Source organism: Salipiger bermudensis, from assembly GCF_019801965.1.
Classification (GTDB): domain Bacteria; phylum Pseudomonadota; class Alphaproteobacteria; order Rhodobacterales; family Rhodobacteraceae; genus Salipiger; species Salipiger bermudensis_A.
Genome location: NZ_JAHVIA010000005.1, coordinates 394,064 through 451,125, shown reverse-complemented (window position 1 = coordinate 451,125; position 57,062 = coordinate 394,064). Strand labels below are relative to the sequence as shown.

The following is a 57,062-nucleotide window of genomic DNA, read 5'->3' as shown; positions in this document are numbered from 1 at the left end:
CGCGGGCAGGGGAAGCGCCGAGGCTCAGGCGGCGGGCTTGTCGGGCCAGCGCGCCTCGACCAGCATCGGCAGGATGCGCCTGAGGAAATCGCCCTGCGGGTCGTCATGGGAGACGATGAAGCGCCAGTTGCTTTCCACCGCGGTCAGCGCCATGCCCTGAAGGGTCGCGTAATCGAGCAGGAGCTGCGGATGCAGCTGCGACGCGGTCTCCCGACTGGGGATCGTGACGCCGTGATAGCGCGCCGCAGTGGTGAAGAACTGGCCGAAGGCGTCGCCCGAGGAGCGCATGAACTCGGGATCGTTGCGGTCGATCAGGGCGCGGCGATAGGTGACCTGAAGCCGGCCGGGAAACTCCATCGAGTAGCGCACGTAGATCGACGCCAGCTCGCGCACCTGTGCGCCAATGGGCTGGTCGGTCGAGACCGTGCGCATGCGGTCGGCCAGCTCGTCGAGGGTCAGCACGGCGACGGCGGTCAGCAGCCCGTTGACGGATTTGAAGTGATGCGCGGGGGCGCCGGGGGAGACGCCCGCCCGGGCAGCGGCCTTGCGCAGGGAAAAGCCCTCGATGCCGCCTTCGTGCAGGATATCGTCTGCCGCGGTGATCAGCGCCTCACGCAGCTGACCATGATGGTAGCTCTCACGGCTCTTGGTCATCCCCTGTACCTTTCACGCGACCCTCGCAAGGCGGAGCCGATACGCTTAAACGCGACTGGGTAACAGGCCTGATTCCAAATTCCAAAATCTATCGGCAAAAGGCCGCTCGCCGCTGCAAGTCGCGATTTCGCATGCGGCAGTTAACAAAACGCAAGTCGGCGCAATAAGTTCCGATCTCCTGTGCCGCGCCGTGTCGGGCGCTTCGGTGCGCCGGCTGATGGCATGCATGCAACAGCTGCCGAAACGCTCCGGGGCGGCTCACAGCGGATTCACGGAGAGCGTCACCCCGGGCTCGGGGCGCACCGTCATGTGCATGATGGGCTCGGGCACCGGGCCTGCCGGGGCAAAGCGGAACCGGGCGACCAGCGTGGCGAGGATGATCTGCGCCTGCATCATCGCGAAATTCGCCCCCACGCAGACCCGCGGTCCGGCGCCGAAGGGCAGGTAGGCGTAGCGGTCGCGCCCCTCGCGGGCGGCGGGGGAGAAGTGATCGGGGTCGAAGGCCTGCGGGCGCTCCCAGAGATCCGCGTGCCGGTGCAGGGCGTAGGTGTTGACGAAGACCGTCTCGCCGGGGCGGATGTCGCGGTCGTAGATCTCGTCGTCGTCGAGCACGTTGCGCGCCAGCATCCCCACCGGCGGGTAGAGCCGCATCGCCTCGTCGAGCACCTGCTCGATATAGGGCATGGCATCGAGGTCTCGGCCCTCCGCCGCACGCTCGCCCAGCACGCCGCGCGCCTCTGCGCGGGCTCGCTCCTGCGCCTGCGTGTCGTTGGCCAGAAGGTAGAGCGCCCAGGAGATCGCCAGAGCGGTGGTCTCGTGCCCGGCGACGATGAAGAACTGCATGTTGTGCAGCAGGTCCTGCGGCGACATGGTGCGCCCGGTCTCCGGGTCCTTGGCGCGCAGCATGTGATCGAGCAGGTCGTCGAGCGGTCCGGCGCCCTGCTTGCGGCGGTCGTTGATCGCCGCCGACACCATCCGGTGCATGGTCTTGACCGCGCCGCGCCCGAGGAACTCGCCGGGGCGGGGCACCCAGATCGGCATCTCGAGGAAATCCAGCAGCGAGGCGCGGCCCACGGTGAGGAAATACTTGGTTATGGCCTCGCCGTAGAGATCGGCATCGAAATGCTCGCGCCCCGACAGGGCCACGTCGCAGATCACGTCGAAGGTGGCCGAGAGCATCTCCTTGACCAGCTCGGCCTGCCCGCCGCTTTCCGCCAGCCGGCCGGCGGCGCGGGCGGCGGTCTCGGTCATCACCGGGGCCAGCGCCTCGACGTTGCGGGCGGCAAAGACCGGCGCGATGGCGCGGCGCTGCCAGCGCCACTGCGCGCCCTCGGAGGTGAACAGCGAATTGCCCACCGCCGGGCGCAACATCCGCAGCATGACCTCGGATTTCGGGTAGTTGCCGACATTGTCGAGAAAGATCCGCTTCATCCCCTCGGGGCCCTGCACCATGTGCCAGCGCGACGGGCCGGTGGTGCCGGTGACGATGGGCTGGGTATAGGCGATGCCGGGGATGATGCTGAGCACGTTGCGCCGCGCCTCGCGCACGCTGGCCAGCATGCCGAGCGGCTTGACGGGCGGGGTGATCGTGGGCGGAACGAAGGCGGACATGGGTCCCTCACGCGACAGGCTTCACAGGCTCCGGAGGTCACGACCGGAGTAGGTTTTCAACATATGGCGCGCGGCGGGTCAGGCCAGTTCTTTCCGGGCAGGCAGAGCCTTGCCTCACGTTTTATCCGTCAGGGTTGAAAACCTCGTGAGCTGATTCAAGGACGATGCCATTGTGCCGGGAGAAGATTGCCTCGCATTCCCGTCCACTTGCTTTCTGTGGGCGCCCGTTGATCAGGAGTTTGTCTAGATGTACGCCCGCACGCTTCTCACCGCCTCGCTCGCCGCGCTTCTCGCCGCCGGCTCGCCCGGACTTCTCTCCGCGCAGGAGATTGCCGACACGATCTATTCCGGCGGCATCATCCTGACCATCAACGATCTCGCGCCGCGGGCCGAGGCCGTGGCGGTCGCTGGCGGGCGCATCCTCGCGGTCGGCACGCTGGCGGAGCTCGAGGCGCTGCGCGGCGAGGCCACCGAGAGCTTCGATCTCGCCGGGCGGACCATGCTGCCGGGCTTCGTCGACAGCCACGGCCACGTTGTCCTCGGCGGCATCCAGGCGCTCTCGGCCAACATGCTGGCGCCGCCTGATGGCGACGTCTCCGACATTGCCAGCCTGCAGCAGGGGCTGCGCGACTGGATGGAGGACAACCGCGAGGCGGTCGAGCGGATCAACCTGATCGTCGGCTTCGGCTACGACAATGCCCAGCTTGCAGAGCTGCGTCACCCGACGCGAGACGATCTCGATGCGGTCTCAAGCGAGATCCCGATCGTGATCGTGCACCAGTCGGGGCATCTCGGCGTCGCCAATTCCGCAGCGCTCGCGGCGGCCGGGATCACCGCCGAGTCCGAGAACCCGCCCGGGGGCGTCATCCGGCGCGGCGAGGACGGTGCGCCCAATGGCGTGCTCGAGGAATACGCCTTCTTCTACGCGCTGGCACCGCTGATGGGCAATCTCGGCCCCGATGGCTTCACCCTCTTCGCCAAGGCCGGCGCCGAGATGTGGGCGCGCTTCGGCTACACCACCGGGCAGGAAGGGCGCTCGAGCCCCGGCAATGTCGAGGCGTTGAAGGCGGTGGATGCGGCGGGCGAACTGCCGATCGACGTCGTGGCCTATCCCGACATCATCGAGGCGCGGGATTTCATCGGCGAGACCACCTCGATGGACTATGACGGCCACGTTCGCGTCGGTGGCGCTAAGCTGACCATCGACGGCTCGCCGCAGGGTTTCACGGCGCTGCGCGACCGGCCCTATTACGATCCGGTGGGCGAGTATGAGCCCGGCTACAAGGGCTATCCGGCGGTCGAGATGGAGCAGGTGCTGGAGGCGGTGGACTGGGCCTATGCCAACGACATCCAGATCCTCACCCATGCCAATGGCGAGGGCGCCTCCGACATGCTGCTGGCGGCGATCCGGGAGGCCACCGAGACCCATCAGCCCGAGGATGCGCGCCCGGTGCTGATCCACGGCCAGTTCCTGCGGCTCGACCAAGTGGATGCCCTCAAGGAGCTCGAGGTGTTCCCCTCGCTGTTCCCGATGCACACCTTCTACTGGGGCGACTGGCACCGCGATCACACCGTGGGGCCGGTGAACGGCGACAATATCTCTCCCACCGGCTGGGTCACCGACCGCGGCATGATGTTCGGCACGCACCATGACGCGCCCGTGGCGCTGCCCGACTCGATGCGCATCCTCGATGCCACGGTGACGCGCCGCACCCGCTCCGGCGACATCCTCGGCCCCGACCAGCGGGTCGACGTGATGACGGCGCTGAAGGCGATGACGATCTGGCCCGCCTGGCAGCATTTCGAGGAGGCCGACAAGGGCTCCATCGAGGTCGGAAAGCTGGCGGATTTCGTGGTGCTGTCCGACGATCCCACGGCGGTCGATCCCGACACGCTCTCCGACTTGCGGGTGATGACGACGATCAAGGAAGACGTGGTGATCTACGCTGCCGACGAAAGCGGGCCGGGCTTCGGCGGCAGCTTCCCGGCAGAGGCCGACCTGGCGCCGGGCTACGATCTGCTGCACGGGCTCGAAGAGGCGGTCGAGTAACGCCGCGGTCGGAGGCGTGCGGTCGCGCTGCACCGGTCGGGCGCAGGGCCACTTGGCGCCGCGCAGCCGGGCGGCGCGGGCGGCGTCGTGCCGGCAGACGCAGGCCGGCTCGGCAAGAAACCGTCCTGCCGCGCTCAGTGCCCTTGGCGCTGGCCGGGCCGCGCGCTATGACGATCCTCCCGAGTGACAGGAGGCCCCCTTGGACCAGACCGCCGAGCGCATCGCCCGCACCATCGCCACCGAGATCGCCGCCAGCCCCGGCCAGGTCAGCGCCGCGGTCGCGCTGCTCGACGGGGGCGCCACGGTGCCCTTCGTGGCGCGCTACCGCAAGGAGGTCACCGGCGGGCTCGACGACACCCAGCTGCGCACGCTGGGCGACCGGCTGGTCTATCTCCGTGAGATGGAGGCCCGCCGCGCCTCGATCCTCGAGTCGATCAAGGGGCAGGGCAAGCTCACCGATGCGCTGGCGCGCTCCATCGCGCAGGCCGAGACCAAGGCCACGCTCGAGGACATCTACCTCCCCTACAAGCCCAAGCGCCGCACCAAGGCGATGATCGCCCGCGAGAACGGGCTCGAGCCGCTGCTGCGCGCCATCACCGAAGACCGCTCCGCCGATCCGCAGGCGCTGGCCGAAAGCTATCTTGGCGAGAACGTCGAGACGGTGAAGGCGGCGCTCGAGGGCGCGCGCGACATCCTCGCCGAGGAGCTGAGCGAGAATGCCGAGCTGCTGGGCCGGCTGCGCAGCTTCATGAAGGAGGAGGCGGTGATCTCGGCCACGGTGCAGCCGGGCAAGGAGCAGGCCGGGGCCAAGTTCTCGGATTATTTCGACCATTCGGAGAAATGGTCGGACATCCCGGCCCACCGCGCGCTGGCGATCCTGCGCGCCTCCAAGGAAGAGATCCTGACCGTCAACATCGCGCCCGAGCCCGAAACCGGCCCGACCCGCGCGCTGGGCATCATCGCGCAGGCCATCGGCATCCCCGGCGAGGCGCCGGGCGACCGGTGGCTGCGCGAGGCGGCGGGATGGACATGGCGGGTCAAGCTCAGCCTGACCATGTATGTCGATCTGCTGACCGAGCTGCGCCGCCGCGCCCACGACGAGGCGATCCGGGTGTTCTCGCGCAACCTCAAGGATCTGCTGCTGGCCGCGCCCGCCGGCGCCAAGGCGACGCTGGGGCTCGATCCCGGCATCCGCACCGGGGTCAAGGCGGCGGTGGTCGATGCCACCGGCAAGCTGCTCGAGACCGCAACGCTCTACCCGTTCCAGCCCAAGAACGATGTCCGCGGCGCGCAGGCCGAGATCGCCCGACTGGTGAAGCGCCACGGTGTCGAGCTCATCGCCATCGGCAACGGCACCGCCAGCCGCGAGACCGAGCGTCTGGTCGGCGACACGCTGAAGCTGCTCGAGGGGCCGAAGCCCACCAAGGTGGTGGTCTCCGAGGCCGGCGCCTCGGTCTACTCGGCCTCCGAGCTGGCGGCGAAGGAATTCCCCGGGCTCGATGTCAGCCTGCGCGGCGCGGTCTCGATCGCGCGGCGCCTGCAGGATCCGCTGGCCGAGCTGGTCAAGATCACCCCCGAGAGCATCGGCGTGGGCCAGTACCAGCACGATGTCGACCAGCGCCAGCTGGCCAAGGCCCTCGAGGCGGTGGTCGAGGACGCGGTGAACGCGGTCGGCGTCGATCTCAACACCGCCTCGGCGCCGCTTCTGGCGCATGTGGCGGGGCTCGGGCCGTCGCTGGCGCAGAACATCGTCGCGCATCGCGATGCCAACGGCGCCTTCGCCTCGCGCAAGGCGCTGAAGAAGGTGAGCGGCGTCGGCCCCAAGGCCTTCGAGCAGAGCGCCGGCTTCCTGCGCATCCGCGACGGCGACGAGCCGCTCGACGCCTCCTCTGTCCACCCCGAGGCCTATGACGTGGCGCGCCGCATCGTGAAGGCCTGCGGCCGCGACATCCGCCAGATCATGGGCCACCCGGAGGCGCTGCGCGGCGTGCGGGCGGAGCAGTTCGTCGATGCGAGCTTCGGCCTGCCGACGGTGCAGGACATCCTGTCGGAGCTGGAAAAGCCGGGCCGTGACCCGCGCCCGAGCTTCAAGACCGCGAGCTTCACCGACGGCGTCGAGGAGATCACCGATCTCAAGCCCGGCATGTCGCTCGAAGGCACGGTGACCAACGTCGCGGCCTTCGGCGCCTTTGTCGATATCGGCGTTCATCAGGACGGGCTGGTGCATGTGAGCCAGCTCGCCGACCGCTTCGTCAAGGATCCGCACGAGGTGGTGAAGGCGGGCGACGTGGTGCGCGTCCGGGTGACCGAGGTCGACGTGGCGCGCAAGCGCATCGGGCTGTCGATGCGCAAGGATGGCGGCGGCAAGCCGGAGCGCGGCGGCAAGCCGGGCGGGCAGGGCGCGCCCACGGGGCGTCGCGGCGGCGGCGGCGCGAGCAGCGCGCCGCGCGGCAAGCCCTCGGGCGGCGGTCAGGGCGCGCTGGGTGCGGCGCTGATGGATGCGATGAAGAAGCGGTGAGAGACGCGCCGGCTCGGACGTGCGGCAAATTCTGCACGGTTGAGCACGTCGCGCCATCGCCGGCCTGCGGGGTGGCGATACGACCGGCGATCCTCTCGTTTTATCCCTGCCAAGTCCGAAGGACCTCGACACGTCGCATTGCGCTCAACCAGATCGCCAGCCCATTGGCGCGGCGGCCTGCGGCCGTGATTCCGCGCTGGGTGCCCCTTCGATATTTGGAAAAAAACGCCCGCCAGCCTGACCCTATAGGCCAGGACTGACGGGCGACAGGGAGCAACTTGCGGCTCAGCTCGCGAGCGGCAGCTCGCGCAGCATCAGCGAGGCGAGCGAGGCCAGCAGCGCCGCGCCGGCGGCGATCCAGAACACCGGGTGCAGCGCCTGGCTGATGCTTTCCATCACCAGCATCTGCGCATCATGCGGCAGTGCCTGCACCATCTCCGCGCCGATGCTGCGCACGCCGCCATCGCCCATGCCCGGCACCTGGCCCTCGAGCGATCGCGACAGCTGGGTGCTGAACAGCGCGCCGAAGCCCGCAGTACCCACCGCGCCGCCGATCAGGCGGAACATGTTGGCGCTCGCCGTGCCGACGCCCAGCATCGACACCGGGATCGCGTTCTGGATCGCCGCCACGCCGATGGCGAAGACCGGCCCGAGCCCGAGCCCGATGCCGACCATCGACAGCGCGATGATCCAGAGCGGGCTGTCGACCGACAGCGTCGTCATCGACAGGAGCGACAGCGACAGCACCGCAGTCGAGACCACCGGCAGGAACTTGTAGCGCCCGGTCTTGGCCATGAAGCGGCCCGACAGGATCGAGGCCGAGAGCAGCCCGCCCATCATCGGCACCAGGAACAGCCCCGAGGAGGTTGGCGAGATGCCCTTCACCACCTGCAGGAAGAACGGCAGGAAGGTGATGGTGCCGAACATCGCCATGCCTACGAGGATACCGACCGAGTTCATCACCACGAAGGTGTTGTTGGCAAACAGGCTCATCGGCAGGATCGGCTCGGCGGCGCGGCGCTCGACCCGGATGAACAGCGCCAGCGCGGCGAGGGCGATGACCCCGAGCGCCAAGAGCTCCGGGCTGGTCCAGGCAAACACCGTGCCGCCGGTGTTCGAGATCAGCACCAGCGAGGCGAGGAGCGTCGCCAGAAGCGCGCCGCCGGCGTAATCGACCGACTTGCGCGAGCGGTCGCTGCGCCGGGGCAGGGCGATGCCCAGAACGATGAAGGCCAGCGCGCCGACGGGGAAGTTGACGAAGAAGATCCAGTGCCAGCTCAGGTTCTGCACCAGGAAGCCGCCGAGCAAGGGGCCGATGACGGTCGAGATGCCGAAGGCCGCGCCCAGCACCGCCTGCGCCTTGCCGCGCTCGCGCGCCGGCAGCAGATCGCCCACCAGCGCCATGCAGGTGACGATCAGCCCGCCACCTCCGGCGCCCTGGATGATCCGCCCCGCGATCACCATGCCCATGCTGTTGGCGGTGCCGCAGATCACCGCGCCGAGGATGAACACCCCGATGCCCCATTGCAGCACCGTCTTGCGGCCGTAGAGATCGCCCAACTTGCCCGCCACCGGCGCGCCGATGGTCGAGGCCAGCAGGTAGGCCGTCATCACCCAGGTGATCTTGTCCATGCCGCCGAGATCGGCGACCATCACCGGCAGGGCGGTCGAGACGATGGTCTGGCCCAGCGAGGCGAACAGCAGGGTCGCAGCCACCGCGCCGAGGATGAGCCTGATCGGAACCGGCTCGGCGCTGGAGGGCGGGGGCGCCATGTCGGTCGCGCCTTGGTCAATGGCGGTCATTCGAGTATCTCCACGAAAACTGTGCGGGCCGAGGGGCGGGCGCAACGGTCTGCAAACTGGCGCCGACATGCCCCTTGGGTCAGAATGGTCTGGGTTTTATATCTGTGCTGATGGCATATATATGTCAATAGCACATAATTACACGAGGCAGCTTTGAGCCGACGAGACGAGATACTGAAGGACGGCCTCGAACGGGCGGGGATCGAGCGCGACGTCTCGCAGGCGGCGCTCGACGTGGACGCGGTGCTGCAGCGCTGGCGGCGTCGGGTGATGAAGCGCGATTTCGGCCACAAGGCCTTGCGCGACCTCGATCTTCCCATCGACCTGGCGCAGCTCGACGTGCTGATGGCAGTGCGCGCGCCGGCCAACGAGTTCGGCGACGAGGAGGCCTCTTGCGAGACCACCGTGGGCACCGTCGCGGTGCGCCTCAGCATCGACCCCTCACGCGCCAGCCGCATCAGCACCGACCTGATCCGCCGCGGCCTCGTGCAGCGCGCCGTGAGCCAGCAGGACGCCCGCCGCGCAGTGCTCGAGCTGACCGAGGCCGGGGCCCGCATCGTCGAGGCCGTCCGGACCTACAAGCTCCTGGTTCTGGGATCTTTCTTCCGCGACTGGACGATGGATGAGATCCAGACCTTCCTGCCGCTGCTGGCGCGGTTCAGCGAATGGTCGGAGCGCGCCGAACAGCCCAGCGGCCCGGTCGAGAGCGAGATTGCCGAATTGCGCGGCAGGCTTGCGGGGATTGTCTCCGAAGAGGGCTAGCCTCGCTGTTTTCCTGCCCGCCGGCGGCTTGCCACCGAGCCGGCTTCGAGTCGCGGGCAGGAAGCCGCGCAATCTCACGATTGTGATATTTTCCCCGTGCACCTGCGCCGCGGAGAATCTAAAGGATCGGCCAAAACGAGTGCGCGTGCGAGTCGCGCCCAGACATACGAGAGCAGGAGCACGCATCCCGGTGCCAGCAGACGTTACCCGAGACCGAGGCGCCCGCGCGTCGGTGGCGGTCAAACCGTTCCAGGTCCGCGGTCGATTCATGACCGCCATCGCCCTCCGGATCGAGAGCGACCAGTTCGACGACGCCTTCTTCGAGGCCATCGATGAGCAGATCACCAAGGCGCCGCAGCTGCTGCTCGACGCGCCTCTGGTGCTGGATTTCTCCAAGGTGCCGGAGTTTGCCGACAGCGCTGCTCTGGCCGATCTGGTGGCCAAGCTGCGAACCCGCAACATGCTGGTCTTCGGGGTGCAGAACACCACCGATCCCCAGCTCGAGGCGGCGGATGGGCTTGGACTGATCCCGGTGCGCATCGGTCGCGACGGCCCGGCCCCGGAGGCCAAGCCGGCGCGCAAGAGCAAGGTCGACAGGCTGCTGCCGCCCGACAACAAGGTCATCACCAAGCCGGTCCGCTCGGGCCAGCTCGTGGTGGCCGAGCGCGGCGATCTGACGGTGATCGGCCCGGTGTCTTCGGGTGCCGAGCTGGTGGCGGCGGGCAACATCCATGTCTACGGGCCGCTGCGTGGCCGGGCCATGGCGGGCTGCCACGGCGACGAGGGCGGGCGGATCTTCTGCCGCGCGCTGCACGCCGAGCTCTTGGCGGTCGCCGGGCTCTACAGGACAAGCGAAAGTATCGAGGACGAGCTGCGCGGCAAGGCCGTGCAAATTTTCCTTAAAGACGAACGACTATGTGTGGAGGCGCTCGGATGACGACGCAACTCAAGGACGAGGCGCCGCTGGGCCGGATCGTCGTGATCACCTCGGGCAAGGGCGGGGTTGGCAAGACCACCTCTGCCGCCGCGATCTCGGCAGGACTGGCGCAGCAGGGCTACAAGACCGTGGTGATCGACTTCGACGTCGGCCTGCGGAATCTCGACATGATCATGGGATGCGAACGCCGCGTGGTGTTTGATTTCATCAACGTGATCCAGGGCGATGCGCGGCTGAAGCAGGCGCTGATCAAGGACAAGCGCCTTGATACGCTGTTCATCCTGCCGACCTCGCAGACCCGCGACAAGGATGCGCTCACGCAGGAGGGTGTCGAGACGGTGCTGAACGAGCTCAAGGAAGAGTTCGACTACATCATCTGCGACAGCCCCGCCGGCATCGAGCGCGGCGCCCAGCTGGCGATGTATTTCGCCGACGAGGCCGTGGTCGTGACCAACCCCGAGGTCTCCTCGGTGCGCGACAGCGACCGCGTGCTCGGCCTGCTGAGCAGCAAGACCCAGCGCGCCGAGAAGGGCGATGGCGAGCCGGTCAAGGCGCGCATCCTGCTGACCCGCCACGATCAGTCCCGGATCGACAAGGGCGAGATGATGACCGTCGACGACGTGCTCGAGATCCTCGCGGTGCCGCTGCTGGGGATCATCCCCGAGAGCCAGGCGGTTCTGCGGGCCTCGAACGTCGGCACGCCGGTGATCCTCGACGAGCCGTCCTCGGCCCAGACCGCCTACAAGGACGCGGTCTCGCGACTGCTCGGCGAGGAGATCGAGATGCGCATCGAGAGCGAGCGCAAGCCGGGCCTGTTCCAGCGGCTGTTCGGACGGTCGGCATGAGCCTGTTCGGTTTCTCTCTCAACCGCCGCCGTCCCAAGACGGCCCAGACCGCGCGGGATCGCTTGCAGCTCCTGCTCGCCCATGAGCGCGGGCAGGGGTCGGGCACGCCCGATTACCTGCCGCAGCTGCAGAACGACCTGATCGCGGTGATCCGGAAATATATCGACGTCGCCGATGACGAGGTCGATATCCGGATGGAGCGCGACGACGATGTCTCCAGCCTTGAGATCAACATCGATCTGCCCTCGGCCGAGGAGAAGGCGGCGAAGCCCGCCAAGAAGCGCTGATCCCGGATCTTTGATCCTGAAACCGCCCGCGTCGCATCCCGACGCGGGCGGTTTTTCTTTGGCTATGGAGCGCGGTCCTGCTCAGGGCGCCAGCTCGATCAGGCTTATGCCGCCGAGCACGAGCGCGGCGAGAAACACCGTCTCGGCGACGATCAGCGCGATCGCCCCGCCGCCGACCTGGATGATGTTGCGCAGGTCGGTCTTCATGCCGACCGCCGCGATCGAGGCCAGCAGCGCCCAGCTCGAGACCCGCGCCAGCACGAGGCCGAGCCCCTCGGGGATCAGCGCAAACGAGTTCAGCGCGGCGAGCACCAGGAAGCCCAGCACGAAGCCCGGGATCAGCGGCGGCCTCTTGCCCCCGGCCGCCGCGCCGCGCGGCGTCCAGAGCGCGATCACCACCACCACGGGCGCGAGAAACGATACCCGGATGAGCTTGACCAGCGTCGAGGTTTCCCCGGCCGTCTCGGAGATCGAGAAGCCCGCGCCCACCACCTGCGCCACGTCATGCACGGTGCCGCCGATGAAGGCGCCGGCGGTGAGGTCGTCGAAGCCCAGCGAACGGGTCAGGATCGGGTATAGGATCATCGCCAGCGTCGAGAGCACGGTGACGCCCAGCACGGTGAACAGCAGGTCGCGCTCGGAGCGCTCGTCCTTCGGCAGCACCGCGGCGATCGCCATCGCCGCCGAGGCACCGCAGATCGCCACCGCGCCGGCGGTCAGCACCGCGAAGCGGTTGCGCTGGCCGATGAGCCGCGCCAGCGCTATGCCGAAGAGGAGGGTCAGCACCACCCCCGCCACCAGAAGCGCGATCATGCCCCAGCCCAGCGACAGCAGCATCTCGATGCTGATCCGCGCGCCGAGCACCGCCACGCCGAAGCGCAGGACGGTGCGGGCGGTGAAGGCGATGCCGGGGGCGGTCGGGCCCTCGCCGCCGAGGAAGTTGAGCGCGATGCCGAAGAGCAGGGCCATCAGCATCGCCGGGGCGCCGTAGTGCTCGGCCACGAACTGCGCCGCGAGCGCCACGAGGATCGAGACCATGACGCCGGGGAAATACTCCCTTGCGCGCCCGGCCAGGACAGGGCCGGACGTCAGGCTAGAAAGCTGCGCGCGCATCGGATCAGCCGGGCTGGTCGACCATGTCGGCGGCGTCGATCCCCGCCACCTCGACCGGCTTCTTCATGGCGTCGCGGCGGAACGGCTCGCCCAGCTCCTGATTGATCATCGCCTCGATCAGCGTGGTGGTGCCGCTCTCCATCTGCTCCCTGATGGCGGTGTTCAGCGCCTCGGTCAGCTCGTCCATCGTGCGCGCCACCACGCCCTTGAGGCCGCAGGCCTTGGCGATGCCGGCATAGCTCACCTGCGTGTCGAGCTCGGTGCCGACGAAATTGTCGTCGAACCACAGCGTTGAGTTCCGCTTCTCGGCGCCCCACTGGTAGTTGCGGAAGACGATCTGGGTGATCGCCGGCCACTTGCCGCGGCCGATGGCCGTCAGCTCATTGACCGCGATGCCGAAGGCGCCGTCGCCGGCAAAGCCCACCACCGGCACGTCGGGGCAGCCAATCTTGGCGCCGACGATCGCAGGCAGGCCATAACCGCAGGGGCCGAAGAGCCCGGGGGCGAGGTATTTCCGCCCGGCCTCGAAGGACGGGTAGGCGTTGCCGATGGCGCAGTTGTTGCCGATGTCCGACGAGATGATGGCCTCGCGTGGCAAGGCCCGCTGGATCGCACGCCACGCCATGCGCGGGCTCATCCAGTCCGGCTTGTCGGCGCGGGCGCGCTGGTTCCAGGTGGTGCCGGGATCGTCCTCCTCGTGATCCATCGACGAGAGCTGCTGCGCCCATTTCGACCTGGTCTCGGCGATCTTTGCCCTGCGCTCGGCGCGGCCCGCGTCGCCGGCGCTGTCCGAGAGCTGCGTGAGGATGCCATTCGCCACCTTTGCGGCGTCGCCCACGATGCCCACGCTGATCTTCTTGGTCAGGCCGATGCGGTCGGGGTTGATGTCGACCTGAATGATCCTGGCCCCCTGCGGCCAATAGTCGATGCCGTAGCCGGGCAGGGTGGAGAACGGGTTGAGGCGGGTGCCGAGGCAGAGCACCACGTCGGCCTCCGCGATCAGCTCCATCCCGGCCTTGGAGCCGTTATAGCCCAGCGGCCCGGCAAACAGCGGGTGCGAGCCGGGGAAGGCATCGTTGTGCTGGTAACCGACGCAGACCGGCGCATCGAGCCGCTCGGCCAACGCCATGGACGCGCTGATGCCGCCGGCGCTCAGCACCACTCCGGCGCCGTTCAGGATCACCGGGTTCCGGGCCTCCGAGAGCAGGGCCGCGGCGCGGCTGATCGAGGCCTCGCCGCCCGGGGAGCGCTCGAACTCGATCGGTTCGGGCAGCTCGATGTCGACGACCTGGGTCCACATGTCGCGCGGGATGTTGAGCTGCGCCGGCGCCGAGAGCCGCTTGGCCTGGGCGATGACGCGGGTCAGCACCTCGGCCACGCGGGAGGGATCCCGCACCTCTTCCTGATAGGCGACCATGTCCTCGAACAGCTTCATCTGCTCGACCTCCTGGAAGCCGCCCTGACCGATGGTCTTGTTGGCGGCCTGCGGGGTGACCAGCAGCAGCGGCGTGTGGTTCCAGTAGGCGGTCTTCACGGCGGTGACGAAATTGGTGATGCCAGGGCCGTTCTGGGCGATCATCATGCTCATCTTGCCGGTGGCGCGGGTGTAGCCATCGGCCATCATTCCGGCCGAGCCCTCATGGGCGCAATCCCAGAAGGTGATGCCGGCCTTGGGGAAGAGATCCGAGATCGGCATCATGGCTGAGCCGATGATGCCGAAGGCATGGCGGATGCCGTGCCGCTGCAGGACCTTCACGAAGGCTTCCTCGGTTGTCATCTTCATGCGTTTTCCTCCCATGATCGCCGGACGGTGCACCGCCCCCTGTTGTCTCGCATCGGTCCCGTGATCGCCGGGCAGGGCGACATCAGCCCCCAAGCCTTGCCCCTCGCCGCATCTCCTGCTTTACAAGGATGGATGCGCAGGAAATGATACTCTTGGTCTCATTTGTTAGTCGGTCGCCTCGGGCGCGTCAACGCGCGTTGCGCCTGGTCGAGGCGGGTGCGGCGGCTGACCGGGCTCCGAAGGAGGCCCGAGCGGGGCTCGTCGTGGCCCGGATCGTTTGCGCGCTGATGCGGAATCGGGAGAGGGGCGGTTTACCTGCGGGAGCTGTCCGCTATACCGCCGCGAGCGCAACGGCGCGGGCGCTGCGGAGGGGGCATGGCCCCGTTGCGGCCGAGGATCGGCAAGGGCGGAAAGGCAGGACATCATGGACGCGGGCAAGAGCGACACGATCCCCACCAATCTCCGGCTGCTCATGGTGATCGAGGAGATCGCACGGGCCGGCGTCCCGGTGACTCCCACCGCCGTGAACGAGGCGCTCGGCCTGCCCAAGCCGACGATCCACCGGCTTTTTGCCACGCTCGAGGAAGAGGGCTTCCTGCAGCGCGACATTGACGGGCGGACCTATTCGCCCGGCCCCCGGCTGCGCCGGCTGGCGGGCGGCGTCATCTCCTCTCGCCACATCCGCACCGCGCGGCAGGCGGTGCTCAGGAAGCTCTCGGAGCTGATCGGCGAGACCTGCAATATCGCGCTGCCCGAGCGCAACGCCATGACCTATGTCGAGCGGGTCGAGACCGAGTGGCCCTTGCGCATCCAGCTGCCGATCGGGACCAGCGTGCCGTTCTACTGCACCGCCAGCGGCAAGATGTATCTCAGCTCGCTCGCCAGCAACCATCTCGAGCGCTACCTCGAGGCGACCGATCTCGTCGCCCGCACGCCGAACACCCTGACCGATGCCGCGGCCGTCCTGCATGAACTCGATGCAGTCCGCCGCAACGGCTACGCGCTCGACCGCGAGGAGTTCATGCAGGATATGATCGCGCTCGCGGTGCCGATCCCCGATTGCAACGGCCGCCTGATGGCGACGCTGTCGTTTCACGCGCCGGTTCAGCGCTTCGACATCGACAGGGCGCTGGGCTTCCTGGCCCCGCTGCGCGCCGCGGCGACGGACCTGTCGAAGCTGATGTCAGGGGCAGACGATCCCGACGAGGCCTGAGCCCGCCGGGGCGTTGCGGCCTTTCGCCCCCGGGCCGGGGCGCCCACGCGCGCTGCAGCCGGGCCGTCGCGTGCGTCTCGGCGCCCGCTGCGGGCAAGGCCTGTTGTCCAGGTTGCAAACCTGCCTTTCCGGGACACAAAAGCTGTTGCGCAGGCTTTAGGTTCCATGACATTGACGCGGCCCGCCGTGGCCTTTGGTAGCGCTTCCGGTGCCTTGATTTTTGTTGATAGGAGACCCAGTGTTGCACCGACAGCCGGGAGTTCAGAGACACGCATGTCTGAGATGCTGACATTCGCCAGCGGCGGCGATCTGCGGACCGCTTTCGGCGGCGTGGATCTGGGTAAGCTGAGCTTTTCGCTGGAAGAGGGCGATGCGACCGTCCCCTTTGCGCTGCTCGACACGTTCGATGCGCAGATCGCGGCGGCGGGGCTGCTTCTGGTCCAGACCGGCGACGGGCTGCATCTGCTCGGTGGCGGGGCCGCGCTGCGGCAGGATTGCGCCGAGCCTGATTTCATCGCCAACATGCCCGTGGGGCCGGTGACCAAGATGCTCGCTGGCATCGTCTCTCCGCTGCGCACGCTGATGACGGTGGCCGAGGGCTCGCTCGCGCGGCAGGGCCTGCGGGTGCTCGACGATTACCAGAAGACCCACCTGCGCGGAACGCTCTGGGTGCTCGATGCGGGCAAGGGGCGGGTCGTCTCGCTGCCGGCGCTGACGGCGCTGCGCGGCTATGACAAGTCGCTGTCCAAGGTCACCGCGAAGCTCGGGGCCAAGGCGGACGGGCGCAAGCTCGGTTCAATGCTCGAGGCCAGTGCGCTGCTGCGCGGCGAGGATCCCGCACTGATCGGCAAGACCCGCATCGTGATGACGCCAGACGAGAAGGCCTTCAAGGCCGCCAATGACATCATCCGCGCCCAGCTCGTCGCCGCGCGGCGTCAGGAAGACGGCATCATCGCCGATATCGACAGCGAGTTCCTGCACGAATACCGCGTTGCCCTGCGCCGCGTGCGCTCGGTGATCTCGCTGTTCAAGGGGGTCTACGATGACAAGCAGACCGCCGATCTCAAGGCCCGCTTCGGCGCCATCATGGCGCGCACCGGCCGGCTGCGCGATCTCGACGTCTACCTGATCGAGCGTGACCGCTACCTCGCGCTGGTGCCCGCGCGCTTCCGCCCCGGCATCGGCAAGCTCTTCGACATGTTCGCCGCGCAGCGCGATGTCGAGCATGCCAAGCTCACGGCCTATCTCGATGGCAAGGCCTACGAGAAGGAGGTCGCCAAGCTCGAGAAGTTGTTCGACAAGACCCGGCATCTCTCGAAGGGCCCGGAGGCCGGGCGCCACGCGCTCGATTTCGCCAAGGCGCTGATCTGGAAGCGCTACCGCAAGGTCTGCAAGATCGCCCGGGCGATCGACGACACGACCCCGGACGAGCAGGTCCACGAGCTTCGCATCGAGTGCAAGAAGCTGCGCTACCTGATGGAATTCTTCGCGCCGCTGTTTGGTGACAACGAGGTCAAATCACTGATCAAGGCGCTGAAGAAGCTGCAGGACAACCTGGGCAACTTCAACGATTACTCGGTGCAGCAGGCTGCCCTGCAGGAGCAGGCCGACGCGCTTGCCGGCAGCGCCGAGCCGGACACGGTCGAGATCGCCACCGGCATCGGCGGGCTCGTCACCGTCCTGCACAACAAGCAGCTCGAAGAGCGCTCCCGCGTCACCGCCTCCTTCGCGGCGTTCGACAGCGAGGACACGCAGGCCCGGTTCCGCGCGCTGTTCAAACCCGAGGGAGAGGCGAAGAAATGAAGATCGTCGCGTGCTATTCCAACAAGGGCGGCGTCGGCAAGACCGCCAGCGCGGTGAACATCGCCTACGGGCTCGCCAAGTCCGGCCAGCGCGTGCTGCTCTGCGATCTCGATCCGCAAGGGGCCTCCGGCTTCTACTTCCGCGTCAAACCCTCGAAGAAGCTGACCGACGAGCGCTTCTTCACCGACGTGAAGCGCTTCACCAGCGCCATCCGCGGCAGCGATTTCGACAATCTCGACATCCTGCCCGCCAACATGACCTTCCGCGATTTCGATGTCTTCCTGTCGCGCATGAAGAACTCGCGTTCGCGGCTGAAGAAGGCGCTGAAGAGCGTCGACAGCGATTACGACGTGGTGCTGCTCGATTGCCCGCCGAACATCTCGACCCTGTCGGAGAACGTGTTCAAGAGCGCCGATGCGATCCTCGTGCCGGTGATCCCGACCACGCTCTCGGAGCGCACCTTCGAGCAGCTTCTCGCCTTCTTCGAGGAGAACGGCCTGCCGAAGAAGAAGATCCTCGGGTTCTTCTCTATGGTGCAGGGCACCAAGAAACTGCATTCCGAGACCATCGCGGGCATGCGCAAGCAATACGGCAAGCGGCTGCTCGACGTGGCGGTGCCGTTCAGCTCCGAGGTCGAAAAGATGGGCGTGCATCGCGCGCCGGTGGGCACCTTTGCCCGGAATAATGCCGCAGTGAAGGGCTACGACCTGCTGTGCAAGGAACTGCTGGAGCGTCTATGACCGACAACCCCGTTGAAATCGAACGCAAGTTTCTGGTGGCGGAGTTGCCGTCTCTGGAGGGCGTCGACAGCAAGAAGATCCGGCAGGGCTATATCACCGTGCCGTCGGACTCGGTCCAGGTGCGGCTGCGCCAGAAGGGCAAGAAGTTCTTCATCACGGTGAAGGGCAAAGGCAAGATGATGCGTTCCGAACGCGAGAGCGAGATCGACGCCGCTACCTTCGACCGGCTCTGGGCCGCCACCGGCGACCGCTGCATCGCCAAGACCCGCTGGACCGGGACGCTCGAGGACGGGCGCACCTTCGAGCTCGATCTCTTCGACGACCGCGATCTGCGGCTGGTCGAAGTCGAGTTCCAGAGCCTCGCCGAGGCCGAGGCCTTCGTGCCGCCGGCATGGTTCGGCGAGGACGTGACCGGCAACCCGGCCTATTCCAACAACGTGCTGGCAAGCGGCGGGGTCGGGGTCGTCTGAGCGCGACGCTGACCGCAGAAACGAAAGGCGCCGCGATGATCCCATCGCGGCGCTTTCTTATTGTCCGGCAGAAGCGCCCTGCGCTCACTCTGTCGGGCTGAGGCCACGCAGGACATCGTCCTTTCCGAGCTGGCCGACGAGCTGGCCGTTCTCGACCACGCCCACCGGCGCGTCGCTGCCCAGAAGCGTGTCGAAACCGTCGCGCACGAGGCTGTCGGCCTCGATGCTGAGGCTCGGGCTTGTGGTCAGCGGGGTCATCAGATCCCGCGCGCGCAGAACGCCCAGCGGGTTCATGTGCTGCACGAACTCGGCCACGTAATCGTTGCGCGGATCGGTGAAGATGTCCTGCGGCGCACCGCTCTGGACGATCCGGCCGCCCTCCATGATCGAGATGTGGTTGCCGAGCTTGAAGGCCTCGTCGAGATCGTGGCTGACGAACAGGATGGTGCGCTTGAGCCGCTCCTGCAGTTCGAGAAGCTCGTCCTGCAGCTTGGTGCGGATCAGCGGATCGAGCGCCGAGAAGGGCTCGTCCATCAGCAGGATCGGCGCCTGCGTGGCAAAGGCCCTGGCCAAGCCCACGCGCTGCTGCATGCCGCCCGAAAGCTCGCTGACCTTGTTGTCGGCCCAATCGGAAAGGCCCACCAGCGCCAGCTGCTCCTCGACGCGCTCATGCGCCTCCTTGCCCTTCATGCCCGCGAGCTCGAGGCCGAGGCCCACGTTCTCGCGCACCGAGCGCCACGGCAGCAGGCCGAACTGCTGGAACACCATTGCGACGTTGTGCATCCGGATCCGGCGCAGGGTGGCGGCGTCGCAATTGGTGACGTCGACCATGCGGTCGCCGTCATTGACCTCGACCTTGCCGCGCACCACCGGGTTGAGCCCGTTGACCGCACGCAGCAGGGTCGACTTGCCCGAGCCCGACAGGCCCATGAGCACGTGGATCTCGCCCTGCTGCACCTCGAGGTTGCAGTTGTGCACGCCCAGCACCTGATCGGTCTCGTGCTGAATCTCGGCGCGGTCCTTGCCCTCGTCCATCAGGGGCAGGGCGCGCTTGGGGCGATCGCCGAAGACGATCGAGACGTTGTCGATATTGACGGCGGTGGTCATTTGCGGCCTCCGACGTTGAGGATGCGGTCGAGCATGATGGCGACCACCACGATGACGAAGCCGGACTCGAAGCCGAGCGCGGTGTTGACCTGGTTGAGCGCGCGAACGACTGGCACGCCGAGGCCGTTGGCACCGACCAGCGCCGCGACGACGACCATGGAGAGCGACAGCATGATGGTCTGGTTCAGACCGGCCATGATCTGCGGCACGGCGTAGGGCAGCTCGACCTTGTAGAGCGTCTGCGTCGGCGTGGCGCCGAAGGCGGTGGCCGCCTCGAGCAGCGCCTTCGGCGTCGAGGAGACGCCGAGATAGGTCAGGCGGATCGGTGCGGGCAGCACGAAGATCACCGTGGCGATCAGGCCCGGCACCATGCCGATGCCGAAGAACACGATGGCCGGGATCAGGTACACGAAGGTCGGCAGGGTCTGCATCAGGTCGAGGATCGGGCGCAGGTAGGTGTAGACCTTGGGCCGGTGCGCCGCGTAGATGCCGATCGGCACCCCGATGGCCATGCAGACGAGGCAGGACGAGAGCACCAGCGTCAGGCTTTCGGTGGTCTCTTCCCAGTAATCCTGGTTGAGGATGAAGAGGAAGCCCGCGAACACGAACAGGGCGGTTTTCCAGTTGCGCTGGAGCGCGTAGGTGATGGCGACGAAGGCCAGGATGACGATGAGCTCGGGCGGCTCCTGCAGGATCCAGAGGATCGCGTCGATCATCGCTTCCATGAAGGAGGAGAGGGCATCAAGGACAACTTCTCCGTTGTCCCGAACCCATTCGAAGACGGCACTTGCCGCGTCGCCTACGGGAATCTTGTAATCGGTCAGCCACTGCACGGCGCCGGGTCTCCCTTGGGTTTTATTCTTTGAAGCTTGCGAGGCCCGTCAGGGGCCGGGGCAGGGGCGTCGCCCACGCGCGGTCGCGCGGACGACGCAAAGGCCTTACATCCCCAGATGGCCTTTCACCGCGGCGACCGCATCGCCACCGTCAACGGTGGTCACACCGTCGAGCCAGGTGTCGAGAACGTCGACGTTCTCCTTCAGCCAGGCTTCGGTTGCGTCGGCCGGATCGGCGCCGTCGTCGAGGATCTCACCCATGATCTTGTTTTCCATCTCGAGGGTGAAATCCATGTTGGCAAAGAGCTTGCCGAGGTTCGGGCACTCTTCCGAGAAGCCCGCGCGGGTCACGGTGTGCACCACGCCTTCGCCACCGAAGAAATCCTCGCCGCCGGGCAGGTACTTCAGGTCGAAATTGGCGTTCATTGGGTGCGGTTCCCAGCCCAGGAACACCACCGGCTCTTCTTTCTTGTAGAAGCGGGCGACCTGCGCCAGCATGCCCTGCTCGGAGCTCTCGACAATGTCGAACTCGCCAAGGCCGAACTTGTCTTCCTCGGTCAGGCCCACGAGATAGGCGTTGCCCTCGTTGCCCGGCTCGATGCCATAGATCTTCTCGTCGAGCTCGTCGGCGAACTTGGCGATATCGGCATAGCTCTGCAGGCCGGCCTCGTAGGCATAGGTCGGGGTCGCGAGCGTGTACTTGGTGCCCTCGAGGTTGACGTTGATCGCCTCGATCTCCCCGCTGTCGAGATAGGGCTGGATGGCGCCTTTCTGGGCCGGCATCCAGTTGCCGAGGAACACGTCGACATCATCGCTTTCCAGCGAGGCAAAGGTCACCGGCACGGAGAGCACCTTCACGTCGACCTCGTAGCCGAGGCCTTCGAGCACGTGCTTGGCGGCGGCGGTGGTGGTGGTGATGTCGGTCCAGCCCACATCGGACATCGAGACGGCGTCGCAGTCGGCAAAGGCCGCGCCCGCGCCCGCGGCAGTGAGTGCGATGGCCGAGATTGCTGTGCGGAGTTTCATGTATTTTCCCCTGTTCGTTGGCTGCGTTTTATTGATTGACCAGTCAAACAGTGCCTGATTATCTGAGTATTGCAACCATTTTTATTGGAAAGGCCGGCGATGTCCGCGCAGGCACAACGTAGAACGCAACTTATCGAGGCAACGATTCACGAGATCGGGGCGACCGGGACCTTGTCGGTCACCGTCGGCCAGATCGCCAAGCGGGCAGGGGTCTCCCCGGCGCTGGCGTTTCACTATTTCGGTGACAAGGATCGGCTGTTCCTGGCGTCGATGCGCCACATCCTGACCTCCTACGGGCAGGATGTTCGCGCCGCGCTGAAGGGCGCCGACTCGCCGCGGGACCGGCTCGAGGCGGTGATTCGTGCCAGCTTCAGCGATGCCAACTTCAGCCATGACGTGATCGCCGCGTGGCTGAATTTCTACGTTCTTGCCCATCGCTCCTCCGAAGCGCAGCGGCTGCTCGTGGTCTATCACCGCCGGTTGCACTCGAACCTGACACGCGACCTGCGGCCGCTCGCGGGCGACGCCGCCGCGCCCGGGATCGCCCGGCGCATCGCGGCGCTGATCGACGGCATCTACCTGCGCTACGCGCATTTCCCCTCCGATGAGCCGGAACAGAACGCCTCCGCCCACGTGCTGGCCGCACTCGACAACGAATTGAAGGCACTCGCATGACCCGACCGAATATCCTCATCCTGATGGTGGACCAGCTCAACGGCACCTTCTTCCCGGATGGCCCCGCCGACTGGCTGCACGCGCCGAACCTCAAGAAGCTGGCGGCGCGCTCGGTGCGCTTCCGCAACTGCTACACCGCCTCGCCGCTCTGTGCGCCGGGGCGGGCGAGCTTTATGTCGGGCGAGCTGCCCTCGGTCACCGGCGTCTACGACAACGCGGCCGAGTTTCCCTCCGATCTGCCGACCTACGCGCACCACCTGCGCCGGGCAGGGTACCACACCTGCCTGTCGGGCAAGATGCATTTCGTCGGCCCCGACCAGATGCACGGCTTCGAAGAGCGCCTGACCACCGATATCTACCCCGCCGATTTCGGCTGGACGCCCGACTACCGCAAGCCCGGCGAGCGCATCGACTGGTGGTATCACAACATGGGCTCGGTCACCGGCTCGGGCGTGGCCGAGATCTCCAACCAGATGGAATATGACGACGAGGTCGCCTACCACGCCACCCGCAAGGTCTATGACCTCGGTCGGCGCAAGGATGATCGCCCGTGGTGCCTGACGGTGAGCTTCACCCACCCGCACGACCCCTACGTGGCGCGCCGCAAGTACTGGGATCTCTACGAGGAGTGCGAGCACCTGCTGCCCGAGGTGGGCGATCTCGGCTACGACAACCAGGACAAGCACTCGAAGCGCATCTTCGATGCCAATGACTGGCGCAGCTTCGACATCACCGAAGACGATATCCGGCGCTCGCGCCGCGCCTATTTCGCCAACATCTCCTATCTCGACGACAAGATCGGCGAGATCCTCGAGGCGCTGGAGGGCACGCGGCAGGCCGAGGACACCATCATCCTCTTCGTCTCCGATCACGGCGACATGCTCGGCGAGCGCGGGCTGTGGTTCAAGATGAGCTTCTTCGAGGGTTCCTCGCGGGTGCCGATGATGATCGCCGCGCCGGGGCTCGAGCCGGGCCTGAGCGAGACGCCGGTCAGCAATATCGACGTCTGCCCGACGGTCTGCGATCTCGCGGGCGTCAGCATGGACGAGGTCATGCCCTGGACCGCCGGCGAGACGCTGGTGCCAGTCGCCAAGGGCGCGCCGCGCGGGCCGGTGGCGATCGAGTACGCCGCCGAGGCCTCCTATGCGCCGCTTGTCGCGCTGCGCGACGGCGACTGGAAATACACCCGCTGCAATCTCGACCCCGAGCAGCTCTTCAACCTCGCGAGCGACCCGCACGAGCTGACCAACCTCGCCGACGACCCGGCCCATGCCGAGACGCTGGCCCGGTTCCAGGCGATGGCCGACGAACGCTGGGATCTCGAGCGTTTCGACGCCGAGGTCCGCAAGAGCCAGGCCAAGCGCTGGGTGGTCTACGAGAGCCTGCGCAACGGCGCCTACTACCCGTGGGATTACCAGCCGCTGCAGAAGGCCAGCGACCGCTTCATGCGCAACCACATGGATTTGAACGTGGTCGAGGAAAACGCCCGCTACCCGCGCGGCGAATGACCTGACGACAAGGGAAGACCGATGACATACGACCTTCAGCCCGCGGGCAGCCACTATATCGACGGCGCCTATGTCGACGACACCGCCGGCGCCGAGATTCCTGTGATCTTCGCCGCCACCGGTGCGCGCATCGCGACGCTGCACGCCGCCACGCCGGCCATCGTCGAGCAGGCGCTTGCCGCCGCCGAGAAAGCGCAGGCCGACTGGGCCAAGCTCTCCCCGCGCGAGCGGGGCCGGGTGCTGACGCGGGCCGCGCAGATCATGCGCGAGCGCAATTACGATCTCTCGGTGCTGGAGACCTACGACACCGGCAAGCCGCTGCAGGAGACCCTCGTGGCCGATGCCACCTCGGGCGCCGACGCGCTCGAGTATTTCGGAGGCCTCGCCGCCAGCCTCACCGGCGAGCACATCCCGCTCGGCGAGGACTGGGTCTACACCATCCGCGAACCGCTCGGCGTCTGTGTCGGCATCGGCGCGTGGAACTACCCCACCCAGATCGCCTGCTGGAAGGCAGCCCCGGCGCTCGCCTGCGGCAACGCCATGGTGTTCAAGCCCTCCGAGACCACGCCGCTCTGCGCCCTCAAGGTGGCCGAGATCCTGACCGAGGCCGGCGCGCCCGCGGGGCTCTTCAACGTGGTGCAGGGCATGGGCGAGGTCGGCGCTTCGCTCGTCACGGACCCGCGCGTCGCCAAGGTCTCGCTCACCGGATCGGTGCCGACCGGGCGCAAGGTTTACGCCGCCGCCGCCGATGGCATGAAGCACGTCACCATGGAACTTGGCGGCAAGTCCCCGATGCTGGTCTTTGACGATGCCGATATCGACAACGCCGTGGGCGGCGCGATCCTCGGCAATTTCTACTCCTCCGGGCAGATCTGCTCCAACGGCACCCGCGTCTTCGTGCAGAAGGGCATCAAGGAGGCCTTCCTCGCGCGCCTTAGCGAGCGCCTGAAAGGCGCGGTGATCGGCGATCCGCTGGATGAGGCGACAAGCTTTGGCCCGATGGTCTCCGAACAGCAGATGACCATCGTGCAGGGCTTCATCGAGAAAGGCGTGGCCGAGGGCGCGCGTCTTGTCACTGGCGGCAAGCGGCTCGACCGCGACGGCTGGTATCTCGAGCCCACAGTCTTCGCCGATGTCACCGACGACATGACCATCGCCCGCGAGGAGATCTTCGGCCCCGTCATGAGCGTGCTCGATTTCGACACCGAGGAAGAGGCCATCACCCGCGCCAACGCCACAGAGTACGGCCTCGCCGCCGGGGTCTTCACCGCCGATCTCAGCCGCGGTCACCGGGTGATCGGCAAGCTGAAGGCGGGCAGCTGCTTCATCAACTCCTACAACGACGCCCCGGTCGAGGCGCCGTTCGGGGGCGTGAAGATGTCGGGCGTGGGCCGCGAGAACTCCAAGGCCGCAATCGAGCACTGGAGCCAGATGAAATCCGTCTATGTCCGCATGGGCGACGTGGAGGCACCGTTCTGATGCAGGCAGAGTATGTCATCGTCGGCGCCGGCAGCGCCGGCTGCGCCATGGCCTACCGGCTCGCCGAGGCCGGCAAGCGGGTGCTGGTCATCGAGCATGGCGGCAGCGATGCCGGCCCGCTGATCCAGATGCCCGGCGCGCTCAGCTACCCGATGAACATGAAGCGCTACGACTGGGGCTTCCAGTCCGAGCCCGAGCCGCATCTCGGCGGCCGCCGCCTCGCCACCCCGCGGGGCAAGGTGATCGGCGGCTCGTCCTCGATCAACGGCATGATCTACGTGCGCGGCCACGCCCGCGACTTCGATCACTGGCGCGATCAGGGCGCCGATGGCTGGGGCTATGCCGATGTGCTGCCCTATTACCAGCGGCAGGAAAACTGGCACGATGGCGGCCATGGCGGCGATCCCGCCTGGCGCGGCAGCGACGGCCCGCTGCATGTCAGCCGCGGCCGGCGCGACAACCCGCTGACGCAGGCCTTCGTCGAGGCCGGGCAGCAGGCGGGCTACCCGGTCACCGCCGATTACAACGGCCAGCAGCAGGAGGGCTTCGGCCCCTATGACATGACGGTCTGGCAGGGCGAGCGCTTCTCAGCCGCCAAGGCCTACCTGCGCCCGGCGCTGAAACGCGAGAATTGCGATCTGGTGCGCGCCTTTGCCCGCCGCGTGGTGATCGAGGAGGGCCGCGCCGTCGGCGTCGAGGTCGAGCGCGGCGGCAAGATCGAGGTGATCCGCGCCGAGGCCGAGGTCATTCTCGCCGCCTCGTCGCTGAACTCGCCGAAGTTGTTGATGCTCTCGGGCATCGGCCCGGCGGCGCATCTGGCCGAGCATGGCATCGACGTGGTCGCCGACCGCGCCGGTGTGGGCCAGAACCTTCAGGACCATCTCGAGCTCTACATCCAGGCGGCGGCGAGCCAGCCGGTAAGCCTCTACAAGTACTGGAACCTGCTTGGAAAGGCCTATGTCGGAGCGCGCTGGCTCTTCACCAAGACCGGGCCGGGGGCGACGAACCAGTTCGAGAGCGCGGGCTTCATCCGCTCGGAGGCCGGTGTCGACTACCCCGACATCCAGTATCACTTCCTGCCTATCGCGGTGCGCTATGATGGCCAGGTGGCCGCCGAGGGCCACGGCTTCCAGGCCCATGTCGGCCCGATGCGGAGCCCCTCGCGCGGCGAGGTCACGCTGCGCTCGGCGGATCCCAAGGACCCGCCGCGCATCCTGTTCAACTACATGGCGCACGAGAAGGACTGGTCGGATTTCCGCAAATGCATCCGCCTGACGCGCGAGATCTTTGCCCAGGACGCCTTCAAGCCTTACTACAAGCACGAGATCCAGCCCGGCGCGGATGTCCAGAGCGACGACGAACTCGACGATTTCATTCGCCAGCATGTCGAGAGCGCCTATCATCCCTGCGGCACCGCCCGCATCGGGCGGGCCGACGATCCGATGGCGGTGGTCGATCCCGAAACCCGGGTGATCGGCGTCGACGGGCTGCGGCTGGCCGACAGCTCGATCTTCCCGCGCATCACCAACGGCAATCTCAACGCGCCGTCGATCATGGTGGGCGAGAAGGCCAGCGATCACATCCTCGGCCGCGCACCGCTGCCGCCGAGGAACGACGCGCCGTGGATCAACCCGAACTGGGAAACTTCTCAGCGCTGAGGGCAGGGCGCCAAGATTTTTCGTACGAAAAATCTTGGCGTTAAGAAAATTCGCAGAATTTTCTTGGGCTGGCCGCTCAGGCGGTCTTCTCGTAGGGGATCTGGCGCGCCAGCCAGCAGCCGAGCCGCGCGCCGTTGACCGTGCCGTCGGCGGCGCGGGTCACGATCAGCGTCCAGTCGCCGGGGGCGGGGGCATCCATCGCCCGCCGCGTCGCCAGCCGCCAGACATCCTGTGCCAGGGGCGCCATGCGCTCGAAGCGGCCGGTGCCGAGCAGCCCGGTGAACCGCGCATAGATGCCGCCATCGCGGGCCTCGATCTCCATCCCCGCTTCCAGTTCGTCCGAACGGTAGCGCCCGGCGATCTCAAGGCCATCGGCGGTCTCGAGCGGCGTCAGCGGGCCAAGCTTGCGCGTGGTGTTCTCGCCCGGGCGCGCCATGGTGAGCCCGTCACCGTCGCGGGCAACCGTCACCCCCGGCGCCGTCAGCGTGCCGTCGCGCCCCGCCACCAGCGGCTGCGGCCCGACCGCGTAGCCCAGCTGAACCTCGCGCCGCCCGGTGGTGAGCGTCGCGGTCAGCCCGCGCGCCTCGTCGAGCCAGAGGCCGTCCCACTCCTCGGTGATGAAGGCGGGTTCCGGTGCTGGTGCGCGCATCGCCGCCCGCGCGACCTGCACAGCCGCGCCATGGGCGTCGGCCTCGTGGTTGAACAGCACCACTACCGAGAGCCGCTCGGAACGCGCGTTGAGCCGGTGCGCGCGGAAGCCGCGCAGGGCGCCCGCATGGCCGGTGAAGGCCACCCCGCCGATCTCCTCGTGGGCCAGCCCGTAGCCATACTCTGCCGGCGCGCCATCGATGAAACGCGGGGGCTCGGCGAGCCGGCGGTAGAGGCTTTGCGGGTCGTCGCGCGTGGCGTCGATCCAGGCCTCATAGGCCAGCATATCGTCGAGCGAGGCCGAGATCCCGGCATCGCCGATCCAGAAGATGCCGTTGTCGGCGGGGAAGAAGCCGGTGGCGTCGCTGCCCTCGTAGCCGATCACGCCATCCTCGGGCTGTCGCGTGTCCGAGGTCAGCACTGCTGTGGTCATGCCGGCGGGCTCCCAGATATGAGCGCGGTAGAGATCCGGCAGGGCCTTCCCGGTCTCGCTCTCGATGATCTCCGAGACGATCCGGTAGTTGCAGTTGCAGTAGGAATACTCGCTGCCGGGCGCGAAATGGCCGGTCTTCATGCGGGCGAGCAGCGGCAGCGCGTCCTCGCGGGCGAAGGTCTGCTCGGCCAGCCCGCCCTGCAGCACGGTCAGCGCCCAGTAGTCGCGCAGGCCCGACTGGTTGTCGCAGAGCTGGCGCAGGGTGGGCAGGCGGCCCTGATACTTCGGCAGGAACTCGGCGACGCGGGCATCGTAGCGCTCGGGCTCTCCCAGCGCCGCCAGCAGCACCCCGCAGGTGAACTGCTTGGAGATCGAGCAGATCGGCATCCGGGTCGCGGTGGTGAGCGGCGTGCCCGCATCGAGATCCGCATAGCCCCAGGCGCGGGCGGCGACGGTCTTGCCGTCCTTCATCACGCCGACAAGGCCGCCGGGGCCGGGGAAGGCCTTGGGAAGGGCGTCGAGCGCGGTCTCGAGCGCGGCGAGGTCGATGGCTGTCATAGGGAGGCGTCCTTGGGATCGGTCATGCGGGCCTTGGGAGCGGGCTACATTTATGCGGAATTTGACCAAGGGCTAGCGAACCCGGTGACCATAGGGAAGGAATTGGCCCGGAAAACGTCTTGCCTCCTCGGGCACGGATGAAAAACCGGGCAGGTGCGAGGCCCAAGAAAATTCGCAGAATTTTCTTGTCCCGTTGCGGGCTGTGGGTCAGTCGAGCGAAACCAGCAGCTCGGCCACGCGCTGCGCGTCGTATTTCGCCTCGTCCGGGCGGCGCAGGGGCAGGCGGATGATGGGGATGCCGAAGCGTTCGGTCACCGCCGTGCAGTCGGCCTCGGGCACGGTCGCGTCGCAGATGACATGCGTCAGAAGACGCGCAGGCTCCAGCCCGCCGCCTGCATCGGCCTGCAGCGGCGCCAGCAACGCCGCCACCTGATCGACGAGCGCATGGCCGAGCGCCTCCGGATCGCGACCGAGGCTCGGCAGGTAGACCTTCGGCACGTGGCGCGCCGCGATCGCGGTGCCGGTGCCGGCGGGCAGCAGGTTGGCGATGACGCTGGAATAGAGGCTGCCCGGCGGGTAGCAGATCAGCTCGGCCTGACCGATGAGCTTGCGGTTGCGCTTCGGCAGCGCCACCTCGGACGGCGCCAGTGCGCGCGTCCCGTCGCTGAGGAAGACGCGCCGGATCGGACTGTCGAGCGGCGCGACCTCCTTGCCGCTGATCGCGCGCTGGCCGGTGATCCGGCGCCCGTCGGCCAGCTCCGCGCCGAGCTGCAGGTTGGCATCGACCACCGCGCGCACGGTGCCGCGCACGTCGACCATCTTCGACATCAGGAACAGCACCGGCTCCAGCGCGCGCTCGTTGCGCAGGTAGCCCCCGGCGAGGATCAGGTTGCCGATGCTGGCGTGGCGATAGTCGAACCCCTCGGGCACCGCGCCGGCAAAGGCGCGCAGGGTGGTCCGGATGAGCTTGCGCATCGGCTGCGGGATGGCGTCGATCAGCGGATGCTTGCCCGCGACCATCTCGGCCACCTCGGCGCGCAGCGACGCCTGCGATGCATCGCGCGAGAGGCGGTGGTTGAACAGCGCGTAGACGTCGGGCTGGCCCAGCACTGTCTCGTCGGCCAGCGCCATCAGCCGGCTGCGCAGGTCGCCCACTGCCGGCATCCCGAAGGCCTCGCGCAGCACCTGGCTGCTGCCGCCGCTGTCGAAGGGGGTGATCAGGTGGACCGAGTTGAACGTATAGCGCTTGAGCTGGCGCGAGATGCCGTTGAGCGCGCTGCCTCCGCTGAAAAACAGCAGGCGTGGCCCGAGATGCGGTGCGCTGCGCGCCCGCGCGACCCGCAGATCGTCGGGCAGGGTGATGTCGCGCGAGATCCGTATCCGGTTCATGAGGCCCTCTTGCCGCAGTTGCCTCCCTGAATAGCCGCCGCGTCGCGAGCTGTCATCCGCCCTTCGGCTGCGACGGGGCAGTGCTGCTACTCTCCCGATGCGTGTTGTATAGCGCGGCGGGTGAGGCGCGCATCGATCCGCGGCGATGCCGGGCCCGCGCTGTGCGGGCCCGGTGTGTCCTGGCCGAATATTGCGAGAATACGGGGATATTCCTGCATCGGTGGAGACATGCGCTCGAGAGTCATATTCTCGCGTCATGCGTGTGGGTGTATGCTTGCCCAGCGGAGCCCACGCAGGAGCGATTGGGTCCGACCTGCAAAAATCGAAGGTGAGACCATGCCGCAGACGACCTCCAGACTCGTTTCCGTCGCCGGTGCTGCCGCCATGCTGACACCCGCCGCCGCGGTCGCTCAGGATGCCGACGAGCTCGCCCGTCAGCTCGCCAACCCGGTCGCCAATCTCTACAGCCTGCCGTTCCAGCTCAACTATGACGAGGGTTACGGCGCGGATGGAGGTGGCTATCGCTACACGCTGAACATCCAGCCGGTGATCCCGATCTCGCTCAACGACGACTGGAACCTGGTCTCGCGTACCATCGTGCCGGTGATCAGCCAGACCGACGTGATCCCCGGCAGCAGCCAGAAGGGCTATGGCGACATCGTACAAAGCCTGTTCTTCTCGCCCAAGGCGCCGACGGCCGGCGGGCTGATCTGGGGTGTGGGCCCGGTGTTCCTGCTGCCCACCGGCTCAGACGAATACAGCGCCGACCAGTTCGGCGCCGGCCTGACCGCGGTTGCCCTGAAGCAAACCGGCCCCTGGACCTTTGGCGGGCTGGTCAACCACATCTGGGACGTGGGCGGCGGTGACGACGCCACGGAGATCGATGCCAGCTTCGTCCAGCCCTTCGCGACCTACGGCTTCAAGGGCGGCTGGTCGCTCACGCTCAACACCGAGCTGACCTACGATTGGACCACCGAGCAGGCGTCAGTGCCGATCAACCTGAACCTGGCAAAGGTCACCACCATCGGCGGCACGCCGGTGAGCATCGGTGCAGGGGTGCGCTACTGGGCCGACTCGCCCGAGAACGGTCCGGATGGCTGGGGCGCGCGGCTCACGATGACCTTCATGTATCCGAAGTAGGAAATCGCTCCGACGGCGCGCTCAGCGCCCCGACTTGGCGCCCTTGCCGCCGGTCAGGGCATTGCGCAGCTCCGAGATCGCATCCTGCGCCCGCCGGGCGGCCTGCGCCAGCTCGGAGGCGATCTCCGTGATGATCCGATCATCCTTGGCGCGGGGCAACATGCGCGAGCTCGACTGGCTGACGGTGGCGATGTTGGCCATGGCGTGCAGGGTCTCGTTCAGCGAGCCGAGAAGGCCGGCTTCGTCGATCGTGGCCTCTGGCGCATAACGACCGGTGACGTCGATCGAGAGCGCGAGGATGGTGCGCACGCCATCTTCGTCACGCTCGAGCGGAAACACCTCGATCTCCCAGATCGTGCGCTGCCCGGTGCCGAAATATTCGCCGGTGAAGGCGCTCGAGCGGCCCGCGAAGGCGTCGGAAACCGCCTCCTCCGCCTTGATCGCCTCGCCGCCTTTCCAGAAGCCGGTCCAGACCTTGCCGCAGACATCGTCGCTCTCGACGCCGAGCATCTCGAGCCCGCGCCGGTTGATGCCGACGACCTTGCCCTCGCGGTCGATGACCTTGGCGCAAACAGCCGCGCGCTCCGCCAGATGCCCCTGCATGAGTGCGAGGGCCCGAAGGCTCACCTGTTCTCCGTTGAGAATCATCCGGACGCTCCTCGACACAACTTTAACGGGCGAGAGTATAGCGAGCTTTTACAGTTATGCCGAATAACAATTTGGTCTTGTTGGACCTTTTGGGCGATTTAGTCGATTTTCATGGCCTGCCGCAGGGCATCCTCCAGCGATGTCGAGGTAAACGGCTTCTGCACGATGGTGCAGGGCGGGTAGGTGGCGATCAATTCCTCGGCCGAGCCATAGCCTGTCGCCAGCACGAAAGGCACCCCGGTTTCGTGGAGGCGGCGGGCCACCGGCAGCGATTGCTCCTCGCCGAGATTGACATCGAGGATGGCGAAATCGACGCGGTTCTGGTCGAGCCAGCGGAGGGCCTCCGGCACGGAAGACAGGATCTCGACCTTGGAGGCGCCGAGATCCTCGAGCGAGGCGGCGGCATCCATGGCGATGATAAGCGAGTCCTCGAGCACCATGCCCTGACCGGAGAGGCTGAGCGCGCCCGTTGCCTTGGCGGGGGCAGGAGCCGCTGCGGCGGCACCGTTTTCTTCGGGTACGATGCGTGAGATGACCGTCGGCGGCAGCCGGAAATGCGCCTCGAGCCCGGTAACCTTGTAGGACACCTCGGCATCACCCTTGAGTTCGTGCGGGATCGAGCCCTCGATGATCGTGGTGCCAAAGCCGCGCCGCTTGGGCGGGGTCACCGGCGGGCCGCCGCGTTCGGCCCAGTCGATCAGCAGCCCGCCGCTGCTGTCCTCGGTGAGCTGCACCTCGACGGTGCCGCTCTGGTCGCAAAGCGCACCGTACTTGATCGAGTTGGTGGCCATCTCGTGCAGCACCAGCGCCATCGTGGTGTAGGCATTGGGGGCGATCATCGCGTCGGGGCCGGTGATCACCACGCGCGCGGACTTGTCCGAGGCATAGGCCGCGAATTCGCACTGGATCAGGCTCTTGAGCGAGGTCGGCTCCCATTGCTCGGAGGTCAGCTGATCGTGCGCCCGCGCCAGGGACTGGATGCGGCCGTCGAGATTGGCGGTGAAGCCCTCGAGCGTGTCCGACGAGGCGCGCGACTGCGACAACAGCCCGCGCATCAGGTTGAGAATGTTGCGCACCCGGTGGTTCAGTTCCGAGATCAGCAACTGCTGCTGCTCCTGCGCGCGCTTGCGCTCGGCATCGGAGGCGTCGAGCACCTTGAGATAGACCTCGAGCAGGATGGTGCGCAGCTTGTTGGCGGCGTGTTCCTGTTCGAGCGACCACGGCAGGCTGCGGCCCTCGACCGTCTCCTGCCAGACCGCGAAACTCTGGCGCGGGGTGAGGCGGTGGCCATTGGGGCCGATGCTCACCGGCTTGGTAGGGTCGCCCGCCCAGGCGACGGTCTCCTGGATCTGCTTGCGGAACAGCACGAGGTAGTCGCGCGGGCGCTTGGAGATCGGGATCGCCATCAGGCCGGCGGCGCGATGGGGATGCTCGCGGGCGGCCTCGAGATAGCGGCCGAGATGGTCGGTGTGGAACACGCCCGACCCGATCGAGCGGTCGAGGAAGCGGGCGATGCCGCGGAATTCTTCCTCGCTCGGCACGGTGCCGGTGGCATGGAATTCATCGTTCTCGAACAGCACGACGCCGTCATGCGGTATCACCGAGGTGATGTCCTCGGAGATCGACAGCAGACTGTCGGCCACCCGGCGGCCATCGGCCATGTGGCCCATCAGCAGGGTCTGCAGGCGGCTGGTCTCTTCCTCGACGGCCTTACGCTGCTGGTCCTCGAAGCGCGACAGCTCGTAGGAGAACATATGCGCAAACATCTCGAGCGCGGTGCGGCGCTCGTACTCGATGTAGCGCGGGCTGTGATGGTGGCAGGCGAACAGCCCCCAGAGCTCGCCATCCTTCATGATCGAGACCGACATCGAGGCCTCGACCCCCATGTTCTTGAGATACTCGATGTGGATCGGCGAGACCGAGCGAGTCACCGCCAGCGACAGGTCGAGCGGCTGGCCGTCGAGCGTGGTGCCGGGCAGGATCGGGCTGCCGGGATCGTTGACGTCGGAGATCAGCCGCAGCAGCGAGCGCTTGTAGAGCGCGCGGGCCTGCACCGGGATGTCGGAGGCCGGGAACATCAGCCCGTCATATTTCGATTGCCCGTCCTTGCGAACCTCGGCCACCACCTTGCCCGACTGGTCGGGCTGGAACTGGTAGACCATGACGCTGTCGAAGCCGCAGAGCCCCTGCAGCCCGCGCGCCGCGGCGCGGGTCAGCGAGCGCAGGTCGCGATTGCGGCTGAGAGACGAGATCTGCGGGTAGACCTCGGCCAGGACATCGCGGCCGCGGGTGGCGATTTTTGGTTCGAACTCGATGATCAGGTGCTGGCCGGAGCCGTGCACCGAAACGTCGAACGCCTTGCCGCTGGCCTGCATGGTGACGTTGAACAGCCGCAGGACCCCGTCTTGCAGCTCGACCACGCGCAGGTTCTGGCGGATGCGGTCGAACCCGTCCGAGACGATCAGCTCGTGCAGCGGGCGGCCGAGCGCCGCCTCGGTGGGAATGCCAAGGATCGCTTCGAGATTCTCGGAGGCGTGCTGGACGATCCAATCCGTCGACAGCGCCAGCAATGCACCATAGGACTGGACCCGTCCAAGCTGGTGGATGGGCTCGCGGTCGCAGTCGGTGAGATCCACGGTCCGCTGCGGGGCAGGGAACGGGGGCGTTGTCGTCATATGATGGGATCTTTCATCTTCATGCCTGGGTGAGGGCCGCGCGGGCAAAGATCGCGAAGCCTGCCTTGGTATCTTGAATGATCTTCGCGGCACGTGGCGAGCCCGCCTCGATCGTGTTGAGCTCGGCGCAATGGCGCTGCCAGAGCTCCGGCATCGTGCCGATCAGGAAATATTGCGGGATCGCCTCGCGCTGGTGATCGGCGAAGAGCTGGCGGCGCATGGTCTCGGTGCCAAGCCGCGAGCCCAGAACGAGGTAATCGATGGCCACCGTGTCGAGGCTCTCGGCGGCGCGGTCGAGAGCCGGCGCGATCACGCCGCGGTTCTCGAGATCGAAGCGCAGCCGGCCGACGAGCTCGGTCAGAAGCAGGCCCGAGAGCAGTCCTTCGGCCTCCGCGGGGCGGCTGGCCAGCAGCGCGCCGAGCGCGGCGTATTGGGTGGCGAGGAACCAGGACAGGTGACGTTCGGGAGCGGCCATGAACGGCGCGAATTGCGCTTCGAGCGCTTCGTGCTCGGTTTTGGTGTCCCGCCGGATGGCATGGCGGAAATTCGGCGCGCAGTCGGCAAGACGCGCTGCGCTCGGAGCTGTCGTGGTCAAGTGCTGGCTGCCTTCAAGATACCTGTCGTCCCAAGTGCTTTAAACGCAAGAAATGGCGATAGGTTCCCAAAAAAGTTAACGATTCCCAAAATTCTCTTCCGGCGCCTTTCTATCATGCCGGCATGAGCTCTCTGCATGGCGGGTTTCGGTATCTGTACGTTGTTCTGTTCCCGGCACGACCCGATATGAGGGGCATCAAGGCATGGCGATCCCGGTATCCGGGCGAGCTAGGCCGCATCCCGAAAATCGAAACCGAGAGGACAGACACATGGCTCATGTGACCGAACATCCCGTGCATCACGGGCTCGCCGCCCAGCTCCACAGCACCATCGCCGCGGTCAAGCACTGGAACGCCCGCCGCAACGAATACGCCCGCATCTACCGGGAGCTTTCGACCTACAGCGACCGCGAGCTGGCCGACATCAATCTGGACCGTTCGCAGATCACCGAGATCGCCCGCTCCGCCGCCCGCGCGGTCTGAGCGCGGCGGACGCGCTCAACTCGGGGGGCGGGCTCAGGCGGCGCCTTCGAGCAGCCGCTTGCCGGCCCGGGCGATGACCAGCTCCTCGTTGGTCGGCACCACGAGGATCCGTGCCCGGCTCATCTCGGTGGAGATGCGGGTATCGTTGCGGGCGTTGCGCTCGCGGTCGAGCTCGAGCCCGATCCAGCCCATGCCTTCGCAGACCCGCTCGCGGATCAGCCGCGAGTTCTCCCCAATGCCGCCGCAGAACACCAGCGCGTCGAGCCCGCCGAGCGCGGCCGCGAGGCCGCCGAGCTCGCGGCGGATGCGGAAGACGAAATAGTCGATCGCCTCCTTGGCTTCGACCGTGTCGGCCGCCTCGAGCGTGCGCATGTCGTTCGACAGGCCCGAGAGGCCGAGCAGCCCCGACTTTGAATAGAAGAGCTGCCGCACCTCGTCGATGCTCTTGCCCTCCTGCTGCACCATGTAGAAGATCACGCCCGGATCGATCTGGCCGGTGCGGGTGCCCATCGGCAGCCCGTCGAGCGCGGTAAAGCCCATCGTCGAGGCAATCGAGCGCCCGCCGATCATGCCGCACATCGACGCGCCATTGCCCAGATGCGCGACGATCACCCGGCCGTCATGCACCAGCGGCGCCAGCCGCTTCAGCTCGCCGGAGATGTAATCGTAGCTCAGCCCGTGGAAGCCGTAGCGCCGCACGCCCTTGTCGTAATACTCGCGCGGCAGGGCGAAGATGTCGTTCACCTTGGGATGGGTGCGGTGGAAGGCGGTGTCGAAGCAGGCGACCTGCAGCGCATCCGGGAAAGCGGCCATCGCGGCCTCGACCCCGGCGAGGTTGTGCGGCTGGTGGATCGGCGCGAAGGGTGAGAAGCGGCGCAGCTCCTCGAGCACGTCCGGCGTAATTGCCACCGGTTCGGAATAGACCGGCCCGCCATGCACCACGCGGTGGCCGACCACCGAGGCCTTGGCATCGGGAAACTTCTGCCGCAGCTCGCCGAGGGCGGTGTTGAGCGCGCTGACATGATCGCGCGCCTCGACGGAGGTCAGGTCGCGCTTGAGGGCGGGGGCGGCGCTGCCGAAATCGGCTTTCAGCCGCGGCGTGGCGCCGATCGCGTCGACCAGCCCCGAGGCCAGCTCCACCGGGGCACCGGAGATGTCGTAGAGAGCGAATTTCAGCGAGGACGAGCCCGCGTTCAACGTCAGGGCGACGGGGGTCTTGGACATGGGAGCGGGCGCCTTTCTGTCTGGTCCGGGAGCGTCAGGGTCCGGCATGGCGCAGAACTCGCGCCGCGGGCGCCCGGCGTTGCCGGCATCTTACCCGCCAAGGGTGTGAGGACCACCCCGTTTTGTGAGACGCTGCCATGCCTTGCACGCCGTTGCTCAAGGGGAGAGGGTGGTGTCAGGTCAGGCGATGATCGAGTAGCCGCCATCGATTTCGTGCACGCCGCCGGTGAGGTTGCGGGCCTGCGGCGAGGCGAGGAAGGCGGCCATGGCGCCCACGTCCTCGATGCTCGCCAGAACGTGCATGGGCGCGCGCGCGGCGGCAGCGTTGAGCATCTCGTCGAAATGGCTGATGCCGCTGGCGGCCCGGGTCTTGAGCGGCCCCGGCGACAGCGCGTGCACCGAGATGCCCTTCTCGCCGAGCTCGGCCGCCGAGTAGCGCACGGCGCTTTCCAGCGCCGCCTTCACCGGCCCCATCATGTTGTAATCCTTCACCACCCGCACCGAGCCGAAGAACGACACGGTGAGGCAGGTGCCGCCCTCGTGCATCAAGGGCTCGGCCAGCCGGATCATGCGCAGGAAGGAATGGACCGAGATGTCCATCGCCATGGTGAAGCCCTCCGCCGAACAATCGACGACCCGGCCGTGCAGATCGTCGCGCGGGGCGAAGGCGATGGAGTGCAGCAACGTGTCGAGCCGGCCCCAGCGGGCGGTGATCTCGTCAAACACCGCCTCGAGCTGGCCCGGCTGGCTGACATCGAGCGGCAGGATGATCTCGGCGCCGAGCTCTTCGGCGAGCGGGCGCACATGGGGCTCGGCCTTGGCGTTGAGATAGGTGATCGCCAGATCGGCGCCCTGGTCTCGCAGCGCCTTGGCGCAGCCCCAGGCGATGGAATGCTCGTTGGCGATGCCGACGATGAGCGCCTTCTGACCTTGCAGGGAAAATAACATCTTACGCCTCCATCTTCATTTGCCACTCTGCCGCAAGCCGTGCCCCGTGTCGGTATCAAAGCGATGACAGGGCGGCGGATTCCGCTGCGCTGCGGCAAATCGCGGCGCGGCGGCGACAATTTCAGCGCGGCGTGAAGCGGGGCGCGCGCCCGAAGCGCTTCGGGTGAAATCGTGATCGGCAGGGGGCGTGGTAACTGATGCGTGAAAGCCGGTTCCGCGCTATGATTCCCGCATAACGAGCAGGACAGTGCAGGCAGGATACAGGCATCATGAAAGACAAACCCTTCGCGGGTCGCGTCACCGCCGCGGCCCTCTTCCTCGCAGCAGCAGGGGCTCTGGCCGCCTGCGGCAGCGCCCCCCCGAAATCGCAGGTGCGAACGCAGGATTTCGCCACCTCCGGCGTCAGCCAGCTGTCGATCCGGGCAAACCGGGCCGAGGGCATCCCGGTGCGCTTTGGCGATACCAAGCCGCACGCCTGGGGCGCGCGCAGCCCGGCGAGCTACCCGGTCCACGGGCTCGACGCGGCGCGCTACCAGGGGTTGATCGACTGGCGCGAGGCGCGCAAGTCCGGTATCAGCTTCGCCTGGCTCAAGGCCACCGAGGGCGGCGACATGATCGACCCGGCCTTCGCCGACAACGCCACCGGCGCGCGCCGGGCGGGCGTCCCGGTCGGGGCCTATCATTTCTACTATTTCTGCCGTCCCGCGCATGAGCAGGCGGCGTGGTTCATCGAGAACGTGCCGAAGGTGCGGGGCGATCTGCCGCCGATCCTCGACATGGAGTGGAACCACCTTTCGCCGACCTGCAAGCTGCGCCCGCCACCGGCGGAGGTGCGGGCCTCGATCCGCACCTTCTCGCGCATCGTCGAGCGCCATTACGGCACCGCGCCGCTGATCTACACCACGCCGGATTTCTACGAGCGAAACGAGCTCGGATCGCTCAGCGGGGTGGAGTTCTGGCTGCGCTCGGTGAAGGCGCATCCCAACGAGCGCTACCCCGACGAGCGCTGGAGCTTCTGGCAGTATTCCGGCACCGGGCTGGTGCCCGGGGTGAGCGGCCCGGTCGATCTCAACGCCTTCGGCGGCAGCCGTCAGGCCTGGCAGGTGTGGCTGTCGCAGCGCAGCCAGGGCTGACGGGGTGTAGGGCGCGGCGCCACGTCAGGCGCTTCCCGCTTGCCCGCGGTGATGCAGGTGTTACCTCTGTCGGCAATCCACTGACAGAGCGAGGACGCCTCATGACCGACAGCCCCATCGACCCGACCCTAGTGCAGCGTCTTGCGGATGTGGCGGTGCGCACCGGCCTCAACCTGCAGCCGGGCCAAGAGCTCGTCCTGACCGCGCCGATCGAGGCGGCGCCGCTCGTGCGCGCCGTGGCCGCCGCGGCCTACGAGGCCGGCGCCAGCCTTGTGACGCCGATCTTCGCCGATCCCGGCGTCGCGCTGGCGCGCTATGGCAAGGCCGCTGACGAGAGCTTCGACACCGCCGCCGGCTGGCTCTATTCCGGCATGGCCGAGGCCTTCGCGGGCGGCGCCGCGCGCATGGCCATCGTCGGCGAAGACCCGATGCTGCTGGCCGAGCAGGACGCCGCCAAGGTCTCGCGCGCGGGCAAGGCCATTTCCGCCGCCTACAAGCCGGCGCTCGAGAAGATCGCCAATTTCGAGATCAACTGGTCGATCTGCGCCTGGCCGGGGCAGGCCTGGGCGCAGCGCATGTTCCCCGATCTCGCGCCTTCGGAGGCGCAGGCCAAGCTGGCCGAGGCGATCTTCGCCGCCTCGCGCGTCGACCGCGACGATCCGGTGGCCGCCTGGGCCGAGCACAATGCCACGCTGCGCACCCGCACCGAATGGCTCAACGCGCAGCGCTTCTCGGCGCTGCATTTCAAGAGCCCGGGCACCGACCTGACGGTGGGCCTTGCGGATGATCACGAGTGGCATGGCGGCGCTTCGGAGGCGCAGAACGGCGTGGTCTGCAACCCCAACATCCCGACTGAAGAGGTGTTCACCACGCCGCATTCCCACCGTGTCGACGGCACCGTGCGCTCGACCAAGCCGCTGTCGCACCAGGGCAGCCTGATCGACGGCATCGAGGTGACCTTCAAGGACGGCCGCATCACCGAGGCCAAGGCCGAGAAGGGCGGCGACATCCTGCGCGAGCTCATCGCCACCGACGAGGGCGCGGCGCGGCTGGGCGAGGTGGCGCTGGTGCCGCACAGCTCGCCGATCTCGCAATCGGGGCTGCTGTTCTACAATACGCTCTTCGACGAGAACGCCGCCTGCCACATCGCGCTGGGGCAGTGCTACTCCAAGTGCTTCCTCGACGGCGCCAGCCTGTCGGCGGAAGAGGTGGCCGAAAAGGGCGGCAATGCCAGCCTGATCCATGTCGACTGGATGATCGGCGGCGCCGACACCGATATCGACGGCATCAAGCCCGACGGCACCCGCGTGCCGGTGTTCCGCGGCGGCGAGTGGGCCTGAGCCACATTCTCTGAGGAAAAGCAAAACGGCCCCGGTGCTGGGAAGCACCGGGGCCGCCCCGTGCCGGAGCCGACATCCGGGGAGGCCTCAGGCCGGCTCCAGCGCGTCTTCGGGCACGGCAGCGCCCGTCATGTAGGCCACCGCGTCGGACATGGTGTGGTTCTTCGGGTCGATGACGCAGAGCCGCTTGCCGAGCCGGTGGATGTGGACCCGGTCGGCGACCTCGAAGACATGCGGCATGTTGTGCGAGATCAGGATGATCGGGATCCCGCGCGAGCGCACCTCCTGGATCAGGTCGAGCACCCGGCGGCTCTCCTTCACGCCGAGCGCCGCGGTTGGCTCGTCGAGGATCACAACCTTGGAGCCGAAGGCGGCGGCGCGGGCCACGGCGACGCCCTGACGCTGACCGCCCGAGAGCGTCTCGACCGGCTGGTGGATGTTCTGGATCGTCATCAGGCCCAGCTCGGCCAGCTTCTGGCGCGAGAAGTCTTCCATCGCCTTCTTGTCGAGCTTGCGGAAGAGCTTGCCCATGATCCCCTCCATGCGGATCTCGCGACCCATGAACATGTTGTCGGCGATCGACAGGGCGGGCGACATGGCGAGCGTCTGATAGACCGTCTCGATGCCGTAGCCGCGGGCGTCGTTGGGGCTCTGGAACTGGACCGGCTTGCCGTCGAGCTCGATCTCGCCGGCGTCGGGGGTGATGGCCCCCGACAGCGCCTTGATCAGGGTCGACTTGCCGGCGCCGTTGTCGCCGATCACGGCGAGGATCTCTCCCGGCATCAGGTCGAAGTCGCAGTGGTCGAGGGCGGTCACGCGGCCATAGCGCTTCACGAGTCCGCGGGCTTGGAGAACAGGCTGGGTCATGCGGTCACCTTTCTGATCCACTGGTCGACGGTCACGGCGGCGATGATCAGCACACCGATGAGAAGGTAGGTCCATTGCGGGTCGGCCCCGGCCATGCGCAGGCCCAGCTCGAACACGCCGACGATCAGCGCGCCGAAGAAGGCACCGAGGATCGAGCCGCGCCCGCCGAAGAGCGAGATGCCCCCGATCACCACGGCGGTGATCGCCTGGATGTTGCCGATGACGCCGGTGGTGGCGGAGGGCGAGACCGAGCCGAAGCGTCCGATCATCACCCAGCCGGCGAGGCCGCAGATGAAGCCCACCAGCATATAGACCGACATCAGCGTCTTGTGGCGGTCGACGCCGGCGAGCTGCGCCGCCTCGGGGTCGTCGCCCACCGCATAGACGTGGCGGCCCCAGGCGGTGGAGCGCAGCGCATAGGCGAGGATCAGCACGGTGCCGAGCATCACCACGACGCCCAGCGTGATCACCGCGCCGCCGATGGTGAACTTGTTGCCTAGGAATTGCAGGGCAGGGGCGAGCTCTTCGATCTCCTGCGAGCGCAGCGTCTCGTTGCGGGAATAGAGGTAGTTCACCGCCAGCACGATCTGCCACATGCCGAGGGTCACGATGAAGGGTGGCAGCTTGACCTTGCTCACCAGCCAGCCGTTCATCGCGCCGATGGCGGTGCCGCAGGCGAGGCCGATGGGGATGGCGAGCGGCGCGGGGACGCCGTAGCGGAAGGTCACCTGGCCCATGATCACCGAGCACAGCACCGCCACCGCGCCGACCGAGAGATCGATGCCGGCGGTCAGGATGATCAGCGCCTGCGCCGCAGCCAGCACGCCGACGATCTGCACCTGTTGCAGGATCAGCGTTAGCGCGAAGGGCGAAAAGAATTTCGAGCCCAGCACGATGCCGAAGACCACCAGCGCCGAGAGCAGCACGATCAGCGGTACCAGCGCCGGCGTGCTGTGCAGGGCGTCGTGGAAGCGGCCCATGAGACCTTTGTGGCTGGGCTCGAACTCGGCGAACTTCTCTTCGCCTCTGGTCTTCACCACGTCTTCGTAACTGTCGGTGTTCGCCATCGTGCCATCCTCCGGTGGCGGGCACATGTCGCGCCCGCGTTTGGCAAGTGAAGGGGAAGGGGGCCGGCCCTCAGTCGGGGGAGAGGGCCGGCCGTTCGGTGCGGGTCAGCCCCAGCAGAGCTTGAGGCCCTCTTCGACCGAGATCGACTCGACGCCCTCGACGGGCTGGTCGGTCACCAGCGCCACGCCGGTGTCGAAGAAGTCCTTGCCCTCGGTGGCTTCGGGCTTGGTGCCGTCCTTGGCATAGGCGGCGATCGCCTCGATGCCCTTGGAGGCCATCAGCAGCGGGTATTGCTGCGAGGTCGCGCCGATCACGCCGTCGGCGATGTTCTGCACGCCGGGGCAGCCGCCATCGACCGAGACGATGAGCACGTCATTCTCGCGCCCGATGGCCTTGAGCGCCTCGTAGGCACCGGCGGCGGCGGGCTCGTTGATGGTGTAGACCACGTTGATCATCGGATCCGAGGCGAGCAGGTTCTCCATCGCCTTGCGGCCGCCTTCCTCGTTGCCCTGGGTCACGTCATGACCCGCGATGCGCGGATCGTCCTCGTCGCCCCACTGGTTGGGATCCTTGATGTCGATGCCGAAGCCTTCCATGAAGCCCTGGTCGCGCAGCACGCCCACGGTGGGCTGCGACACGTCGAGATCGAGGAAGCCGACGCGTGCATCCGCCGCCCCGTCGCCGAGCTTGGCCGCGGCCCACTGGCCGATCATCACGCCGGCCTTGTAGTTGTCGGTGGCAAAGGTCATGTCGGCCGCCTCGATCGGATCGAGGGGGGTGTCGAGCGCGATCACCAGGATGCCGGCGTCACGGGCCTGCTCGATCACCGGCACGATGGCCGAGGTGCTCGAGGGCGTGATCAGGATGCCGCTGGCGCCATTGGCGATGCAGGTCTCGACCGCAGCGACCTGGGTCTCGTTGTCGCCATCGACCTTGCCGGCATAGCTGTTGAGCGAGATGCCGAGCTCGGCCGCCTTGGCCTCGGCGCCTTCGCGCATCTTCACGAAGAACGGGTTGGTGTCGGTCTTGGTGATCAGGCAGGCGCCAACGTCCTGCGCCGCGGCGCCAAAGGTGGATGCAGCAAGCGCAATCGCGCTGATCGACAGAAGTTTCATGGTGGTTTTCATCTAGGTGGGTCCTCCTCCCGTGGCGGCCCGGTCTCCCGGTCTGCCGCCGAACTCTCCGTCCTCCAACGGATTGGCGTTAGGGATAACAGCGATTCCGGGAGTTGGTCAATAAATAATTCTAATTGATTTATTAACCTGCCGGGCCTAGATTTCGGCATGGCTGGAGGACCGGAGATGGACGGAAGCGAGATCCGCAAGCTGAGCGCTGGCGCCAACCTGTCCGGCGTGCGCGCGCATAACGAGAGGCTCATCCTGTCGATGATCCAGCGCAACGGCGCGCTGCCCGGCAGCGACCTCGCAAAGCATACCGGCCTCTCGGCGCAGACCGTCTCCAACATTCTGCGCAAGCTCGAATCCGACGGCTTCCTGCTGCGCGGCGAGCCGCAGCGGGGCAGGGTGGGCAAGCCCTCGGTGCCGATGGCGCTCGATCCCGACGCGGCGCTGAGCTTCGGGCTGAAGATCGGGCGGCGCTCGGCGGATCTGGTGGTGATGAACATCATGGGCGAGGTGCTCGACGCCTCGCAGATCACCTATCGCTACCCGATGCCCGACCTGATCTTCGGCTATCTCGACCGCGAGATGCAGCGCCTTGGCGCTGGGCTCACGCCCTACCAGCGCGAGCGGCTCTGCGGCATCGGCATCGCCGCGCCCTCCGAGATCTGGAGCTGGACCGAGGTGCTCGGTGCACCGCAGGATTTCACCGTCTGGCGCGACATCGATTTCGTTGAGGAAGTGGCGCGGATCAGCCCGTTGCCGCTCTTCGTCGAGAATGACGGCACCGCCGCCTGCCGGGCAGAGCATATTTTCGGGCGCGGGCGCGAGTTCACCGACTACGCCCATGTATTCATCGGCTCCTTCATCGGCGGCGGGGTGGTGCTGAACTCCGGCGTGGCGGTGGGCGCGCATCACAATGCCGGTGCCTTCGGTTCGCTGCGGGTGCCGGGGGCGGGCGGCGAGGTGCAGCTGATCGACGCGGCCTCGCTCTACCTGCTCGAGGCGGCCATCGTGGAGGCGGGCGGAGATGCGGCGGCGATGTGGGTGATGCCGCAGGACTGGCGCGATTACGAGCCGATGCTGGGCGCGTGGATCGACGCCACCGGCGCGGCGCTGGCCCATGCCACGCGCTCGATCGGCTCGGTGATGGATTTCGAGGCCATCCTGATCGACGGCGCCTTCCCGGCGGAGGTGCGTCACCGGCTGGTGGAGCGCACCCGCGAGGAGCTCGAACGGCTCGACACGCGGGGCATGGTGCCGCCGCGGCCCGAGGCGGCGCTGGTCGGCGCCAACGCGAGAGCGCTGGGCGCCGGATGCGCGCCGATCTACGCGCAGTATTTCTTCCAGTAGCGGCGCAGAGCCTCACCCGCACCCGCACCCGCACCCGAACCCAGCGCCAGCCCCGCACCCAGCGTAGGAGCGCGGACGGGGCACAGACTCAGGCGATCCCGAGCAGCCAGAGCATCAAGGGGATGGTGAGCACCGCCGCCAGCGTCTGCAGCGTCACGAGCCCCGCCATCAGCGTGCCGTCACCGCCAAGTTGCCGGGTCAGCACATAGGCCGTCGGCGCGGTGGGGATCGCCATGAACACCACAAGCACCAGCGCCTCGATCCCGTCGAGGCCAAACGCAAACGCAATCGCCGCGCCGAGCGCTGGCATCGCCAGCAGCCGCAGCGCCGAGGTGCCGGCGAGCGCCGTCACGTCGCGCCGGATCGCGCCCGGCTGCAGCGCCGCGCCGACGCAAAGCAGGCCCAGCGGCAGGCTGGCCTGCGCGAGAAACTCCAGCACCCGCTTCGACCCGAAAGGCAGGCCGGTGCCCGCCAGCGCCAGCGCGATGCCGATGATGCAGCCGAGGATCAGCGGGTTGCGCGCCATCGTCTTGAGAAGCGGCAGCGGGTGGCGCAGCACGCTCGCCTCCGACAGCGCGATGATCGACAGCACGTTGACCAGCGGCACCCCCACGGCGAGCAGAACCGCCGCGCGCTCGAGCCCCTCGCTGCCCGCAAGGCTCGCGGTGATGGCGAGGCCGAGATAGGTGTTGAAGCGCACCACGCCCTGCAGCGCCGGGCCGAAGCGCGCGGCGGGTGCTTTCATAACTGTGCTGCGCAGGAGGGTCATCCCCAGCGCGGCGATGCAGGTCGTGGCCACCATCGCGCCGCCAAGGCGCAGGATCGCCGGGTCGCGCACCGGGGCATCGACGAGATTTGCCACCAGCAGCGCCGGAAACAGGACGAAATAGTTCATCCGCTCCGCGGCCGGCCAGAACGCCCTATCGGGAAAGCCCGCCCGCGCCAGCAGGAAGCCGAGGCAGATCAGCGCGAAGAGCGGCCAGATGGTGAGGAGGAGCACGGCAGAGATCCCGTCGCGGTTGAGGCGTGTCGCCTTTCGCCTCTACAGGAGCCGCCGACGCGAGGCCAGTGGGCGCGCGCTACTCCAGTTCCTGCAGCCGTTCGCGCAGCGCCTCGACCTCCTCGAGATAGGCCTGACCGGCCTCGCCGAGGGTGCGCCGGGTTTCGACCGCCAGCAGCCGCAGCACCGCCAGCGCGCCGGAATAGGCATCGGAGTATTGCGCTGTCTCGACCCGGCAATCGATAGTCCAGGTGGCGTAGGCCGGGGCCTCTCGAATGGTCTTGTCGGTGATCAGCAGGATGCGGGCGCCGCGCCGGGCGATCTCTTCGACCACCGAGGTAAAGCCCGCGGGCCTGCGGCGCAGGCCGATGACCACCGCCAGGTCTCCCCTGTCGAGAAGCGCGATGCCCTCGGCCTGGGTCTGTCCCGGCAGCATCAGCGGTGAGACCGCGCGGCGGATCTGGCCGAGCTGCGCGGTGACGTATTCGGCGAGGAAGTGGCTGTTGCGATAGCCCAGCGTGCGGATGCGCGGCGCGGTCGCCATCGCCTCGACGATCTCGCGCAGGGTCACCGGGTTGAGCCGGGTGAGGGTGCTCTCCAGCACCGCCACCTCGCTCTGGAGCAGGTCCGAGATGCGCTTGCTCGCCGGCGTCACGCTGCCGGTATAGAGCGGCGAGCCGGTCTCGCGCAGGCGCCGGGCCTGGCGTTTGGCCTGCTCGAAGCTCTCGTAGCCCAGCCGCCGGAAGAACCGGCTTACGGTGGCGTTCGAGACGCCCGCCGCCGCCGCCAGCTCGGTCGCCGTCAGCACCGCCAGGTCGCCGGGATTGCCGAGCAGGGAATCGGCGATGCGCCGTTCGCCCTCGGGCAGGCTGCCATAGGCCTCGTGTATGCGCCGGGAGATCGGGATCGAGGGGGCGTCTGCTGTCTTCATGGGCATCTCATGCGGTCAAATAGTGAAAATAGTTTTTCACTATTGCCAGATGAGTGAAAGATGTTTTTCGATAAAGAGGTCGCAACGCAAACGAGTCGGGGGCAGCGTGTCGCAAATTTCAGCCAGGGCGAAGGATCTGAGCCTGCGGGTGAACTGGCTCGTGGAACGCGTCTGCGTGGCGCTGCTGGTGCTGCTGGTGCTCGATGTCTGGCTCGGCGTGCTGGTGCGCTACGTGATTCCGTTGCCGCTGACCTTCACCGAGGAGTTGGCGCGCTACCTGATGATCTGGATGGCGCTGCTTGCGGTATCGTCGGGCATTGCCCACCGCGAGCATATCGGCGTCGAGTTCATCTTCTCGCGCCTGCCGGGGCCGGTGCGGCGCTGGCTCGCCATCGCCTTCGACCTGATCGCCTTCGCCTTCTTCGCGGCGCTGTTCTTCTACGGCATCGGCTTCGCGGTGAAGGGCTTCTCGCGGCTCACGATGATTTACCAGATCCCCAAGGGCTGGCCCTTCATGGGAGTGCCGCTGGCGGCCTTCATGGCCTGCCTGCAATTGCTGCTGATCGGCATCCACGATGCCTTCGCCGAGCGCGCGCCGGAGAGCACCGGCGCCAGCCTTCCCCCGATGGACGAGGAGATCTGAGATGGGTGCGCTGATGGTCGCGGTGGCGTTCTTCGGGCTTCTCGCCTTCGGCCTGCCGGTGGGCTTTGCCATCGGCGTCGCCGGGGTGGTGGGCATCATCGACATGGGGCCGCGCTTCATGCAGATGGTGCCGGACCGGATGTTTGCCGGGCTCGACCTGTTTCCCTTCCTCGCCATGCCGTTCTTCATCCTCGCGGGCGAGATCATGAACCGCTCGGGCATCACCATGGGGCTGGTGCGGCTGGCCGATGCGCTGGTCGGCTGGATGCGCGGCGGCATGGCCCATTCCAACATGGTGGCGAGCGTGATGTTCGCGGGCCTGACCGGCTCGGCCACCGCCGACAGCGCCGCCTTCGGCAACACGCTGGTGCCGGCGATGGTCAAGGGTGGCTACTCGCGCCCCTATGCCTGCGCGGTGACCGCCGCCGGCTCGATCATCGGCCCGACCATCCCGCCCTCGACGCTGGCGATCATCTACGGCTCGATCATGGGCGTCTCGATCGCCGGGCTGTTTGCCGCCGGCATCCTGCCGGGGCTGCTGATCTGTGCCATCTGCATGACCGTGATCGCGCTCACCGCCCGTCGCAAGGGCCTGCCGAAAGGCGAGGGCCGCCCGAGCCTGCGGCTCGTGGGCGCGGCGCTCAAAGAGGGCTTCCTCGCGGCGCTGCTGCCGGTCTTCATCCTCGGCGCCATCCTCGGCGGCTTCGCCACCCCGACCGAGGCGGCGGCCATCGCCGTGGCCTACGCGCTGGTGGTCGGCGGGCTGGTCTACCGGGCGCTGAGCTGGCGCGATCTCTACGAGGTCGCGGTGCGCACCACGCGGATCACCGGGGTGATCTTCCTGATCATCGCCTCGGCTTCGATCCTCGGCTGGTGGATGACCTTCAACCGCATCCCGCAGGCCATCGCCGAGGGTATGCTGAGCATCTCCGACAACCCGATGGTGATCATCGGCCTGATCCTGCTGCTGCTGCTGGTCATCGGCCTGGTGATGGACATCAACGCCACGCTGATCATCCTCGCCCCGGTGCTGGCGCCGCTGACCGTCCAGATCGGCATGGAGCCGGTGCACGCGGGCATCATGATCATCCTCGCGCTCAACATCTCGCTGATGACGCCACCTGTGGGTGCCTGTCTCTTCGTGCTGGCCTCGGTCACCGGGGAGAAGGTCGAGGCGATCACCAAGGAGCTCTGGCCCTTCATCCTCGCCGAAGTGACCATCCTGCTGATCGTCGCCTACTGGTCCGACCTCACGCTTTTCATACCAAGACTGCTCGGGCTCTGAACCCGTGCGATTTCCAACCAAGGGAGCCAAGACATGAAATTTCTCGCAACCACCGCCATCGCGGCCCTCATGGCGACCGGCGCCATGGCGCAGGACATCACCATCCGCCTCGCGCACCTGAACCCGGAAGATCCGTTTGCCTCGCATTCCGGCGCCATGGGCGCGGTGTTCAAGAGCCTCGTCGAGTCGAACTCCAACGGCCGCATCGAGGTGCAGCTCTTCCCCAACGGCCAACTCGGCAAGGACAACGAAGTGATCGAGCAGGTGCGCTCGGGACTGGTTGAATCGACAATCTCGTCGTCGGGCGGCATGGCGCAGCATTACCCGCTGGTCGGCGTGTTCGACATTCCCTTCGCCTTCCCGAACATCGGCGTCGCCTCCAAGGTGATCGACACCGACAGCAGCTTCGGCGAGGCCTTCGTCGCCGATCTCGAGGCCAAGACCGGGCTCGAGGTGCTGGGCCTGCTCGACAGTGGCGGCTTCTTCGCCTTCACCGACAGTGTCCGGCCGATCGCCTCGGTCGAGGATATGGACGGGCTCAAGATCCGCACCATGACCCTGCCGACCCACGAGGCGATGATCTCGTCGCTCGGCGGCCAGCCGACCCCGCTGCCCTGGGCCGAGGTCTATACCGCGCTGCAGACCGGCGTCGCCGACGGCCAGATGAACCCGGTGCCGATCATCGCCTTCGCCAAGTTCGACGAGGTGCAGAAATATCTCTCGATCACCAACCACCTGATCACCCCCTACATCTGGACGATGAACGCCGAGTTCCTCGCCTCGTTGTCGGAAGAGGATCAGTACCTGGTGAAATGGGCCGCCGATGTCGCCACCGACGCCGGCCGCGCGATGAGCCGGGTGATCGAGGCCTCCGAGAAGGGCCTGCCGGCGCTGGCCGCCAAGATGGAGGTGAACGTCGTCACCCCCGAGGAGCAGGCCAAGTTCGCCGAGGCGGCCCAGCCCGCCGTGCGCGCGCTGATCGAGGAGAACTACGGCGCCGAGGGCACCGCGATGCTCGAGGCCATGCTGTCGTCGATCGAGGAGGAGAAGACCGACTTCTGATCGACCAACCCTGCCGGGGCGCGCTGTCCCTTTCGCGTCCCGGCAGACCCGTGCATCCTTGGATGCCATACAAGACCTGAAGGACTTCCGATGACCACCGATCTCACGCGCAACGCGGGCACCGACGCGGCTTTCACTTTGTGCCTTAACCCACTCGCGGAGCATGACAAACCCTGGACGGCGGAGCAGGATGCGATCCTCTCCGACGCGGGGCTCGCGCTGGCGCGTGAGACCATATCGGGATGGCCCGGCCACGCCGAGACCCCGCTGCACGCGCTGCCCGCGCTGGCGGCGAAGCTCGGCGTGGCGGAGCTGCGCTACAAGGACGAGGGCTCGCGCTTCGGCCTCGGCAGCTTCAAGGCGCTGGGGGGGGCCTATGCGGTCGCCCGGCTGCTGGCGCGCAAGATCGGCGAGGCGCTCGGGCGCGAGGTCTCGATGGCCGAGGTGACGCGGGTTGCCCATCCGGAAGAGGCCGCGAAGATCACCGTCTGCTGCGCCACCGACGGCAACCATGGCCGCTCGGTCGCGTGGGGGGCGCAGAATTTCGGCTGCAACTGCGTGATCTTCATCCACGCCACCGTCTCCGAAGGCCGCAAGGCCGCCATCGAGGCTTATGGCGCCGAGGTGCGCCGCTGTGCGGGCAATTACGACGACAGCGTGCGCGAGGCGCAGGAGACCGCCACCCGTGAGGGCTGGTTCGTTGTCTCCGACACCTCCTACGAGGGCTACATGGAGATCCCCAAGGACGTCATGCAGGGCTACGAGGTGATGGCCGCCGAGGCCTATGACGCGCTCTCCGAGCCGCCCACCCATGTCTTCCTGCAGACCGGCGTCGGCGGCATGGCGGCGGCGGTCGCGGCGCAGGCGGTGCGGCGCTGGGGCGCGGCGCGGCCCACCATCGTGCTTTGCGATCCCGACCAGTCGGCCTGCTGGCTCGAGACCATGCGCGCGGGCACGCCCACGGCGGTCGAGGGGGATCTCGATACGCTGATGGCGGGGCTTGCCTGCGGCGAGGTCTCGGCGCTGGCCTGGGAGATCCTGCGCGATCACGGCGACGCGGTGATGGCACTGACCGATGCCTCGGCGGTGGCCGAGATGAAGCGGCTGGCCAAGCCCGAGGGCGGTGATCCGGCAATTGTCGCCGGGGAATCCGCCGTCGCGGGCATTGCCGGGCTCGCCGCCGCCATGAGCGACGAGGAGGCGCGCACGGCGCTGGGGCTCGACTGGTCCTCGCGGGTGCTGGTCTTCGGCACCGAGGGCGACACCGACGCGGCGCTCTACGAAGAGCTCGTTGGCATGACAGCAGCCGAGGTCCGTGGGGAGGCCGCATGACACCCGATATCGACGGCGCGCGGCTTCTCAAGAGGCTGACCACGCTCGGACAGATCGGTGCGCTCGAGGGCGGCGGGGTCTGCCGGCTTGCGCTCACCGATGCCGACAAGGGCGGGCGCGATTGGCTGGTGGCAGAGATGGAGCGGCTGGGGATGGCCGTCCGGATCGACGCCATCGGCAATATCTGGGGCATCCGCGCGGGGGAGAGCGCGGGTGCCCCGGTGATGGTCGGCTCGCATATCGACTCGGTCGCCACCGGCGGGCTCTATGACGGCGCGCTCGGCGTGCTGGCCGGGCTCGAGCTGGTCGAGACGCTGAACGATCATGGCATCAAGACCGAGGCGCCGATCGCCGTGGCCGCCTTTACCAACGAGGAGGGCGCGCGTTTCGCCCCCGACATGATGGGTTCCGGCGCCTATTGCGGTGCGCTCGATCTGGACGGGATGCTCGCCGTCACCGCGACCGACGGCGCGGGCGTTGTCAGTGAAGAGCTTGACCGCATCGGCTATCGCGGCAGCGACGCGCCGGTGATCCCGGCGGCCTATCTCGAGCTGCATATCGAGCAGGGGCCGGTGCTCGAGCAGGAGGGGCTGCGCATCGGTGCGGTCACCGGGGTGCAGGGCATCCACTGGACCGAGTTCACCGTCAGCGGCCAGACCAACCACGCCGGCACCACGCCGATGGCGCTGCGCCGCGATGCTGGGCAGGTCGCCATGCGCATCGCGCGCGAGGGCGATGCCATCGCCGCCGAGAACGGGCCGCCGCAGGTGGCCACGGTGGGCGTGTTCGAGCTGTCGCCGGGGCTCGTCAACGTGGTCCCCGAGACCGCGCGGCTGACGGTCGACCTGCGCAACACCGATGGCGATCTGCTCGAGGCTGCCACCGCGCGGCTGACAGGCTTTGCGCAAGAGGCCGCGACCGAGGCAGGCTGCGAGCTGGCGATCCGCGAGATGGCGCGCTTCGCGCCGGTGGTCTTCGACGAGGGGCTCGTCGACAAGGTCGAGGCGGCCGCACAGGCGCGGCAGATGAGCGTGAAACGCATGCCCTCGGGCGCCGGGCACGATGCGCAGATGTTCGCGCCGCTCTGCCCCACGGCGATGATCTTCGTGCCCTCCGAGAACGGGCTGAGCCACAATATCAAGGAACACAGCGATCCCGACGATCTCGCGGCGGGGGCCCAGCTCCTGCTCGATCTCGTTTGCACGCTGGCAGGAGCAAGAGCATGAGCCGGAAATTTGTCGTCGCGGCAGCGCAGATGGGACCGATCGCGAAGGACGAGCCGCGCGCCTCGGCGGTCGCGCGGATGTGCGCGATGATGCGCAGCGCCCACGCGCGCGGGGCCACGCTGGTGGTGTTTCCTGAGCTGGCGCTCACCACCTTCTTCCCGCGATGGTACATGCAGGACTCGGCCGAGATCGACCAGTGGTTCGAGACCGAGATGCCGAGCGGCGAGGTCAAACCGCTCTTCGATCTGGCCCGCGAGCTGGGTATCGGCTTTCACCTCGGCTATGCCGAGCTGACGCCAGAGGGGCGCCATTTCAACACCGCGATCCTCGTCTCGGGGCAGGGCGAGATCGTCGGCAAGTATCGCAAGATCCACCTGCCGGGCCATTTCGAGAACGAGGAGTGGCGGCCGTTCCAGCATCTCGAGAAGCGCTATTTCGAGAAGGGGGACATGGGCTTCCCGGTCTATGAAGCGTTTGACGGCAAGCTCGGCATGTGCATCTGCAACGACCGGCGCTGGCCCGAGACCTGGCGGATGCTGGGCCTTGGCGGGGCGGAGCTGGTGGTGCTGGGCTACAACACGCCGCTGCATTACCCGCCCGCGCCCGAGCACGATCACCTGCAGTATTTCCACAACGAGCTGTCGGTGCAGGCGGGCTGCTACCAGAACGGGCTCTGGGCGGTGGCGGTCGCCAAGGCCGGCATGGAGGAGGGCAGCGAGCTGATCGGCGGCAGCGTCATCGTGGCGCCTACTGGCGAGATCATGGCGCGCTGCGTGACCAGCGGCGACGAGGTCATCACCGCCGAGATCGACCTCGACCGCTGCACCGAGATCCGCGCCAACGTGTTCAACTTCGCCCTCCACCGCGAGCCGCAGGATTACGCGCTGATCACCGCGCCGAAATAGGGCTTCGGGCGGCTGACATCCGGGCGATGCGACCGCCGCGCCGAGGATAGCGCTGGGCCGTGGGCTCAGCGTCGGCCTTGGCCGGGATACAGCAAGGGATCCGGCGCTTGGGTCATCGCCCGGCGGATCGGTCGTGCGCGGCAGCCTCCTGGAGCTGAGTGGGGGCCTAAGGCGATACCACGGCACGACATGTGGATGTGCGCTCTCGCCACGTTCAAATTGAATGGTCGCTCCCGAGCCAGAGAATGCCCGAGCGGTTCCCCGCGCGGAATCAGGGCCGGAGGCCGCCGCGCATCACCGTTCCGCCCGCCAGGCTGGAGATCTGGTGACGCTCGCGCTCAGCTTCGGGGTTCTTCGGATCTCGCGGGGATGAAGCACGGGAGCCGACGCTTAGGTCACTGCCAGCACACCGCCGCTGCGCGGCGGCGTCTTGCGGGGCAAAGCTGCGCTCGTCCGCGCGTGCCATCACATCAATCCGTTCCGTTTCCGCCCCTGACAGGGTAGACTGCGCCAAAAGGCAACAAGAGCAGACAGACAGGAGACAGCCATGCGCGGATCATGGTTCAGGACGCTTGCGGCGGGCGTGACCGCCGCCCTTCTCATCACCCAACCGGCGGGCGCTGGCCTGCGCGACCGGTTCGAGGTCTACGGTGTGCCCGATGGCGACATGCTGAAGATGCGCGGCGGTCCGGGCACCGGCTTCGACGTGATCCTCGGCCTGCCCAACGGCACCGTGGTGCGCGTGTATGAATGCACCCAGACCGGCAGCACGCGCTGGTGCGAGATCTCGCTCGACAAGGCCCGAGGCCTGCGCGGCTTCGCCTCCTGGGCCTACCTGCGCGAACTCTGAGCGCCAGAAGCGGTCAGAGAGAACGGCCACAGCGAACAGCAAAAGGGGCGCCGCCGGGCGCCCCTGTCTCGTTCCGATGCAGGCGCCTCAGCCGCCGAGCAAGCGCGGCACCAGCAGCGTCAGCCCGGGGATCATCAGCAGGATCGCCACCCGGATCACCTCGGCACCGAGGAAGGGCATCACGCCGCGGAACACCGTGGCCATCTTGGTGTTCTGCGCCAGCGAGGCGATGATGAACACGTTGAGCCCCACCGGCGGGGTGATCAGCCCGAGCTCGACCACGATCAGGGCCAATATGCCGAACCAGATCTTCAGGCTGTCATTATCCATGCCGAAGGCGGCGGTGTCGGCGGTGGCGAAATCGCCGCCGTTGAGCGCGATCAGCGTCGGCCAGAAGAACGGCACCACCACGAGGATCATCGCCAGGCTCTCCATGAAGCAGCCGAGGATGACGAAGATGACCAGCATGATCACCAGAACCAGCATCGGGTCGAGCCCGCTGGTGGCTGCCCATTCGCTCAGCGCCTGCGGCAGGCCGGTGCGGGTGAAGAAGCCCTTCAGCACCTCGGCGCCGAACAGGATCAGGTAGATCATGCCGGCGGTGATCGCCGTCGAGCGCACCGCCCGCACCAGCCCCGCGAGGCCGAGCCCCTCGCCGGTGATCCAGCGCAGGATGAGGCCGTAGACGGTTATCGCGAAGACGCCGATCGAGGCGGCGGGGGTGGGGGTGAAGAGGCCGAAGCCGAGGCCGAGGATGATCGAGCCGAATATCGCCAGCACCGGGATCAGCCGGCGCAGCGCGACGCGGCGTTCCTCGCGCTCCATCGGCTTGGGCTCCGGGGCGAGCGACGGGTTCAGCTTCACCGAGACCGCGATTACCAGGATGAAGCCCACGACTGCCAGAAGGCCGGGGATCACCGCCGCCTGGAACATCTTGAGGATCGAGCCCTCGACGATGATGGCGTAAATCACCAGCGCCACCGAGGGCGGGATCAGGATGCCCAGCGTGCCGCCTGCGGCGAGCGCGCCGGAGGCGAGACGGGGATCGTAGCCGAGCTTGCGCAGCTCGGGCAGCGCGACCTTGCCCATCGTCGCCGCGGTGGCCAGCGATGAGCCGCAGACCGCGCCGAAGCCGCCGCAGGCCGCGACCGCGGCCATCGCCACTCCGCCGCGCAGTCGCGACAGGAGCGCCTCGAGCCCCTTGAACAGGTCCGACGAGAGCCGCGCCTCGGCGGCGATGTAGCCCATCAGCACGAAGAGCGGCACCACCGAGAGATCGTAATTCGCGACGTTCTCCCAGAGCAGAGACTTGAACTGCCGGATATAGGGCACGAAGCGCACGAAGGGGACGAAGAGGCTCAGCACCCAGGTGCCGCCGATGCCCACGACAATCATCGCGATGCCCACCGGCATGCGCAGGATCAGCAGGATGAACAGGACGCCGAGGCCGAGGATGCCGATGGTGATGGGATCAAGCATGGCGCACCTCGCCGCGGATCTGGGCCAGCGCGACAAGGGCCCAGAGGACCATCGACGCGATGCCGGGAATGTAGAACGGCCAGACCGGCCAGTTGAGCACCGAGGTCACGGCGCTGTCGTCGCGCGCCTCGAGCAGGCCGAAGACCATCCAGTAGGCGAGAAACAGCGCCATTGCGGCGGTGAGCAGCAGCCAGGCGCGGTCGATGACGCGCTGCACCACCGCCGGCAGCCGCTCCATGAACAGCTCGACGGAGACATGGCCGCGATTGGCCTGGCAGAACGGGAAGAACATCAGCGCCACGCAGCTGATCGAGAGCTGCACGAAATCCTCGTAGCCCGGCAGGCCGGACACGCCCGAGCCCATCAGCCGCGCGATGCGGTCGAGGATGAAGGCGCTGGTGTTGGTGGTGGTCACAAGGACGATGAGCAGGAGGATGACGCCTCCGAGCAGCGCGAAGATATCGGCCGCACGCCAGAGAATGGCATTCATGAGGGCCCCCTCGGTAATCTGTGAGGCGGAAGGGGCATGGCGCCCCTCCCGCGTTGTTTTCAGCCGGTGACCGGCTCAGCGCGAGGCCGCGGCCTCGGCCACGGCGGCGCGGGCACCCTCGACCAGCGCGGCCCCGTCGATGCCCTTCGCGGTCACCTCGTCGACCCATTGCTGCACGACCTGCTCGCTGACCGCGTCGAACCTGGCGCCTTCCTCCTCGGAGAGCACGATGCGTTCGATCCCGGCGGCCTCGAGCGCGGCGATGCCCGGCTCTTCGAAGCCTTCCCAGAGCGCGCCGATCTCGGCGGCGACGTTCATGCCGGAATTGGCGTCGATGATCGCCTGCAGATCCTCGGGCAGATCCTCGTAGATATCCTTGTTCATCGCCAGCATGAACACGGAGGTGCCGAAGCGGTCGCCATCGGGCAGCTCGGTCGTGGACTTGTCGAGCTCCTGCAGGCTCAGCGCCGGCACGATCTCGAACGGGGTCAGAGCGCCGTCGACCACGCCCTTGGCCATCGCTTCGGGCAGGGTCGGGACGGGCATGCCGACGGGCTCGGCGCCGATGCCCGCGATCAGCCAGGCGCCGGTGCGGCTCGGCGTGCGCAGCTTGAGGCCGGCGGCATCGTCGAAGCTGCGCACGGGATCGCCGGCGGAGTGGATCAGGTTGCCGTCATGGCTGTGCATGAACAGGACCTTCACGTCCTCGAAATCCTCGGCCAGCATGTCCATCGAGGCATTGAGCGCGATGGTGGTGTCGATGGCGGAGCCGGCATGGACCAGCGGCAGCTCGAACACCTCGCTGCGCGGGAACACGCCCGGGGTATAGCCGAGCAGGGTCCAGACGATATCGGCGGCGCCGTCGCGGACCTGGCCGTAGAGCTCGTTGGGCTTGCCGCCCATCGCCATCGACGGCGCGATCTCGATGGCGATGCGGCCCTCGCTCGCGGTCTCGATCTTCTCGGCCCAGGGCTCGAGCATGTCCCTGTGGGCGCTCGAGACCGGCGGCAGGAAATGGTGCATGATCAGCGTCACCTCCTGCGCGGTGGCAGCGGTGCCCATGGCGGCCGCAAGTGCGGCGGCACTGATCAGTTTCGAGAATTTGGTCATCCATTCCTCCATCTGGATGGGTGTCGCCCGTTGAAGGCGAATAGTATGTGGGCATATTATAGCCCGGTTCGGTGCGTGGGGGTCAACCGGTATTTTGCCTAGGCCGACGCGGCATCCAAGGCAATGAATGTATTGATTTTCCCTGTCCCCGTCAGAGTGTAGCCACGGATTGTAGACGTGGGAATGACGAAAACGTCAGCACCGGCACAACGCCGCAACGGCCCGGACGGAGCAGGGGAGGGGCCGACGCGCCTCG

Annotated in this window: 49 protein-coding genes; 26 read left to right on the top strand and 23 right to left on the bottom strand. The window is 67.3% G+C overall.

Features of this window, described 5'->3' with window-relative positions:
• Window positions 1-24: 24 nt before the first annotated feature.
• Both KUV62_RS13920 and KUV62_RS13915 read right to left on the bottom strand, forming a co-directional pair.
• Window positions 25-654, bottom strand: a complete 630-nt coding sequence (locus KUV62_RS13920) for a TetR/AcrR family transcriptional regulator (RefSeq protein WP_222604308.1) — start codon at window positions 652-654, stop codon at window positions 25-27.
• 258 nt (window positions 655-912) lie between these two features.
• Window positions 913-2,265 carry a cytochrome P450 gene (locus KUV62_RS13915; RefSeq protein WP_222604307.1) on the bottom strand — a complete coding sequence of 451 codons (1,353 nt, stop codon included), beginning with the start codon at window positions 2,263-2,265 and terminating at the stop codon, window positions 913-915.
• Window positions 2,266-2,512: 247 nt separating this feature from the next.
• Between KUV62_RS13915 and KUV62_RS13910 the strand changes: the two genes are divergently transcribed.
• Both KUV62_RS13910 and KUV62_RS13905 read left to right on the top strand, forming a co-directional pair.
• Window positions 2,513-4,315, top strand: a complete 1,803-nt coding sequence (locus KUV62_RS13910) for an amidohydrolase (RefSeq protein ID WP_222604306.1) — start codon at window positions 2,513-2,515, stop codon at window positions 4,313-4,315.
• A gap of 199 nt (window positions 4,316-4,514) precedes the next feature.
• A complete protein-coding gene (locus tag KUV62_RS13905) occupies window positions 4,515-6,833 on the top strand; it encodes a Tex family protein (protein ID WP_222604305.1) in 2,319 nt (772 codons plus the stop codon).
• Between the two features lie 285 nt (window positions 6,834-7,118).
• Here the strand turns inward: KUV62_RS13905 and KUV62_RS13900 are convergent, their stop codons facing one another.
• Complete coding sequence (locus KUV62_RS13900; RefSeq protein ID WP_222604304.1) at window positions 7,119-8,636, bottom strand: MDR family MFS transporter; 1,518 nt, start codon at window positions 8,634-8,636, stop codon at window positions 7,119-7,121.
• Window positions 8,637-8,789: 153 nt separating this feature from the next.
• On the opposite strand from KUV62_RS13900, the gene KUV62_RS13895 reads away from it, so the two are divergent.
• The 4 genes from KUV62_RS13895 to minE all read left to right on the top strand — a co-directional run bounded on the left by KUV62_RS13895 (window position 8,790) and on the right by minE (window position 11,467).
• A complete protein-coding gene (locus tag KUV62_RS13895) occupies window positions 8,790-9,398 on the top strand; it encodes a MarR family winged helix-turn-helix transcriptional regulator (protein WP_261395645.1) in 609 nt (202 codons plus the stop codon).
• A gap of 139 nt (window positions 9,399-9,537) precedes the next feature.
• Window positions 9,538-10,335 carry a septum site-determining protein MinC gene (gene minC / locus KUV62_RS13890; protein WP_410000857.1) on the top strand — a complete coding sequence of 266 codons (798 nt, stop codon included), beginning with the start codon at window positions 9,538-9,540 and terminating at the stop codon, window positions 10,333-10,335.
• A complete protein-coding gene (gene minD / locus KUV62_RS13885; RefSeq protein WP_222604302.1) occupies window positions 10,332-11,180 on the top strand; it encodes a septum site-determining protein MinD in 849 nt (282 codons plus the stop codon). Before minC ends, minD begins: the two co-directional genes overlap by 4 nt.
• On the top strand, window positions 11,177-11,467 hold the full coding sequence (minE, locus tag KUV62_RS13880; RefSeq protein WP_222604301.1) for a cell division topological specificity factor MinE: 291 nt from the start codon (window positions 11,177-11,179) through the stop codon (window positions 11,465-11,467). Before minD ends, minE begins: the two co-directional genes overlap by 4 nt.
• Before the next feature lie 81 nt (window positions 11,468-11,548).
• On the opposite strand, the gene KUV62_RS13875 is transcribed toward minE, so the two are convergent.
• A complete protein-coding gene (locus KUV62_RS13875) occupies window positions 11,549-12,580 on the bottom strand; it encodes a YeiH family protein (protein ID WP_222604300.1) in 1,032 nt (343 codons plus the stop codon).
• A 4-nt stretch (window positions 12,581-12,584) separates the two neighbouring features.
• Complete coding sequence (gene xsc, locus KUV62_RS13870) at window positions 12,585-14,363, bottom strand: sulfoacetaldehyde acetyltransferase (RefSeq protein ID WP_222604299.1); 1,779 nt, start codon at window positions 14,361-14,363, stop codon at window positions 12,585-12,587.
• A 424-nt stretch (window positions 14,364-14,787) separates the two neighbouring features.
• Between xsc and KUV62_RS13865 the strand changes: the two genes are divergently transcribed.
• The 4 genes from KUV62_RS13865 (at window position 14,788) to KUV62_RS13850 (ending at window position 18,589) form a co-directional block, all read left to right on the top strand.
• Complete coding sequence (locus KUV62_RS13865; RefSeq protein WP_222604298.1) at window positions 14,788-15,576, top strand: IclR family transcriptional regulator; 789 nt, start codon at window positions 14,788-14,790, stop codon at window positions 15,574-15,576.
• A gap of 273 nt (window positions 15,577-15,849) precedes the next feature.
• Window positions 15,850-17,379 carry a CHAD domain-containing protein gene (locus tag KUV62_RS13860; protein WP_261395643.1) on the top strand — a complete coding sequence of 510 codons (1,530 nt, stop codon included), beginning with the start codon at window positions 15,850-15,852 and terminating at the stop codon, window positions 17,377-17,379.
• Window positions 17,376-18,119 (top strand): ParA family protein, encoded by a 744-nt coding sequence (locus tag KUV62_RS13855; RefSeq protein WP_222604297.1) that lies wholly within the window; start codon window positions 17,376-17,378, stop codon window positions 18,117-18,119. Before KUV62_RS13860 ends, KUV62_RS13855 begins: the two co-directional genes overlap by 4 nt.
• On the top strand, window positions 18,116-18,589 hold the full coding sequence (locus KUV62_RS13850) for a CYTH domain-containing protein (protein WP_222604296.1): 474 nt from the start codon (window positions 18,116-18,118) through the stop codon (window positions 18,587-18,589). The genes KUV62_RS13855 and KUV62_RS13850 overlap by 4 nt, the downstream gene beginning before the upstream one ends.
• 84 nt (window positions 18,590-18,673) lie before the next feature.
• Here the strand turns inward: KUV62_RS13850 and choV are convergent, their stop codons facing one another.
• From choV to choX, 3 genes are all read right to left on the bottom strand, one after another.
• On the bottom strand, window positions 18,674-19,696 hold the full coding sequence (choV, locus tag KUV62_RS13845) for a choline ABC transporter ATP-binding protein (RefSeq protein WP_222604295.1): 1,023 nt from the start codon (window positions 19,694-19,696) through the stop codon (window positions 18,674-18,676).
• Window positions 19,693-20,529: a choline ABC transporter permease subunit gene (choW, locus tag KUV62_RS13840; protein WP_222604294.1), complete on the bottom strand. Its 837-nt coding sequence runs from the start codon at window positions 20,527-20,529 to the stop codon at window positions 19,693-19,695. The genes choV and choW overlap by 4 nt, the downstream gene beginning before the upstream one ends.
• A 105-nt stretch (window positions 20,530-20,634) precedes the next feature.
• Window positions 20,635-21,555 (bottom strand): choline ABC transporter substrate-binding protein, encoded by a 921-nt coding sequence (gene choX, locus KUV62_RS13835; protein WP_222604293.1) that lies wholly within the window; start codon window positions 21,553-21,555, stop codon window positions 20,635-20,637.
• 99 nt (window positions 21,556-21,654) lie between these two features.
• On the opposite strand from choX, the gene betI reads away from it, so the two are divergent.
• Genes betI through betA form a run of 4 tightly spaced genes read left to right on the top strand, consistent with a single transcriptional unit; the run spans window position 21,655 to window position 26,875 of the window.
• Entirely contained in the window at window positions 21,655-22,230 is a 576-nt protein-coding gene (gene betI, locus KUV62_RS13830) for a choline-responsive transcriptional repressor BetI (RefSeq protein WP_222604292.1), read from the top strand.
• Window positions 22,227-23,738 (top strand): choline-sulfatase, encoded by a 1,512-nt coding sequence (gene betC, locus KUV62_RS13825; RefSeq protein WP_222604291.1) that lies wholly within the window; start codon window positions 22,227-22,229, stop codon window positions 23,736-23,738. Before betI ends, betC begins: the two co-directional genes overlap by 4 nt.
• A gap of 21 nt (window positions 23,739-23,759) precedes the next feature.
• Window positions 23,760-25,217, top strand: coding sequence for a betaine-aldehyde dehydrogenase (betB, locus tag KUV62_RS13820; protein WP_222604290.1), 1,458 nt, complete (start codon window positions 23,760-23,762; stop codon window positions 25,215-25,217).
• Entirely contained in the window at window positions 25,217-26,875 is a 1,659-nt protein-coding gene (betA, locus tag KUV62_RS13815) for a choline dehydrogenase (protein ID WP_222604289.1), read from the top strand. Before betB ends, betA begins: the two co-directional genes overlap by 1 nt.
• A 76-nt stretch (window positions 26,876-26,951) precedes the next feature.
• On the opposite strand, the gene KUV62_RS13810 is transcribed toward betA, so the two are convergent.
• Both KUV62_RS13810 and KUV62_RS13805 read right to left on the bottom strand, forming a co-directional pair.
• On the bottom strand, window positions 26,952-28,514 hold the full coding sequence (locus KUV62_RS13810) for a D-aminopeptidase (protein ID WP_222604288.1): 1,563 nt from the start codon (window positions 28,512-28,514) through the stop codon (window positions 26,952-26,954).
• Between the two features lie 207 nt (window positions 28,515-28,721).
• Entirely contained in the window at window positions 28,722-29,903 is a 1,182-nt protein-coding gene (locus tag KUV62_RS13805; protein WP_222604287.1) for a GAK system CofD-like protein, read from the bottom strand.
• Window positions 29,904-30,239: 336 nt separating this feature from the next.
• Between KUV62_RS13805 and KUV62_RS13800 the strand changes: the two genes are divergently transcribed.
• A complete protein-coding gene (locus KUV62_RS13800) occupies window positions 30,240-31,043 on the top strand; it encodes a transporter (protein WP_222604286.1) in 804 nt (267 codons plus the stop codon).
• 21 nt (window positions 31,044-31,064) lie between these two features.
• Here the strand turns inward: KUV62_RS13800 and KUV62_RS13795 are convergent, their stop codons facing one another.
• The 3 genes from KUV62_RS13795 to KUV62_RS13785 form a co-directional block, all read right to left on the bottom strand.
• Window positions 31,065-31,691: a PAS domain-containing protein gene (locus tag KUV62_RS13795; protein ID WP_222604285.1), complete on the bottom strand. Its 627-nt coding sequence runs from the start codon at window positions 31,689-31,691 to the stop codon at window positions 31,065-31,067.
• A gap of 98 nt (window positions 31,692-31,789) precedes the next feature.
• Window positions 31,790-34,366 carry an HWE histidine kinase domain-containing protein gene (locus KUV62_RS13790; protein WP_222604284.1) on the bottom strand — a complete coding sequence of 859 codons (2,577 nt, stop codon included), beginning with the start codon at window positions 34,364-34,366 and terminating at the stop codon, window positions 31,790-31,792.
• A 19-nt stretch (window positions 34,367-34,385) separates the two neighbouring features.
• Window positions 34,386-34,961 carry a hypothetical protein gene (locus KUV62_RS13785; RefSeq protein WP_222604283.1) on the bottom strand — a complete coding sequence of 192 codons (576 nt, stop codon included), beginning with the start codon at window positions 34,959-34,961 and terminating at the stop codon, window positions 34,386-34,388.
• Between the two features lie 268 nt (window positions 34,962-35,229).
• Here KUV62_RS13785 and KUV62_RS13780 point away from each other — a divergent pair, with 268 nt between their 5' ends.
• Window positions 35,230-35,442, top strand: coding sequence for a DUF1127 domain-containing protein (locus KUV62_RS13780; protein ID WP_222604282.1), 213 nt, complete (start codon window positions 35,230-35,232; stop codon window positions 35,440-35,442).
• A gap of 33 nt (window positions 35,443-35,475) precedes the next feature.
• Here KUV62_RS13780 and KUV62_RS13775 read toward each other — a convergent pair whose 3' ends face one another.
• Together KUV62_RS13775 and fabI are read right to left on the bottom strand one after the other, a co-directional pair.
• Window positions 35,476-36,666, bottom strand: a complete 1,191-nt coding sequence (locus tag KUV62_RS13775; protein ID WP_222604281.1) for an acetate/propionate family kinase — start codon at window positions 36,664-36,666, stop codon at window positions 35,476-35,478.
• Window positions 36,667-36,846: 180 nt separating this feature from the next.
• Complete coding sequence (gene fabI / locus KUV62_RS13770; RefSeq protein ID WP_222604280.1) at window positions 36,847-37,614, bottom strand: enoyl-ACP reductase FabI; 768 nt, start codon at window positions 37,612-37,614, stop codon at window positions 36,847-36,849.
• A gap of 269 nt (window positions 37,615-37,883) precedes the next feature.
• On the opposite strand from fabI, the gene KUV62_RS13765 reads away from it, so the two are divergent.
• Window positions 37,884-38,747, top strand: a complete 864-nt coding sequence (locus KUV62_RS13765) for a GH25 family lysozyme (protein ID WP_222604279.1) — start codon at window positions 37,884-37,886, stop codon at window positions 38,745-38,747.
• A 101-nt stretch (window positions 38,748-38,848) separates the two neighbouring features.
• Window positions 38,849-40,087, top strand: a complete 1,239-nt coding sequence (locus KUV62_RS13760; protein WP_222604278.1) for an aminopeptidase — start codon at window positions 38,849-38,851, stop codon at window positions 40,085-40,087.
• Window positions 40,088-40,174: 87 nt separating this feature from the next.
• Here the strand turns inward: KUV62_RS13760 and KUV62_RS13755 are convergent, their stop codons facing one another.
• The 3 genes from KUV62_RS13755 to KUV62_RS13745 all read right to left on the bottom strand — a co-directional run bounded on the left by KUV62_RS13755 (window position 40,175) and on the right by KUV62_RS13745 (window position 43,149).
• Complete coding sequence (locus tag KUV62_RS13755) at window positions 40,175-40,954, bottom strand: ATP-binding cassette domain-containing protein (RefSeq protein ID WP_222604277.1); 780 nt, start codon at window positions 40,952-40,954, stop codon at window positions 40,175-40,177.
• Window positions 40,951-42,021 (bottom strand): ABC transporter permease, encoded by a 1,071-nt coding sequence (locus tag KUV62_RS13750; RefSeq protein WP_222604276.1) that lies wholly within the window; start codon window positions 42,019-42,021, stop codon window positions 40,951-40,953. Before KUV62_RS13750 ends, KUV62_RS13755 begins: the two co-directional genes overlap by 4 nt.
• Window positions 42,022-42,126: 105 nt before the next feature.
• A complete protein-coding gene (locus KUV62_RS13745; protein ID WP_222604275.1) occupies window positions 42,127-43,149 on the bottom strand; it encodes a sugar ABC transporter substrate-binding protein in 1,023 nt (340 codons plus the stop codon).
• Window positions 43,150-43,323: 174 nt separating this feature from the next.
• On the opposite strand from KUV62_RS13745, the gene KUV62_RS13740 reads away from it, so the two are divergent.
• Window positions 43,324-44,493, top strand: a complete 1,170-nt coding sequence (locus KUV62_RS13740) for an ROK family transcriptional regulator (RefSeq protein WP_222604274.1) — start codon at window positions 43,324-43,326, stop codon at window positions 44,491-44,493.
• A gap of 88 nt (window positions 44,494-44,581) precedes the next feature.
• On the opposite strand, the gene KUV62_RS13735 is transcribed toward KUV62_RS13740, so the two are convergent.
• Both KUV62_RS13735 and KUV62_RS13730 read right to left on the bottom strand, forming a co-directional pair.
• Complete coding sequence (locus KUV62_RS13735; RefSeq protein ID WP_222604273.1) at window positions 44,582-45,493, bottom strand: AEC family transporter; 912 nt, start codon at window positions 45,491-45,493, stop codon at window positions 44,582-44,584.
• A 79-nt stretch (window positions 45,494-45,572) separates the two neighbouring features.
• Window positions 45,573-46,424, bottom strand: coding sequence for a MurR/RpiR family transcriptional regulator (locus tag KUV62_RS13730; protein ID WP_261395640.1), 852 nt, complete (start codon window positions 46,422-46,424; stop codon window positions 45,573-45,575).
• A gap of 148 nt (window positions 46,425-46,572) precedes the next feature.
• On the opposite strand from KUV62_RS13730, the gene KUV62_RS13725 reads away from it, so the two are divergent.
• The 7 genes from KUV62_RS13725 to KUV62_RS13695 all read left to right on the top strand — a co-directional run bounded on the left by KUV62_RS13725 (window position 46,573) and on the right by KUV62_RS13695 (window position 53,727).
• Window positions 46,573-47,067, top strand: a complete 495-nt coding sequence (locus KUV62_RS13725; protein ID WP_222604271.1) for a TRAP transporter small permease — start codon at window positions 46,573-46,575, stop codon at window positions 47,065-47,067.
• Between the two features lies 1 nt (window position 47,068).
• Window positions 47,069-48,352: a TRAP transporter large permease gene (locus KUV62_RS13720; protein WP_261395638.1), complete on the top strand. Its 1,284-nt coding sequence runs from the start codon at window positions 47,069-47,071 to the stop codon at window positions 48,350-48,352.
• A 33-nt stretch (window positions 48,353-48,385) separates the two neighbouring features.
• A complete protein-coding gene (locus KUV62_RS13715) occupies window positions 48,386-49,414 on the top strand; it encodes a DctP family TRAP transporter solute-binding subunit (protein ID WP_222604270.1) in 1,029 nt (342 codons plus the stop codon).
• Window positions 49,415-49,504: 90 nt separating this feature from the next.
• Window positions 49,505-50,746: a diaminopropionate ammonia-lyase gene (locus tag KUV62_RS13710; RefSeq protein ID WP_222604269.1), complete on the top strand. Its 1,242-nt coding sequence runs from the start codon at window positions 49,505-49,507 to the stop codon at window positions 50,744-50,746.
• Window positions 50,743-51,972 (top strand): Zn-dependent hydrolase, encoded by a 1,230-nt coding sequence (locus KUV62_RS13705; protein ID WP_222604268.1) that lies wholly within the window; start codon window positions 50,743-50,745, stop codon window positions 51,970-51,972. The genes KUV62_RS13710 and KUV62_RS13705 overlap by 4 nt, the downstream gene beginning before the upstream one ends.
• On the top strand, window positions 51,969-52,877 hold the full coding sequence (locus tag KUV62_RS13700) for an N-carbamoyl-D-amino-acid hydrolase (protein WP_222604267.1): 909 nt from the start codon (window positions 51,969-51,971) through the stop codon (window positions 52,875-52,877). Before KUV62_RS13705 ends, KUV62_RS13700 begins: the two co-directional genes overlap by 4 nt.
• Window positions 52,878-53,424: 547 nt before the next feature.
• Entirely contained in the window at window positions 53,425-53,727 is a 303-nt protein-coding gene (locus KUV62_RS13695) for an SH3 domain-containing protein (RefSeq protein WP_222604266.1), read from the top strand.
• Window positions 53,728-53,814: 87 nt separating this feature from the next.
• Here the strand turns inward: KUV62_RS13695 and KUV62_RS13690 are convergent, their stop codons facing one another.
• From KUV62_RS13690 to KUV62_RS13680, 3 genes are all read right to left on the bottom strand, one after another.
• The gene (locus KUV62_RS13690) at window positions 53,815-55,206 is read right to left on the bottom strand and encodes a TRAP transporter large permease (protein ID WP_222604265.1); all 1,392 of its coding nucleotides are present in this window, start codon (window positions 55,204-55,206) and stop codon (window positions 53,815-53,817) included.
• Window positions 55,199-55,696, bottom strand: a complete 498-nt coding sequence (locus KUV62_RS13685) for a TRAP transporter small permease (protein ID WP_222604264.1) — start codon at window positions 55,694-55,696, stop codon at window positions 55,199-55,201. The genes KUV62_RS13690 and KUV62_RS13685 overlap by 8 nt, the downstream gene beginning before the upstream one ends.
• Before the next feature lie 75 nt (window positions 55,697-55,771).
• Entirely contained in the window at window positions 55,772-56,806 is a 1,035-nt protein-coding gene (locus KUV62_RS13680; protein ID WP_261395637.1) for a TRAP transporter substrate-binding protein, read from the bottom strand.
• Window positions 56,807-57,062: the final 256 nt, after the last annotated feature.

Bases quoted from the DNA above. Each gene is read 5' to 3' on its own strand.
- KUV62_RS13865 (WP_222604298.1), top strand. From the start codon at position 14,788: ATGGACGCGGGCAAGAGCGACACGATCCCCACCAATCTCCGGCTGCTC.
- KUV62_RS13750 (WP_222604276.1), bottom strand. From the start codon at position 42,021: ATGGCGAACACCGACAGTTACGAAGACGTGGTGAAGACCAGAGGCGAA.
- KUV62_RS13710 (WP_222604269.1), top strand. From the start codon at position 49,505: ATGACCACCGATCTCACGCGCAACGCGGGCACCGACGCGGCTTTCACT.
- KUV62_RS13740 (WP_222604274.1), top strand. From the start codon at position 43,324: ATGGACGGAAGCGAGATCCGCAAGCTGAGCGCTGGCGCCAACCTGTCC.
- betA (WP_222604289.1), top strand. From the start codon at position 25,217: ATGCAGGCAGAGTATGTCATCGTCGGCGCCGGCAGCGCCGGCTGCGCC.
- KUV62_RS13810 (WP_222604288.1), bottom strand. From the start codon at position 28,514: ATGACAGCCATCGACCTCGCCGCGCTCGAGACCGCGCTCGACGCCCTT.
- KUV62_RS13855 (WP_222604297.1), top strand. From the start codon at position 17,376: ATGAAGATCGTCGCGTGCTATTCCAACAAGGGCGGCGTCGGCAAGACC.
- KUV62_RS13775 (WP_222604281.1), bottom strand. From the start codon at position 36,666: ATGTCCAAGACCCCCGTCGCCCTGACGTTGAACGCGGGCTCGTCCTCG.
- KUV62_RS13690 (WP_222604265.1), bottom strand. From the start codon at position 55,206: ATGCTTGATCCCATCACCATCGGCATCCTCGGCCTCGGCGTCCTGTTC.
- KUV62_RS13680 (WP_261395637.1), bottom strand. From the start codon at position 56,806: ATGACCAAATTCTCGAAACTGATCAGTGCCGCCGCACTTGCGGCCGCC.
- KUV62_RS13685 (WP_222604264.1), bottom strand. From the start codon at position 55,696: ATGAATGCCATTCTCTGGCGTGCGGCCGATATCTTCGCGCTGCTCGGA.
- KUV62_RS13920 (WP_222604308.1), bottom strand. From the start codon at position 654: ATGACCAAGAGCCGTGAGAGCTACCATCATGGTCAGCTGCGTGAGGCG.
- KUV62_RS13875 (WP_222604300.1), bottom strand. From the start codon at position 12,580: ATGCGCGCGCAGCTTTCTAGCCTGACGTCCGGCCCTGTCCTGGCCGGG.
- KUV62_RS13720 (WP_261395638.1), top strand. From the start codon at position 47,069: ATGGGTGCGCTGATGGTCGCGGTGGCGTTCTTCGGGCTTCTCGCCTTC.
- KUV62_RS13900 (WP_222604304.1), bottom strand. From the start codon at position 8,636: ATGACCGCCATTGACCAAGGCGCGACCGACATGGCGCCCCCGCCCTCC.
- betC (WP_222604291.1), top strand. From the start codon at position 22,227: ATGACCCGACCGAATATCCTCATCCTGATGGTGGACCAGCTCAACGGC.
- minE (WP_222604301.1), top strand. From the start codon at position 11,177: ATGAGCCTGTTCGGTTTCTCTCTCAACCGCCGCCGTCCCAAGACGGCC.
- KUV62_RS13755 (WP_222604277.1), bottom strand. From the start codon at position 40,954: ATGACCCAGCCTGTTCTCCAAGCCCGCGGACTCGTGAAGCGCTATGGC.
- choV (WP_222604295.1), bottom strand. From the start codon at position 19,696: ATGACCACCGCCGTCAATATCGACAACGTCTCGATCGTCTTCGGCGAT.
- KUV62_RS13700 (WP_222604267.1), top strand. From the start codon at position 51,969: ATGAGCCGGAAATTTGTCGTCGCGGCAGCGCAGATGGGACCGATCGCG.
- KUV62_RS13910 (WP_222604306.1), top strand. From the start codon at position 2,513: ATGTACGCCCGCACGCTTCTCACCGCCTCGCTCGCCGCGCTTCTCGCC.
- KUV62_RS13695 (WP_222604266.1), top strand. From the start codon at position 53,425: ATGCGCGGATCATGGTTCAGGACGCTTGCGGCGGGCGTGACCGCCGCC.
- betB (WP_222604290.1), top strand. From the start codon at position 23,760: ATGACATACGACCTTCAGCCCGCGGGCAGCCACTATATCGACGGCGCC.
- KUV62_RS13850 (WP_222604296.1), top strand. From the start codon at position 18,116: ATGACCGACAACCCCGTTGAAATCGAACGCAAGTTTCTGGTGGCGGAG.
- KUV62_RS13760 (WP_222604278.1), top strand. From the start codon at position 38,849: ATGACCGACAGCCCCATCGACCCGACCCTAGTGCAGCGTCTTGCGGAT.
- KUV62_RS13765 (WP_222604279.1), top strand. From the start codon at position 37,884: ATGAAAGACAAACCCTTCGCGGGTCGCGTCACCGCCGCGGCCCTCTTC.
- betI (WP_222604292.1), top strand. From the start codon at position 21,655: ATGTCCGCGCAGGCACAACGTAGAACGCAACTTATCGAGGCAACGATT.
- choX (WP_222604293.1), bottom strand. From the start codon at position 21,555: ATGAAACTCCGCACAGCAATCTCGGCCATCGCACTCACTGCCGCGGGC.
- minD (WP_222604302.1), top strand. From the start codon at position 10,332: ATGACGACGCAACTCAAGGACGAGGCGCCGCTGGGCCGGATCGTCGTG.
- KUV62_RS13715 (WP_222604270.1), top strand. From the start codon at position 48,386: ATGAAATTTCTCGCAACCACCGCCATCGCGGCCCTCATGGCGACCGGC.
- KUV62_RS13860 (WP_261395643.1), top strand. From the start codon at position 15,850: ATGTCTGAGATGCTGACATTCGCCAGCGGCGGCGATCTGCGGACCGCT.
- KUV62_RS13790 (WP_222604284.1), bottom strand. From the start codon at position 34,366: ATGACGACAACGCCCCCGTTCCCTGCCCCGCAGCGGACCGTGGATCTC.
- KUV62_RS13915 (WP_222604307.1), bottom strand. From the start codon at position 2,265: ATGTCCGCCTTCGTTCCGCCCACGATCACCCCGCCCGTCAAGCCGCTC.
- KUV62_RS13795 (WP_222604285.1), bottom strand. From the start codon at position 31,691: ATGATTCTCAACGGAGAACAGGTGAGCCTTCGGGCCCTCGCACTCATG.
- KUV62_RS13730 (WP_261395640.1), bottom strand. From the start codon at position 46,424: ATGAAGACAGCAGACGCCCCCTCGATCCCGATCTCCCGGCGCATACAC.
- KUV62_RS13800 (WP_222604286.1), top strand. From the start codon at position 30,240: ATGCCGCAGACGACCTCCAGACTCGTTTCCGTCGCCGGTGCTGCCGCC.
- fabI (WP_222604280.1), bottom strand. From the start codon at position 37,614: ATGTTATTTTCCCTGCAAGGTCAGAAGGCGCTCATCGTCGGCATCGCC.
- KUV62_RS13780 (WP_222604282.1), top strand. From the start codon at position 35,230: ATGGCTCATGTGACCGAACATCCCGTGCATCACGGGCTCGCCGCCCAG.
- xsc (WP_222604299.1), bottom strand. From the start codon at position 14,363: ATGAAGATGACAACCGAGGAAGCCTTCGTGAAGGTCCTGCAGCGGCAC.
- KUV62_RS13705 (WP_222604268.1), top strand. From the start codon at position 50,743: ATGACACCCGATATCGACGGCGCGCGGCTTCTCAAGAGGCTGACCACG.
- KUV62_RS13745 (WP_222604275.1), bottom strand. From the start codon at position 43,149: ATGAAAACCACCATGAAACTTCTGTCGATCAGCGCGATTGCGCTTGCT.
- KUV62_RS13805 (WP_222604287.1), bottom strand. From the start codon at position 29,903: ATGAACCGGATACGGATCTCGCGCGACATCACCCTGCCCGACGATCTG.